The 56,229-nt window shown below is 65.5% G+C and carries 53 protein-coding genes and 1 riboswitch (1 of these 54 cut by a window edge); of the genes, 39 read left to right on the top strand and 14 right to left on the bottom strand.

Features of this window, described 5'->3' with window-relative positions:
• Positions 1 to 29: 29 nt before the first annotated feature.
• Positions 30 to 1,010 carry a 4-hydroxy-3-methylbut-2-enyl diphosphate reductase gene (ispH, locus tag RDV64_RS00795; protein WP_309197390.1) on the bottom strand — a complete coding sequence of 327 codons (981 nt, stop codon included), beginning with the start codon at positions 1,008 to 1,010 and terminating at the stop codon, positions 30 to 32.
• A gap of 81 nt (positions 1,011 to 1,091) precedes the next feature.
• Here ispH and RDV64_RS00790 point away from each other — a divergent pair, with 81 nt between their 5' ends.
• The 18 genes from RDV64_RS00790 to RDV64_RS00705 all read left to right on the top strand — a co-directional run bounded on the left by RDV64_RS00790 (position 1,092) and on the right by RDV64_RS00705 (position 18,418).
• Positions 1,092 to 1,661: a hypothetical protein gene (locus RDV64_RS00790; RefSeq protein ID WP_309197389.1), complete on the top strand. Its 570-nt coding sequence runs from the start codon at positions 1,092 to 1,094 to the stop codon at positions 1,659 to 1,661.
• Positions 1,662 to 1,704: 43 nt separating this feature from the next.
• Positions 1,705 to 1,791: riboswitch (glycine riboswitch) on the top strand.
• A 153-nt stretch (positions 1,792 to 1,944) separates the two neighbouring features.
• The gene (gene gcvT / locus RDV64_RS00785) at positions 1,945 to 3,075 is read left to right on the top strand and encodes a glycine cleavage system aminomethyltransferase GcvT (protein WP_309197388.1); all 1,131 of its coding nucleotides are present in this window, start codon (positions 1,945 to 1,947) and stop codon (positions 3,073 to 3,075) included.
• Positions 3,072 to 3,440, top strand: coding sequence for a glycine cleavage system protein GcvH (gcvH, locus tag RDV64_RS00780; protein WP_309197387.1), 369 nt, complete (start codon positions 3,072 to 3,074; stop codon positions 3,438 to 3,440). The genes gcvT and gcvH overlap by 4 nt, the downstream gene beginning before the upstream one ends.
• Positions 3,441 to 3,443: 3 nt before the next feature.
• Positions 3,444 to 3,890, top strand: coding sequence for an NUDIX domain-containing protein (locus tag RDV64_RS00775; RefSeq protein ID WP_309197386.1), 447 nt, complete (start codon positions 3,444 to 3,446; stop codon positions 3,888 to 3,890).
• 30 nt (positions 3,891 to 3,920) lie between these two features.
• Entirely contained in the window at positions 3,921 to 5,249 is a 1,329-nt protein-coding gene (gene gcvPA, locus RDV64_RS00770; RefSeq protein WP_309197385.1) for an aminomethyl-transferring glycine dehydrogenase subunit GcvPA, read from the top strand.
• Positions 5,249 to 6,751 (top strand): aminomethyl-transferring glycine dehydrogenase subunit GcvPB, encoded by a 1,503-nt coding sequence (gene gcvPB / locus RDV64_RS00765; protein ID WP_309197384.1) that lies wholly within the window; start codon positions 5,249 to 5,251, stop codon positions 6,749 to 6,751. Before gcvPA ends, gcvPB begins: the two co-directional genes overlap by 1 nt.
• 84 nt (positions 6,752 to 6,835) lie before the next feature.
• Entirely contained in the window at positions 6,836 to 7,630 is a 795-nt protein-coding gene (locus tag RDV64_RS00760) for an SDR family NAD(P)-dependent oxidoreductase (RefSeq protein WP_309197383.1), read from the top strand.
• Between the two features lie 35 nt (positions 7,631 to 7,665).
• Positions 7,666 to 8,295: a pyridoxamine 5'-phosphate oxidase family protein gene (locus RDV64_RS00755; RefSeq protein ID WP_309197382.1), complete on the top strand. Its 630-nt coding sequence runs from the start codon at positions 7,666 to 7,668 to the stop codon at positions 8,293 to 8,295.
• A gap of 111 nt (positions 8,296 to 8,406) precedes the next feature.
• On the top strand, positions 8,407 to 8,931 hold the full coding sequence (locus tag RDV64_RS00750) for an RNA pyrophosphohydrolase (protein WP_309199590.1): 525 nt from the start codon (positions 8,407 to 8,409) through the stop codon (positions 8,929 to 8,931).
• Between the two features lie 95 nt (positions 8,932 to 9,026).
• Positions 9,027 to 9,566: a ribosome maturation factor RimP gene (rimP, locus tag RDV64_RS00745; RefSeq protein ID WP_309197381.1), complete on the top strand. Its 540-nt coding sequence runs from the start codon at positions 9,027 to 9,029 to the stop codon at positions 9,564 to 9,566.
• A 111-nt stretch (positions 9,567 to 9,677) separates the two neighbouring features.
• The gene (gene nusA, locus RDV64_RS00740; RefSeq protein ID WP_309197380.1) at positions 9,678 to 11,300 is read left to right on the top strand and encodes a transcription termination factor NusA; all 1,623 of its coding nucleotides are present in this window, start codon (positions 9,678 to 9,680) and stop codon (positions 11,298 to 11,300) included.
• A complete protein-coding gene (locus RDV64_RS00735; RefSeq protein ID WP_309199589.1) occupies positions 11,210 to 11,962 on the top strand; it encodes an RNA-binding protein in 753 nt (250 codons plus the stop codon). The genes nusA and RDV64_RS00735 overlap by 91 nt, the downstream gene beginning before the upstream one ends.
• Positions 11,959 to 15,090 (top strand): translation initiation factor IF-2, encoded by a 3,132-nt coding sequence (gene infB, locus RDV64_RS00730; RefSeq protein ID WP_309197379.1) that lies wholly within the window; start codon positions 11,959 to 11,961, stop codon positions 15,088 to 15,090. The genes RDV64_RS00735 and infB overlap by 4 nt, the downstream gene beginning before the upstream one ends.
• A 91-nt stretch (positions 15,091 to 15,181) precedes the next feature.
• Complete coding sequence (rbfA, locus tag RDV64_RS00725) at positions 15,182 to 15,580, top strand: 30S ribosome-binding factor RbfA (protein WP_309197378.1); 399 nt, start codon at positions 15,182 to 15,184, stop codon at positions 15,578 to 15,580.
• On the top strand, positions 15,573 to 16,703 hold the full coding sequence (gene truB, locus RDV64_RS00720; RefSeq protein WP_309197377.1) for a tRNA pseudouridine(55) synthase TruB: 1,131 nt from the start codon (positions 15,573 to 15,575) through the stop codon (positions 16,701 to 16,703). Before rbfA ends, truB begins: the two co-directional genes overlap by 8 nt.
• Positions 16,704 to 16,882: 179 nt before the next feature.
• Positions 16,883 to 17,203 (top strand): hypothetical protein, encoded by a 321-nt coding sequence (locus RDV64_RS00715; protein ID WP_309197376.1) that lies wholly within the window; start codon positions 16,883 to 16,885, stop codon positions 17,201 to 17,203.
• Between the two features lie 173 nt (positions 17,204 to 17,376).
• Complete coding sequence (locus tag RDV64_RS00710; RefSeq protein WP_309197375.1) at positions 17,377 to 18,093, top strand: glycosyltransferase family 2 protein; 717 nt, start codon at positions 17,377 to 17,379, stop codon at positions 18,091 to 18,093.
• On the top strand, positions 18,086 to 18,418 hold the full coding sequence (locus RDV64_RS00705) for a lipid-A-disaccharide synthase N-terminal domain-containing protein (protein ID WP_309197374.1): 333 nt from the start codon (positions 18,086 to 18,088) through the stop codon (positions 18,416 to 18,418). Before RDV64_RS00710 ends, RDV64_RS00705 begins: the two co-directional genes overlap by 8 nt.
• A 51-nt stretch (positions 18,419 to 18,469) precedes the next feature.
• On the opposite strand, the gene metC is transcribed toward RDV64_RS00705, so the two are convergent.
• On the bottom strand, positions 18,470 to 19,657 hold the full coding sequence (gene metC / locus RDV64_RS00700; RefSeq protein WP_309197373.1) for a cystathionine beta-lyase: 1,188 nt from the start codon (positions 19,655 to 19,657) through the stop codon (positions 18,470 to 18,472).
• A gap of 166 nt (positions 19,658 to 19,823) precedes the next feature.
• Between metC and RDV64_RS00695 the strand changes: the two genes are divergently transcribed.
• From RDV64_RS00695 to RDV64_RS00680, 4 genes are all read left to right on the top strand, one after another.
• Entirely contained in the window at positions 19,824 to 20,849 is a 1,026-nt protein-coding gene (locus RDV64_RS00695; RefSeq protein ID WP_309199588.1) for an amino acid ABC transporter substrate-binding protein, read from the top strand.
• Positions 20,850 to 20,990: 141 nt separating this feature from the next.
• Positions 20,991 to 22,199: an ABC transporter permease subunit gene (locus RDV64_RS00690; RefSeq protein ID WP_309197372.1), complete on the top strand. Its 1,209-nt coding sequence runs from the start codon at positions 20,991 to 20,993 to the stop codon at positions 22,197 to 22,199.
• A 1-nt stretch (position 22,200) separates the two neighbouring features.
• Positions 22,201 to 23,496: an ABC transporter permease subunit gene (locus RDV64_RS00685; RefSeq protein ID WP_309197371.1), complete on the top strand. Its 1,296-nt coding sequence runs from the start codon at positions 22,201 to 22,203 to the stop codon at positions 23,494 to 23,496.
• Between the two features lie 12 nt (positions 23,497 to 23,508).
• A complete protein-coding gene (locus RDV64_RS00680; protein WP_309197370.1) occupies positions 23,509 to 24,303 on the top strand; it encodes an amino acid ABC transporter ATP-binding protein in 795 nt (264 codons plus the stop codon).
• Between the two features lie 54 nt (positions 24,304 to 24,357).
• Here RDV64_RS00680 and RDV64_RS00675 read toward each other — a convergent pair whose 3' ends face one another.
• Positions 24,358 to 26,043: a glycosyltransferase family 39 protein gene (locus RDV64_RS00675; RefSeq protein ID WP_309197369.1), complete on the bottom strand. Its 1,686-nt coding sequence runs from the start codon at positions 26,041 to 26,043 to the stop codon at positions 24,358 to 24,360.
• A gap of 166 nt (positions 26,044 to 26,209) precedes the next feature.
• On the opposite strand from RDV64_RS00675, the gene RDV64_RS00670 reads away from it, so the two are divergent.
• Positions 26,210 to 27,043, top strand: a complete 834-nt coding sequence (locus RDV64_RS00670) for a phosphodiesterase (protein ID WP_309197368.1) — start codon at positions 26,210 to 26,212, stop codon at positions 27,041 to 27,043.
• Entirely contained in the window at positions 27,040 to 28,023 is a 984-nt protein-coding gene (locus RDV64_RS00665) for a threonine/serine dehydratase (protein ID WP_309197367.1), read from the top strand. The genes RDV64_RS00670 and RDV64_RS00665 overlap by 4 nt, the downstream gene beginning before the upstream one ends.
• A gap of 16 nt (positions 28,024 to 28,039) precedes the next feature.
• On the opposite strand, the gene dnaE is transcribed toward RDV64_RS00665, so the two are convergent.
• The 7 genes from dnaE to RDV64_RS00630 form a co-directional block, all read right to left on the bottom strand.
• The gene (gene dnaE / locus RDV64_RS00660; RefSeq protein WP_309197366.1) at positions 28,040 to 31,468 is read right to left on the bottom strand and encodes a DNA polymerase III subunit alpha; all 3,429 of its coding nucleotides are present in this window, start codon (positions 31,466 to 31,468) and stop codon (positions 28,040 to 28,042) included.
• Positions 31,469 to 31,737: 269 nt separating this feature from the next.
• Complete coding sequence (locus tag RDV64_RS00655) at positions 31,738 to 32,424, bottom strand: ABC transporter ATP-binding protein (protein WP_309197365.1); 687 nt, start codon at positions 32,422 to 32,424, stop codon at positions 31,738 to 31,740.
• Complete coding sequence (locus RDV64_RS00650) at positions 32,424 to 33,674, bottom strand: lipoprotein-releasing ABC transporter permease subunit (protein ID WP_309197364.1); 1,251 nt, start codon at positions 33,672 to 33,674, stop codon at positions 32,424 to 32,426. Before RDV64_RS00650 ends, RDV64_RS00655 begins: the two co-directional genes overlap by 1 nt.
• On the bottom strand, positions 33,671 to 34,993 hold the full coding sequence (proS, locus tag RDV64_RS00645; protein ID WP_309197363.1) for a proline--tRNA ligase: 1,323 nt from the start codon (positions 34,991 to 34,993) through the stop codon (positions 33,671 to 33,673). Before proS ends, RDV64_RS00650 begins: the two co-directional genes overlap by 4 nt.
• 106 nt (positions 34,994 to 35,099) lie before the next feature.
• The gene (locus RDV64_RS00640; protein ID WP_309197362.1) at positions 35,100 to 35,879 is read right to left on the bottom strand and encodes an ATP-binding cassette domain-containing protein; all 780 of its coding nucleotides are present in this window, start codon (positions 35,877 to 35,879) and stop codon (positions 35,100 to 35,102) included.
• A complete protein-coding gene (locus RDV64_RS00635; RefSeq protein ID WP_309197361.1) occupies positions 35,876 to 36,937 on the bottom strand; it encodes an ABC transporter permease in 1,062 nt (353 codons plus the stop codon). The genes RDV64_RS00640 and RDV64_RS00635 overlap by 4 nt, the downstream gene beginning before the upstream one ends.
• A gap of 104 nt (positions 36,938 to 37,041) precedes the next feature.
• Positions 37,042 to 38,058 carry a sugar ABC transporter substrate-binding protein gene (locus RDV64_RS00630; RefSeq protein ID WP_309197360.1) on the bottom strand — a complete coding sequence of 339 codons (1,017 nt, stop codon included), beginning with the start codon at positions 38,056 to 38,058 and terminating at the stop codon, positions 37,042 to 37,044.
• Between the two features lie 280 nt (positions 38,059 to 38,338).
• On the opposite strand from RDV64_RS00630, the gene RDV64_RS00625 reads away from it, so the two are divergent.
• From RDV64_RS00625 to RDV64_RS00585, 9 genes are read left to right on the top strand one after another with little or no spacing between them, the layout of a single operon-like run.
• Entirely contained in the window at positions 38,339 to 39,535 is a 1,197-nt protein-coding gene (locus RDV64_RS00625; protein ID WP_309197359.1) for a CoA transferase, read from the top strand.
• Complete coding sequence (locus RDV64_RS00620; protein WP_309197358.1) at positions 39,532 to 40,734, top strand: CaiB/BaiF CoA-transferase family protein; 1,203 nt, start codon at positions 39,532 to 39,534, stop codon at positions 40,732 to 40,734. Before RDV64_RS00625 ends, RDV64_RS00620 begins: the two co-directional genes overlap by 4 nt.
• Positions 40,735 to 40,749: 15 nt before the next feature.
• Positions 40,750 to 41,910 carry an acyl-CoA dehydrogenase family protein gene (locus tag RDV64_RS00615; RefSeq protein WP_309197357.1) on the top strand — a complete coding sequence of 387 codons (1,161 nt, stop codon included), beginning with the start codon at positions 40,750 to 40,752 and terminating at the stop codon, positions 41,908 to 41,910.
• A gap of 5 nt (positions 41,911 to 41,915) precedes the next feature.
• Positions 41,916 to 42,341, top strand: a complete 426-nt coding sequence (locus RDV64_RS00610; protein ID WP_309197356.1) for a MaoC family dehydratase — start codon at positions 41,916 to 41,918, stop codon at positions 42,339 to 42,341.
• The gene (locus tag RDV64_RS00605) at positions 42,341 to 42,778 is read left to right on the top strand and encodes a MaoC/PaaZ C-terminal domain-containing protein (RefSeq protein ID WP_309197355.1); all 438 of its coding nucleotides are present in this window, start codon (positions 42,341 to 42,343) and stop codon (positions 42,776 to 42,778) included. The genes RDV64_RS00610 and RDV64_RS00605 overlap by 1 nt, the downstream gene beginning before the upstream one ends.
• Positions 42,775 to 43,701 carry a dihydrodipicolinate synthase family protein gene (locus RDV64_RS00600; protein WP_309197354.1) on the top strand — a complete coding sequence of 309 codons (927 nt, stop codon included), beginning with the start codon at positions 42,775 to 42,777 and terminating at the stop codon, positions 43,699 to 43,701. Before RDV64_RS00605 ends, RDV64_RS00600 begins: the two co-directional genes overlap by 4 nt.
• The gene (locus RDV64_RS00595; RefSeq protein WP_309197353.1) at positions 43,698 to 44,618 is read left to right on the top strand and encodes a dihydrodipicolinate synthase family protein; all 921 of its coding nucleotides are present in this window, start codon (positions 43,698 to 43,700) and stop codon (positions 44,616 to 44,618) included. The genes RDV64_RS00600 and RDV64_RS00595 overlap by 4 nt, the downstream gene beginning before the upstream one ends.
• 8 nt (positions 44,619 to 44,626) lie before the next feature.
• A complete protein-coding gene (locus RDV64_RS00590) occupies positions 44,627 to 44,923 on the top strand; it encodes a DUF4286 family protein (RefSeq protein WP_309197352.1) in 297 nt (98 codons plus the stop codon).
• Between the two features lie 28 nt (positions 44,924 to 44,951).
• Positions 44,952 to 45,863, top strand: coding sequence for a LysR family transcriptional regulator (locus RDV64_RS00585; protein ID WP_309197351.1), 912 nt, complete (start codon positions 44,952 to 44,954; stop codon positions 45,861 to 45,863).
• Positions 45,864 to 45,879: 16 nt separating this feature from the next.
• On the opposite strand, the gene RDV64_RS00580 is transcribed toward RDV64_RS00585, so the two are convergent.
• The 3 genes from RDV64_RS00580 to RDV64_RS00570 form a co-directional block, all read right to left on the bottom strand.
• Positions 45,880 to 47,070, bottom strand: coding sequence for a diguanylate cyclase (locus RDV64_RS00580; RefSeq protein ID WP_309197350.1), 1,191 nt, complete (start codon positions 47,068 to 47,070; stop codon positions 45,880 to 45,882).
• Between the two features lie 155 nt (positions 47,071 to 47,225).
• A complete protein-coding gene (locus RDV64_RS00575) occupies positions 47,226 to 48,485 on the bottom strand; it encodes an EAL domain-containing protein (RefSeq protein WP_309197349.1) in 1,260 nt (419 codons plus the stop codon).
• Between the two features lie 210 nt (positions 48,486 to 48,695).
• Complete coding sequence (locus tag RDV64_RS00570) at positions 48,696 to 49,754, bottom strand: LacI family DNA-binding transcriptional regulator (RefSeq protein ID WP_309197348.1); 1,059 nt, start codon at positions 49,752 to 49,754, stop codon at positions 48,696 to 48,698.
• Positions 49,755 to 49,862: 108 nt separating this feature from the next.
• Here RDV64_RS00570 and RDV64_RS00565 point away from each other — a divergent pair, with 108 nt between their 5' ends.
• Genes RDV64_RS00565 through RDV64_RS00540 form a run of 6 tightly spaced genes read left to right on the top strand, consistent with a single transcriptional unit; the run spans position 49,863 to position 56,002 of the window.
• Complete coding sequence (locus tag RDV64_RS00565; protein ID WP_309197347.1) at positions 49,863 to 51,089, top strand: ABC transporter substrate-binding protein; 1,227 nt, start codon at positions 49,863 to 49,865, stop codon at positions 51,087 to 51,089.
• Positions 51,090 to 51,147: 58 nt separating this feature from the next.
• Positions 51,148 to 52,065: a sugar ABC transporter permease gene (locus RDV64_RS00560; RefSeq protein ID WP_309197346.1), complete on the top strand. Its 918-nt coding sequence runs from the start codon at positions 51,148 to 51,150 to the stop codon at positions 52,063 to 52,065.
• Positions 52,065 to 52,979, top strand: a complete 915-nt coding sequence (locus RDV64_RS00555; protein WP_309197345.1) for a carbohydrate ABC transporter permease — start codon at positions 52,065 to 52,067, stop codon at positions 52,977 to 52,979. Before RDV64_RS00560 ends, RDV64_RS00555 begins: the two co-directional genes overlap by 1 nt.
• Before the next feature lie 3 nt (positions 52,980 to 52,982).
• Positions 52,983 to 54,059, top strand: a complete 1,077-nt coding sequence (locus tag RDV64_RS00550) for an ABC transporter ATP-binding protein (protein WP_309197344.1) — start codon at positions 52,983 to 52,985, stop codon at positions 54,057 to 54,059.
• A 30-nt stretch (positions 54,060 to 54,089) separates the two neighbouring features.
• Positions 54,090 to 54,860 (top strand): sugar phosphate isomerase/epimerase, encoded by a 771-nt coding sequence (locus RDV64_RS00545; RefSeq protein WP_309197343.1) that lies wholly within the window; start codon positions 54,090 to 54,092, stop codon positions 54,858 to 54,860.
• 5 nt (positions 54,861 to 54,865) lie between these two features.
• On the top strand, positions 54,866 to 56,002 hold the full coding sequence (locus RDV64_RS00540) for a Gfo/Idh/MocA family oxidoreductase (protein WP_309199587.1): 1,137 nt from the start codon (positions 54,866 to 54,868) through the stop codon (positions 56,000 to 56,002).
• A gap of 8 nt (positions 56,003 to 56,010) precedes the next feature.
• On the opposite strand, the gene RDV64_RS00535 is transcribed toward RDV64_RS00540, so the two are convergent.
• Positions 56,011 to 56,229 carry the 3' portion of an FAD-dependent oxidoreductase gene (locus tag RDV64_RS00535; protein ID WP_309197342.1) on the bottom strand. The gene runs 2,625 nt beyond the window's last position, so the window shows 219 of its 2,844 coding nt (coding positions 2,626-2,844); the start codon falls outside the window, past its right edge; the stop codon is at positions 56,011 to 56,013.

The following is a 56,229-nucleotide window of genomic DNA, read 5'->3' as shown; positions in this document are numbered from 1 at the left end:
ATGAAATTTCGCAGGGCGGCGCGGCCTGATCAGCCGGCGACCGCTTTTTCGGGTTTCGCAGTGTCCCGCAGAAGGCGGGGGAGCGGGAAGACGATCGTTTCGTCCGCGGTACGGGCCGATTCCAGCGTCAGCGAAAAACGCGCGGCAAACCGGTCGAGCACTTCCTCGACAAGCTCTTCGGGCGCGGAGGCCCCGGCGGTGATGCCGAGGGTCGCCACGCCGTCGTAGCTTTCGACGTCGATCTCGCTGGCGCGCTGGATGAGCTGGGCGCGCGGGCAGCCGGCCGACAGCGCCACTTCGCGCAGGCGCTGGGAGTTGGACGAGTTGGGCGCACCGACGATGATCATCGCATCGCAATCGGCGGCCACGGCCTTCACCGCCTCCTGCCGGTTTGTGGTGGCGTAGCAGATGTCGTCCTTGTGGGGGCCGACGATGGCGGGAAAGCGCTCGTTGAGAGCACTGACGATGGCCTTCGTGTCATCCACCGAAAGGGTGGTCTGACTGATCCATGCAAGATTGGCAGGGTCCGGCACGTCGAGCCGCGCCACGTCGCGGACGGTTTCGATCAGCTCGACCGTGCCCTCGGGCAGCTGGCCCATGGTGCCGACGACTTCGGGGTGGCCGGCATGGCCGATGAGCAGGATGTGGCGGCCGCGTTTGTGGTGGATTTCCGCTTCGCGGTGGACCTTTGAGACCAGCGGGCAGGTGGCATCGAGGAAGAAGAGGTTGCGCGCCGCAGCGTCCGCTTCAACTTCCTTCGGAACGCCATGGGCCGAAAAGATCACGGGACGGTCGTCCGCCTCGATCTCTTCCAGCTCTTCGACGAAAACCGCACCCTTGTCTTCCAGCGACTGGACGACGTAGCGGTTGTGGACGATCTCGTGCCGCACATAGACAGGCGCGCCGAAGCGCTCAAGCGCAATCTCGACAATCTGGATGGCGCGGTCCACACCAGCGCAGAAGCCGCGCGGGGCGCAAAGCAGCACCTTCATGGCTCTTCCGTTGTCCATCGCCCCTCGCCTGACGTTGATTTTTGACGTCTCCCAGTCATAGAGGAGCGCGAGTGTGCAGAGTCAAGGAGCGCTAGGCCGATGGCAAGACAGCAACACGGGTCCCGAACAGCCGGACGGGTGCGGCGCGCCGGTGTGGTGTGCGCGATGGTGGTTCTCCCCGCCGTGCTTGCCGCGTGCAGCGGTTCGTCCGGTGACAAGGGCACATTCGGCAAGATCATCAACGCGGGACGGCCGGAGCCGGAAGTGATCGACCCGGCACTTTTCACGCCGAAATCCACCTGCCCGCCGGTCAACATATTGTCGGGGACAGAAGTGATCCGCCGCGACGGCGGCAGCGACGACCCGTCGCGCCTGCGCTGGCAAGCCACCATCACCAAAATGGCGCGCGAGTGTTCGCCGGCGGCCGACGGGGTGACGGTGCGCGTCGGGGTTTCGGGCCGTGTGATCGAGGGCGGCGGCGGTGCGCCTTCGGCCATCGAGCTGCCCCTGCGCATTGCCGTTCGCGAAAACGGCGAAGTCACCTACAGCCGCCTTCACAGCGTCGGCGTGACGCGGTCCGGCGCGTCCGACGACTGGGCCTACGTTGACGAGGCGATCGCCGTGAAGGACCCCGCAAACGCCGAGATCGTGGTGGGCTTTGACGGCTGATCCGTGCCGCTTCGCTTGACTTTGCGCAGGTGAGCAGCACACTAAGGCTTGCGCGGGAGAGACCGCATTCGTGCGGCGCCGAAGGAGCAACGGCCCGGAAACTCTCAGGCAAAAGGACCGCGCAAAAAACGAGATTCTGGAAAGCGGCTGCTCGCGGGAGCAGCCCACCGAAGGAGTAGCTGGCGCGTTTTTGGGCGTGCCGGGAAATCTCTCAGGTGCCATGACAGAAGGGCAGCAGACGCATTTTCGCGGCTGGCTGTTTCGTCGTGGACTGGAGGGATCCTTGGGATCAGAACATACCGATTCGGGTGATGGCGCACTGCGCCGCACACCGCTTTACGATCTGCACAAGGCGTCCGGGGCGCGGATGGTGCCCTTCGCCGGGTACGAAATGCCGATCCAGTACACCGGCATCATCGCCGAGCACACGGCAACGCGCACCAGCGCCGGCCTGTTCGACGTGTCGCACATGGGTCAGGCCGACGTGTCCGGTCCGGGCGCTGCCGAGTGGCTGGAGCGGATCACCCCCGGCAACATCACCGGCCTCAAGGACGAGATTGCCCGCTACACCGTCGTCACCAACGAAAATGGCGGCGTGGTGGATGACCTCATCATCACGCGCCTTGGCGACGGGTTTCGCCTGGTGGTCAACGGCGCCCGCCGCGATGCCGTGGCTGCCCACATCGAGAAACACACCGCATCCGGCGTTTCGGTCGATTTCCTGGACCGCGCGCTGATTGCGCTGCAGGGGCCGCAGGCGGAGGCGGTGCTGGCGCCGCACGTGGCAGCCGACCTTGCCGCACTCACCTTCATGACCGCGGTCCAGACCGAGGCGTTCGGCGTGCCGGCGCTGGTCTCGCGCTGCGGCTACACCGGGGAGGACGGCTTCGAGCTGTCGCTGCCGCCGGAGGTGGCGCCGGCCGCGTGGGCGGCGCTGGCGGCCGATCCGCGCGTGACCGAGGTGGGCCTTGGCGCGCGCGACACGCTGCGGCTGGAAGCCGGGCTCTGCCTTTACGGCCAGGACCTTGCCGAAGACATTTCACCCGTCGAAGCCGGCATCGTGTTTGCCATCGGCAAGCGGCGCCGGGCCGAGGGCGGCTTCATCGGCGCCGAACCGATCCTTGCCGAACTCGAAGACGGGCCAGCACGCCAGCGCGTCGGGCTCACCGTTGAGGGGCGGGTGCCCGTGCGGGCGGGCGCTGCGCTTTATCAGAGCGAGCACACGGCGGGCATCGTCACCTCCGGCGGCGTCGGGCCGACGGTGGGGGCGCCAATCGCGGTGGGGCTCGTCCTCTCCGCCTGCGCCGAAATCGGCACGAAGCTTGAAGCGGACGTGCGGGGCAAGCGGATTGGCGTCACCGTCGCCGCGCTGCCCTTCGTCCAGCCCAACGTCAAACGCAAGGGACTCCTATGAAGCGCTATACCGAAGACCACGAGTGGATCGACCTCGCCGGCGACATTGCCACCGTGGGCATCACCGCCCACGCGCAGGAACAGCTCGGCGACATCACGTTCGTGGAGCTGCCCGAGGTGGGCCGCACGCTCGCCAAGGGCGATGCGTTCGCAGTGGTGGAAAGCGTGAAGGCCGCGTCAGACGTCTACGCCCCGCTGGACGGTGAGGTGACCGAGGTCAACGCCGCGCTGGACGAGAACCCGCAGCTCGTCAACGAGGCGGCTGAGGAGGGCGGCTGGTTCGCCAAGATCAAGCTTTCCGACGCCGCGGCGGTGGACGCGCTGATGGACAAGGCCGCCTACGACGCCTTCCTCGCCAAGAGCTGAGGCGTGGCCGGGCCTCGCCTTGCGGTGCGTGCGCTGATTGTGGAGGACGGCAAGCTCCTCCTCGTCAACGCCTACAAGGCCGGCCTCAGCGACCTGTGGTGTGCCCCCGGCGGCGGTGTCGAGCCCCACGCCAGCCTCACCGAGAACCTTGTGCGCGAGGTGTTCGAGGAGACAGGGCTCACCATCAAGGTCGGCGCGTTGGCGCTGGTGAACGAGTTCCACAGCCCCGAGAAGGGCTTCCACCAGGTGGAGCTGTTCTTCCGCGCCACCATCGCGGGCGGTGCGCTGGACCCCGCCTGGCGCGATACCGATGAAATCGTGAGCGAGCGCGCCTTTTTTGACCGGGATGCGCTCGCCGGCATCCGCTTCAAGCCGGACAGCCTGGCGGACGCCGCCTTCGGCCCGCCCGGCGAAGCGAAATATGACAGCCTCGAACTCCTCGTGCGCTGATGACCGATACGACGAACGGGAAGTGAATCCATGCGCTACCACCCGCTGACTGCGGACGACCGTGCCTTGATGCTGGAGCGGATCGGCATCGAGAGCGTCGACGACCTGTTTGCCGACGTGCCGGCAAAGCACTGGGTCGACGGCCTGCTGCCGCTCCCCACCGGCCAGTCCGAGATGGCCGTGGAACGCGCGCTGTCGAAAATGGCGCGAAAGAACCACGCGGCCGGCGACGGCCCGTTCTTCGTCGGCGCCGGCGCCTACCGCCACCATGTGCCGGCCAGCGTCGACCACCTCATCCAGCGCTCCGAATTCCTCACCTCGTACACGCCCTACCAGGCCGAGATCAGCCAGGGCACGCTCCAGGTGCTGTTCGAGTTCCAGACCCAGGTGGCGCGCCTCACCGGCATGGAGGTCGCCAACGCCTCCATGTACGACGGCTCCACCGCCGCCGCCGAGGCGGTGATGATGGCCGCCCGCACCACGCGCCGCCGCAAGGCCGTGCTCGCCGGCGGCCTTCACCCCCAGTATCGCGACGTGATCGAGACCATCGCGACGGGCGTCGACGTGACCGCGCTTCCCGCCGACCCGCGCGCCACGGAAGACATTGTCGCGTCCATCGACGACACGGTCGCCTGCGTGGTGGTGCAGACGCCATCCTTCTACGGCCACCTCATCGACTTGAAGCCCATCGCGGAGGCCGCCCATGCGGCCGGCGCGCTGCTGGTTGCGGTGTTCACCGAGCCCGTCGCGTTCGGCGCCATCGAGGCGCCGGGTGCCATGGGCGCCGACATTGTGGTGGGCGAGGGGCAGGGGATCGGCAATGCGCTGAACTTCGGCGGCCCCTATGTGGGCCTTTTCGCGACGCAGAAGAAGTTCGTACGCCAGATGCCGGGCCGCCTTGCGGGCGAGACGCAGGACACCGAGGGCAAGCGCGGCTTTGCGCTGACGCTCAACACCCGCGAGCAGCACATCCGCCGCGACAAGGCGACCTCCAACATCTGCACCAACTCCGGCCTCTGCGCGCTGGCCTTCTCCATCCACATGACGCTGCTCGGCGAAGCGGGTCTCTCGCGCCTTTCCGCCCTCAACCATGCCGCCGCGGTAAAGACCGCCGAGGCGCTGGCGGCCGTGCCGGGCGTGGAGGTGCTCAACGACACCTTCTTCAACGAATTCACGGTTCAGGTGCCGGGCGATGCGGCCGAGGTGATCGAGCGGTTGGCGGCAAAGGGCATCCTTGGTGGTGTCCCGGTTTCCCGCCTCGACCCCGACGCGGACCGCGACCTCATGGTGGTGGCCGCGACCGAGCTGACCACCGACGACGACATTGCAAGCCTCGCCGCAGCGCTGGGAGAGATCTGATGACCTTCACCAAAAACGAAGCGCTGGAAATCCACGAACCGCTGCTGTTCGAGGTCGGGCGGCTGGAAAACACCGGCGTCGACCTGCCGGAACCGCCGAAAGTCAAGAGCCGCCTCGGCAGCCTCGCCCGCAAGAGCGCCATTGATCTGCCGGGCCTCACCGAGCCGGAAACCATGCGCCACTATGTGCGTCTTTCGCGGCAGAACTACGCCATCGACCTTGGCATGTACCCGCTCGGCTCCTGCACCATGAAGCACAACCCGCGCCTCAACGAGAAGATGGCGCGGCTGCCGGGCTTTGCCGACATTCACCCGCTGCAGCCGGTCTCCACCGTGCCCGGCGCGCTGGAGCTGATGGGCGAACTCTCCCGCTGGCTGTGCGTCATGACCGGGATGGAAGCCGTCGCGCTGTCCCCCAAGGCCGGCGCGCAGGGCGAGCTTGCGGGGATGATGGCAATCCGCGCCGCCATCGCCGCCAAGGGCGAAACCCGCACCACGGTTCTGGTGCCCGAAAGCGCCCACGGCACCAACCCCGCCACCGCCGCCGCGCTCGGCTACAAGGTGCGCTCGATCAAGGCGCGCAGCGACGGCACGGTGTCGGTCGAGGCCGTGAAGGAAGCCATCGACAGTGATGTCGCGGCGATCATGCTGACCAACCCCAACACCTGCGGCCTGTTCGAGCCGGAGATTGCCGAAATTGCCGCAGCGCTGCACGAGGCGGGCGCGTATTTCTATGGCGACGGGGCGAACTTCAACGCCATCGTCGGCAAGACGCGGCCCGGCGACCTTGGCGTCGACGCGATGCACATCAACCTCCACAAGACCTTCTCCACCCCCCATGGTGGCGGCGGGCCGGGCTCCGGCCCCGTGGTGCTGTCGGAGCGGCTGGCCCCGTTCGCGCCGGTGCCGTTCCTGCGCGCCGACGGCACGCTGGTCGAGCGCGCCGACCAGACCACCGGCGAGGAACTCCCCTTCGGCCGCCTCACGGCGTTCCACGGCCAGATGGGAATGTACGTCCGCGCGCTCTCTTACATGATGAGCCACGGCGCCGATGGCCTGCGCGAAGCCTCCGAGGATGCGGTGCTCGCCGCCAACTACATCAAGGCCTCGCTGTCAGATGTGATGACCGTCTCGTTCCCAGAAAAGCCCGCGATGCACGAGGTGCTGTTCGACGACCGCTTCCTCAAGGGCACCGGCATCACCACGCTCGATTTCGCCAAGGCGCTGATCGACGAGGGTTTCCACCCGATGACCATGTACTTCCCGCTGGTCGTCTCCGGCGCGATGCTGGTGGAGCCAACCGAATCGGAGAGCCTCGCCTCGCTGGATCTCTTCATCGCCACCATGCGGGACCTTGCCAAGGCCGCCCGCAATGGCGACACCGAGCGCTTCACCGAGGCGCCGCGTTTTGCCCCGCGCCGGCGGCTGGACGAGACGCGGGCTGCCCGCAAACCCGTCCTCACCTACGAGGCTCCCGCGCCGTTGGCTGAGGCGGCCGAGTAGGGCAAAGAGAAGCAGCATCTCGACAATTGCGGGTGGACTTGTATGTCATGCAGCATGACCCATTCGAAAATCCGTGATGCCCTGATGACCCCGCGCGAGCCTTCCGCCCGCGCGCTGATCACCGGGGCGACAGGCGGCATCGGCGCCGCCTTCGCCCGTGCGCTCCCCGAAGAGACGGCGATGATCCTCACCGGCCGCGACGAGGAGGCGCTCACGCTTCTCGCGGCCGAGTTCGGCCCGAGGGCGGAAACGGTGGTGGCCGACCTTGCCACCCACGAGGGACTGGATGCCGTCGCCCGTGCCGCAGAGGCCGGCGAGGTCGATCTCCTCATCAACAACGCGGGCCTCGGCCAGTACGGCAATTTCCTCGACGTGCCGTTCGAGGAGCACCAGACGACGCTTCGCGTCAACGTCGAGGCGGTGATGGCGCTGATCCACCGGCTGGTGCCGGGGATGATCGACCGTGCCGAGCTTTCGGGCCGCAACGCCGGCCTCATCAACGTCGCCTCGTCGGCCGCGTTCTTCCCGATCCCGACGCTTGCCACCTACGCCGCCTCCAAGGCGCTGGTGCTGTCGTTCACCGAATCGTTTGCCGCCGAGATGAGCGGCAAGCCCATCGACGTGCTGGTCTCCTGCCCCGGCGCGGTGAAAACCGCATTCGGCGCACGGGCCGGTTACAGCGGTGGCCGCATTCCGGGCGCGATGGCGCCGGAAAAGGTGGCGGCCCAGTCGCTGGCGGCGCTGGGGCGGCAGTCGACCGTGGTGATCGGCCCGGCATCTGCGGCGGCGTTCGCGCCGGTGGCGCTGGCCCGCAGCCTGTTCGGCCACGCCTTCGTGCGCGCCAGCCGCGTGATGGACCGCATCGGCGAGCGCACCTAGGCAGCCGGCCGTCCGGCCGCCAGATCGGGATGACCATGACGAACCTTGCAACAGACAACGCTTCATCCGCCCGCGGCGCCGATTTTCCCGCCCATTATCACGACCTTGGCGCTGTGGAGCGCGCGGCGTGGGACGCGATGGTGGATGGCGTTAAAATGCGCAAAAGCGCATTTCATCAGGTGGTTGTGGCAACGGTGGATGAGGCTGGCCGGCCGCAGGCCCGCACCGTGGTGCTGCGCGGCGCCGACGAAGGCGACCGCACCTTGCGCTTCCACACCGATGTGCGCTCAGCCAAGATCCCAGAACTGGCGGCAGCGCCGTCGTGCGCGATAATCCTTTACGACCATGACGCAAAAATTCAGGTGCGCGTCTCCGGCGACGCGGCAATTCACAACCGGGACGCGCTGACCGAATCGCTCTGGGGCGCGATGCCTCATTATTCAAAAGCTTGTTATCGCCAGCCTTTCGGACCCGGTGCGCCCGTGGAGACGCCCGAGATGGTCGCCGCGGCCGCCGCACTTGGCGATGATGCCGGTTATGCCAACTTCGTGGCCATTACCGTTGCGGTTAATGAATTTGAATGGCTTTATCTGGCAGCAAATGGACATCGCCGCGCGCGGATCGACTACCGCGACGCTGGCGGGCGCGAATGGCTTGCGCCCTGAAACCAAGTTTGAGGGATACGAGATGACGCAGAGGGCACGCATTCTGTTTGCCTGCGGGCTGTCCGGACCGGCGCCGCGTTCGATCCGGTCGAGGCCTGTCTTTTGAGCGAAGTGGCCCGGTCGCGGCCCGGCAAGGGGTATCGCCCTTGCGTGGGAATCGCCTTGTTTGACGCCGAGGGGCGCGTGTTCATGGGCAAACGGTCCTCGCGCGGGGTCGTCCCCAAATATTCCTGGCAGATGCCGCAAGGCGGGATCGACAAGGGCGAGACCCCCATCGACGCTGCCTTCCGCGAGCTGCACGAGGAAACCAGCGTCCGCAGCGTGTCGCTTCTGGGCGAGGTGCCGGGCTGGCTCCACTACGACCTGCCGTCCGAAATGGGGGCCTGGCGCGGGCGTTTCCGCGGGCAGGCGCAGCGCTGGTTCGCCTTCCGCTTCGAGGGGGAGGAGGCCGAAATCAACGTGACCGAGCCGCCGGACGGGCACCAGATGGAATTCTCGCGCTGGCGCTGGGAGGCGCTCGCCGGAACGCCGGACGTGGTGGTGCCGTTCAAGCGCCCGGTTTACGAGCGCGTGGTTGAAGCGTTCGCTCCCTTTGCACAGGCGCCCTTGCGCGGGGCGCAACCGCAGGCTATCTAGAGCGCATTCCAGATTGGTGTGAGAGCTGATCGGTTGGCTTCCGGAGTGGGGCCGGCCCGCTTCAGCGTTTGCGCCCACCGAAGCCTGAGGACCATGTGTCGCAAGACGACCGGCTGATTACCGAAAGCGGGCAGGAAGCCCGTGTGGCGCACGTCGTGGCGCCGAGCATCGAGGCACTGGGCTTCCGCCTGGTGCGCGTGCGGATTTTGGCGCAGCACGGCTGCACCGTCCAGGTCATGGCCGAGCGCGATGACGGCACCCTGACCGTGGATGATTGCGAGGCGATCAGCCACGCGATTTCGCCGGTGCTCGACGTCGACGACCCCATTGGCCGCGAATACAGCCTTGAGGTGTCCTCTCCGGGGATCGACAGGCCGCTGGTGCGCGAAGCAGATTTCGTGCGCTGGAGCGGGCAGGAGGCCCGGATCGAGACGCAGCTTCCCATCAACGGTCGCCGCAGGTTCCGCGGCAAGCTGATGGGTGTCGAAGACGGCAAGGTGGGCATTCGCCTGCCGGATGTTGGTGCCGAGACCGCCTGGCTGTCGCTCACCGACATTGCCGACGCGCGACTCCTGCTGACCGACGCTCTAGTCGAGGAATCGCTGCGGGCCGGCAAGAAGGCCGCGCAGAACTGACGGCCAGGGCCTTTCTTTAACGCAGGCGCGGGCCTGCGACCTGAATGACGACGGGGCGGTGCCCCGACTTTGAACTCGGCGGGGCGGATCGCCCCCACTTGGGGATGAACAATGGCAGTCAGCGCGAACAAGCTGGAGTTGTTGCAAATCGCTGACGCGGTTGCGCGCGAGAAGCAGATCGACCGCGCCATCGTGATCGAGGCGATGGAAGACGCGATCCAGAAGGCTGCGCGGGCCCGTTACGGTCAGGAAACTGAAATCCGTGCCGAGATTAACCCCAAGTCTGGCGAAACGCGGCTGCAGCGGCTGATGGAAGTGGTTGAAGAGGTCGAGAACCCCAACAACCAGATTGCGCTTTCCGATGCGCTGGCGAAGAATCCGGAAGTGCATGTCGGCGACTATATCGCCGACCCGCTGCCGCCGATCGAGTTCGGCCGCGTCGCCACCCAATCCGCCAAGCAGGTGATCGTGCAGAAGGTCCGCGAGGCCGAGCGCGACCGCCAGTATGAAGAGTTCGAGAATCGCGTCGGCGAGATCATCAACGGCATCGTCAAGCGCGTGGAATACGGCAACGTCATCGTGGACCTTGGCCGCGGCGAGGCCATCGTGCGGCGCGACCAGCTGATCCCGCGCGAAGTCTTCCGCCCCGGCGACCGCATCCGCTCCTACATTGCCGATGTCCGCCGCGAGCCGCGCGGCCCGCAGATCTTCCTGTCGCGCACGCATCCGATGTTCACGAAGATGCTGTTCCGCCAGGAAGTGCCGGAAATCTACGACGGCGTGATCGAGATCAAGTCGGTCGCCCGTGACCCCGGCAGCCGCGCCAAGATCGCCGTCATCAGCCATGACAGTTCCATCGACCCGGTCGGCGCCTGCGTCGGTATGCGCGGCTCTCGCGTTCAGGCCGTGGTGCAGGAGCAGCAGGGCGAGAAGATCGACATCATCCCCTGGTCGCCCGATGCCGCGACGTTCATCGTCAACGCGCTGCAGCCGGCCGAGGTCTCCAAGGTGGTGCTCGACGAGGATTCGGAGCGCATCGAGGTGGTGGTGCCGGACGAGCAGCTTTCGCTCGCCATCGGCCGCCGCGGCCAGAACGTGCGCCTCGCGTCGCAGCTCACCGGCTGGGACATCGACATCATGACCGAGGCCGAAGAGTCCGAGCGCCGGCAGAAGGAATTTGCCGAGCGCACGCAGCTCTTCGTCGATGGCCTCAACGTCGACGAAGTGGTGGGCCAGCTGCTGGCATCCGAAGGCTTCACCTCCATGGAGGAGGTCGCCTACGTCGAGATTGACGAGATCGCCTCCATCGAGGGCTTTGACGACGAGACCGCCGAGGAATTGCAGGCTCGTGCCCGTGAAAACCTCGAAGAGATCGAGGTTCGCAACGACGAAAAGCGTCGCGAGCTGGGCGTGGACGACGACCTGAAGCAGGTGCCCGGCATCACCACCGCAATGATGGTGGCGCTTGGCGAGGACGACGTGAAGAGCCTTGAGGATTTTGCCGGCTCCGTGCCGGACGATCTGGTCGGCTGGGTCGAGAAGCGGGGGCCGGAGACGGTTCGCCACACCGGTCCGCTTGCCGCGTTCGACGTGAGCCGTGCCGATGCCGAAGCGATGATCATGACCGCCCGCGTGTCGGCTGGCTGGATCACCGAGGAAGACCTTTCCGGACCCGCCGAGGATGCGCACGAAGGCGATGGCGAGGCAGACGTTGCGGCGGAGGCTGTCTCCTGAAGAAAGCGGATAGGTCGCCAGAACGAACATGTGCGCTGACCCGGCGAACGGGCACGCCGGACACCATGGTCCGGTTCGTGCTATCGCCGGACGGCGTCGTCACGCCTGATATCAAGCGCCGCCTTCCGGGGCGTGGCGTCTGGGTGGACGGCACGCGGACCAGCGTGGCGGAAGCTGCGAAGAAGCGGGTCTTTTCCCGCGGATTCCGTGCCGATTTGAAAGTTTCGCCAACGTTGGCGGATGATGTGGCGGCGCTTCTGCGCCGTGCCGCACTGGAGCGCCTGTCGATGGCGCAGAAGGCCGGCCTTGTTGTGGCCGGCTTCGAGAAAGTGCGGGCCGCCGTGCGTGACAGGGCGGTGACAGGGCTGATTTTTGCAAGCGATGCATCTGAAGATAGCCGCCAAAAGGTGGAGGCGCTTGCCAAAAAGGCTTTGGAACTCCATAACAAGTGGAGTGTGGCTGACGTGTTTTCTTCGGCTGAGCTGGAGAGCACCTTGGGGCGTCAACGTGTGGTTCATGTCGCACTCGCGCCCGGCCGAACGAGCGATCTCTTCTTCACGGACGCTCTGCGCTTGCGCGGCTACGAGTTTGGGCCATTGCATCCCGCGGACGTTTCCAACCACACCGACGAACTCATGTTCGCAGGACCTTTGACTGTATGAGCGATACGAACGACACCGGCGAACAACTTGGCGGGCGCAAGAAAACCTTGAGCCTGCGTCGCGGCGGTGTGGAGCAGTCTACCACACGGCAGAGCTTCTCCCACGGGCGCACCAAGTCGGTTGTGGTCGAAAAGAAGAAGCGCCGGATTGTGGTTCCGGGACAGGGCGATGCCGCACCTGCCGCCGAGGCTGCGCCGCGCAAGCCGGAAGCTGCTGCACCGCAGCCGGCACCGGCCGAGCCCGCACCGGCCCCCGAACCCGTCGTGGCAGAAGCCGCGCCGGCGACGGCTGCGACCGCCAAGGCGACCACTGCCAAAGCGACACCCGCCAAGGCGACACCTGCAAAGGCAGCGCCCGAGAAGCCTGCGCCCGCACCTGCCAGCAAGCCAGCCGCCAAGGCTGACAAGCCGGTTGCCGCGAAGCCCGACGAAGCGCCGGCCCCCAAGGCACCCGCCAAGGCGAAGGAAGAGCCGGTCGTGGCCGAGGCCGCGCCTGACGCTGTGGCTGAAACTGCCAAGCCGGCAGCCAAGGCCGCGAGCGCGAGCGCGAGCGCCGACGAGCTGGCGGCCCAGGCTCTCAATCTTTCGGCGCGTCCGCGCATCATCGGCCGTGCCGAGGTGAAGGATAAGCCGGCGCCGGTGGAAGCGCCCGCACAGCGCCGCCGTTCGAGCCAGGCGTCTTCGCCCGGCCCGCGCAGCGGCCAGCAGCGCACGCCCGAGCGCGATACCCCGGCCCCCCGCGGGCGGACCCCGGCGTCCCCCCCGCGCGGCGAGCGTGTGGAGCGGGCCAAGGAGCCCCGTCGTGGCGGCCCGCAGGTGCACCGCACCCTGTCGAAGACCGAGCAGGATGCACGGGCGCGCGCGCTGGCAACGGCGCGCACCCAGCAGGGCGAGCAGAAGAAGCGCGCCGAGGAAGAGGCGATTCGCGAACGCGATGCCATCGACCAGGCAAAGCGCGATCTGGCCGAAGCCGAACTGAAGCGCGAGCGCGAAGAGGCTCGCCGCAAGGCCGAGGAAGAACTGGCCGCCCGCAAGGCTGCCCAGGAAGAGACTGCGGCCGCCAACAAGGCTGCCGATGCGTCCGCGACCGAGGTCGACGGTGAAGTGCGCCCGGCGCGCGGCACCGGCCCGGTCCGCCGCAAGACCAGCAAGGAGCTGGAAGAAGACGAGGCGGCGAGCGCCAAGGCCAAGAAGGCCCGCGCCACCCCCACCAAGACTGCGGTCAAGGGCGACGACCGCCGGCGTACCAAGCTGACGATCACCACCGCCCTGGAAGACGATTCGGAGCGCGGGCGTTCGCTCGCAGCGCTGCGTCGCCGCCGTGAAAAAGAAAAGCGCGGCGGATCACGGTCCGGCCCGCGGGAGAAAGTTGTGCGCGAAGTCGTTATCCCCGACGCCATCTCGATCCAGGACCTTGCCTCGCGCATGTCCGAGCGTGGTGTGGACGTCATCAAGCTCCTCATGAAAGAGGGGCAGATGCACAAGATCACCGACATCATCGACGCCGAGACCGCCGAGCTGGTCGTGACCGAGTTCGGCCACACCGTGAAGCGCGTGTCCGAAGCCGATGTCGAAGAGGGTCTGTTCGACGCTCGCGACATGGATCTGGAAAACTCGATCACGCGGCCGCCGGTCGTGACGATCATGGGCCACGTCGACCACGGCAAGACCAGCCTGCTCGACGCGATCCGCAAGGCCAACGTGGTGTCCGGCGAAGCCGGCGGCATCACCCAGCACATCGGCGCCTATCAGGTCGAGCTGGACGGTCAGAAGATCACCTTCCTCGACACGCCGGGCCACGCCGCCTTTACCCAGATGCGTGCCCGCGGTGCCAAGGCGACCGATATCGTCATCCTGGTGGTGGCGGCGGACGATGGCGTGATGCCGCAGACGGCGGAGGCGATTTCTCACGCCAAGGCTGCCGGTGTTCCGATGATCGTGGCGATCAACAAGATCGACAAGCCGGGCGCCGATCCGACGCGTGTTCGCACGGACCTGCTCCAGCAGGACATCGTGGTCGAATCCATGTCGGGTGACGTTCAGGACGTGGAAGTCTCCGCGCTCAAGGGCCTTAACCTCGACAAGCTGCTCGAAGCGGTCATCCTCCAGTCCGAATTCCTGGAGCTGAAGGCCAACCCGGATCGCGAGGCGCATGGCGTCGTCGTGGAAGCCAAGCTCGACAAGGGGCGCGGCTCCGTGGCCACCGTTCTCGTCCAGCAGGGCACGCTGCGGGTCGGCGACATCATTGTCGCAGGCACGGAGTGGGGCAAGGTTCGCGCACTCCTCAACGACCAGGGCGACCGGGTCAGCGAAGCGCTGCCGTCCATGCCGGTCGAGGTTCTGGGCCTCAACGCCACGCCGGAAGCCGGCGACCAGTTCGTGGTCGTCGACAGCGAAGGCCGTGCGCGCGAGATCACCGAGTACCGCGAGCGCCTGAAGCGTGACACGAGCACCGCCCCGTCGACCGCCGTGTCGCTGGAGCAGATGATGTCGAACCTGCAGGCCGCGGGGCTCTCCGAGTTCCCGATCGTGCTGAAGGCCGATGTGCAGGGTTCGTCCGAGGCCATTGTCGGCGCACTCGAAAAGCTCAACACCGACGAAGTGGCGGCCCGCGTGCTGCACCAGGGCGTCGGCGCGATCACCGAATCGGACGTCACCCTTGCGGCGGCGACCGGCGGCGTGATCATCGGCTTCAACGTGCGTGCCAACAAGCAGGCCCGCGAATCGGCCGATCGGGCCGGCGTGGAAATCCGCTACTACTCGATCATCTACAACCTGATCGACGACGTGAAGGACGCCATGTCCGGCATGCTGAAGCCGGAGCGCCGCGAAACCTTCATCGGTTATGCGGAGATCCTCCAGGTCTTCAACATCACGAAGACCGGCAAGGTCGCGGGTTGCCGCGTCACCGAAGGCATGGTCGAGCGCGGTGCTGGTGTCCGCCTCCTGCGCGACAACGTGGTCATCCACGAGGGCATGCTGAAGACGCTGAAGCGCTTCAAGGACGAAGTGAAGGAAGTGCAGGTCGGCCAGGAGTGCGGCATGGCCTTCGAGAAGTACGAGGACATCCGCGAGGGCGACACCATCGAGTGTTTCCGCGTCGAGGAAGTCGAGCGCACGCTCGCCTAAACGAAAAAGCGGGACCGGCGGGAGCCGTCCCGCCGGTTTTTAGCGCCGCGGACCGGGTCCGATCCCCGCCGTGGCCAGCCCCGAGGATAAAATGCAATCACAGCGTCAGCTGCGCGTCGGCGAACTCGTTCGCCACGCGCTTTCCGCCATTCTCGCGCGTGGCGGAACCTACGATCCCGACATTGACCGCCAGCCGATCACGGTGCCCGAGGTTCGGATGAGCCCGGACCTCAAGATCGCGACCGTGCTCGTCATGCCGCTGGGCGGCGAGAACCGGGACCGGATCATCAAGGCTCTGGCGCGCAACGCCAAACCGCTGCGGGCCGCGCTCGCCCGCGAGATCCGCCAGCTGAAATACATGCCGGACCTCAGGTTCCGGCTCGACACACGCTTCGATGACGATGACTGGATGCGCTCGGTTCTCAAGGACCCGATCATCGCAAAGGACATTGCGAAGGGAGACGATGGCACAGAGGGAACCGATGGTTAAGACCTTCGATCTGCAGGACGATCAGCCACAGCCCGCGGCGGCGCGAAAGCCCCGCAACGGCAACGGTCAGCGCCGCCGTGGCAAGCCGAAGAACCAGCTCGACGGGTGGATCGTGCTCGACAAGCCCATCGGCATCACGTCGACCCAGGCACTGGGCGCCGTGAAGCGGCTGTTCCTGCCCGAGAAGGCCGGCCATGCCGGCACGCTCGACCCGCTGGCCTCCGGCCTCCTGCCGCTCGCCTTCGGCGATGCGACCAAAACCGTGCCTTATGTGGTGGACGGTGCCAAGCGCTACCGCTTCACGGTCACCTGGGGCGCAACGACGGACACCGACGATGCCGACGGCAGCGTGATCGCGTCCAGCGACGTGCGCCCCGGCCGTGAGGCCATCGAGGCGGCCTTGCCGGCATTCGTCGGCGAAATCATGCAGATCCCGCCGCAATATTCCGCGGTGAAGATCAACGGCCAGCGCGCCTATGACCTCGCCCGCGAAGGCGAGGTGGTCGACATCAAGGCACGCACCGTGACCATCACCCGCCTTGCCATCGTCGGCGAGCCGGCGGCGGACACCTGTGTCCTGGAAGCTGATTGCGGCAAGGGCACCTATGTCCGCGCCATTGCGCGCGACCTTGCGCAGGCGCTGGGCACCGAGGGGCACGTCAGCCAGCTGCGGCGCACCCGCGTCGGCCCGTTCGACGAAGCGGACATGGTGACGCTGGACGACCTGCGCGAAATGGCAGCCGCCGACCCGCAGGCGGCCATCGACGCACGCCTCCTCAGCCCCGCCCTTGCGCTGGACGGCCTTCCTGCCGCCGAGGTGGACCGCGTGGCCGCAAGCCGCCTCAAGCGCGGGCAGGGGGCGATCCTGCGCCCGCTGCGCGACGATCTGGAGGGCAGCGAAGTGCGTGCGATGATGGCCGGCGAGCTGATTGCGCTGTGCCGTGCCGAGCAGAGCGAATTGCACCCCGTGCGCGTGTTCCGCGGCGGCCGCCGCCGGATTACCATCACGCCGCCCGCACAGGCCGAGGCGAAAGCCGCGGCAGCCAGTGCGGCCGCAGAAAACGATGCGGACGCCTCGGCAGCGGCGGAGCACGAGGCGCTCGCCGTCAGCGCGGCACACTGAACCGCAACAGCGTTCCGCGGCACGTCCGCGGAACGCGCCCGCCTGCGCAGGGGCGCAAGGTTCCGGGCAGCGATGCACCGCCGGGCACAGCATAACGGGTTAAAGGCAAGTGGTGCTTCGCTTTCGCGGCGAAGCCCATCCGCCCTCGCGCACACATTTGCGCAATCGGAGCCCGCTTCATGCGCCTTGCCGCACTCTTGCCGATGTTCCTCATCGCCTTCGGGTCTGCCGCACCGGCTGCGGACCTGCCGCGCCTTTTCAAGGCGCCCGCGCCGCCCGTGGCCACCTCCTATTATTGCATCATCGTCACGACCTCCGGTCAGCTTGAAGTGTTTCAGGAGCCGCAGGGCGAGGTCTGGGGCTTTCTGCCGGCGGGGATGGAGGTGGAAATCATGGAAGCGCCCACATCGCCGTCCTATGATCTGTGGGTGCGCATCAAGCCGCCGCGGCACAACCTTTATTATGGCTGGGTGCCCACGGCGGCCTTCCGCTGCGCCTGAGGCGTTGGCCGGGGTACGTCTGGCGCACCCCAGGGTCCCGCGGGGCTGGCGGGCCGCCGCTCTTGTGGTGAAGGCGGTTTGGGTAGTAGGGGAGCGGTTTACAGTGTCGTAAACCCGCTCGCGCGGCCAAACTGTCCGGACCCATGCAAGCCCGCAACCCTTCGCGCCCCTTCGTGAGCATCGTGATCCCCGCCAAGGATGAGCGGGACGCGATCGTGCCGCTCCTGCACGAAGTTCTGGCCGGTCCGCTGCCGCCGCCATTCGAAGTGATTGTCGTGGACGACGGCTCGACCGACGGCACGGCCGACGCGGTCCGCGCCGCTGCGCTGCCTGCGGTGCGCCTGTTGCGGCACGAAAAATCGGGCGGGAAATCGCGCGCCGTTCGTGCCGGCATTCTGGCTGCCCGTGGCGACATTGCCGTGACGGTGGACGGCGACGGTCAGAACGACCCCAAGTTCCTGGCCGATCTCGTTGCCCCGCTGATCAGGGACCCTGCCATTGGTCTCGTTGCCGGCCAGCGCACGCAGCGGCACGATGGCGCCCGCAAGAAGATCGCTTCGCGCCTTGCCAACCGCCTGCGCCGCGCGATGCTGGCCGATGACACGCGCGACACCGCGTGCGGCCTGAAGGCCATGCGCCGCGACGCCTACCTGCTGATCCCGTTCTTCGACAACAACCACCGCTTCTATCCGGCGCTGTTCATGCGGGAAGGCTGGAAGATTGCCCATGTGGCGGTGGCGGATCGGCCGCGGACCAGCGGACAGTCCAAATACGGCACGCTGGACCGGGCGCTGGTCGGCATTCCCGACCTTCTGGGCGTGTGGTGGCTGCGCCGCCGCAGCGCATCCCGCCCTGTCGCGGCGGACGTTCTGGAGCGGACGGATGTCTGAGGCTTTCGCGTCGCTGGGCGCCTGGTTCCACAACGTGTTCGTGGCGCAGTTCACCGTCTGGATCGCCATCGGCTTTTTTGCACAGGCGATGTTTTCGGCGCGCTTCCTGATCCAGTGGATCGCGTCGGAGAAGGCGGGCCGGTCTGTGGTGCCTGTGGCGTTCTGGTTCTTCTCCATCGCGGGCGGGGCGCTGTTGTTCGTGTATGCGCTTTACCGCGAAGACCCCGTGTTCATTGCGGGGCAGGGGATGGGGCTGTTCATCTACGGCCGCAATCTTTGGCTCATCTTCCGCGAACGGCGCAGCGCGCTCGCCAACACGGTCTGACCCCGACACGGCCTGAACCGCCCGCAAGCCGGAGCCTGCGGGCGTCAGGCATCAGGCGGCGAAGGCGGCTTTCAGCGAGTTGTCGAGGTCGGCAATCAGGTCGCCGGGGTCTTCGAGGCCGATGTGAAGGCGGACCACCGCCTCATCTTCGGGCCACGTGGTGGCGCTGCGCAGGGACGGCATGGGCGCCAGGGTCGCAAGGCTCTCGAACCCGCCCCAGGAATACCCGATCCCGAAAAGCGCCAGACCGTCGATGAAGCGGATCACCTCTTCGCGCGTGCGGTCCTTGAACGTGATGCCGAGAAGGCCAGAGGCGCCCTTGAAGTCGCGCTTCCACATTTCGTGCCCCGGTGCGCCCGGCAGCGCGGGGTAGAGGACGCGGTGCACCAGCGGATTGCCGGACAGCCATTCGGACACGATCCGCGCATTGCGCGCATGCCGCTCCATTCGCACATCCAGCGTCCGGATCCCGCGCATGGTGAGGAACACGTCCTCCGGACCCACATGCAGGCCGAGGTCCTGCCAGGCTGCACGGACCTTCGCCATCGGTTCGCCATTGCCGCTGACGGTGCCCATCAGAAGGTCGGAATGACCGCCGAAATATTTGGTGGCGGACTGGATCGAGATGTCGATCCCGTGGGCTATGGGCTGAAAATAAAGTGGCGTTGCCCAGGTGTTATCCATGATTGTGGTGGCGCCGGCCTCGCGTGCCATTGTCGCCAGATGCGGAATGTCCGGCACCTCGAAGGTTTGTGACCCCGGTGCCTCCAGAAATACCACCGCCGTGGGCATTTCGAGCGCTGCGGCAACGGCGCCATGGTCGAGTGGATCGACATAGGTGGTCGTCACGCCGAAGCGGGTGAGAAAGCCGTCGCAGAATTTGCGGGTGGGAAAATAGACGTTGTCCAGCACGATGACGTGATCGCCGGGTTTCACCAAAGCAGCCAGTGCGCAGGCGTTCGCGGCGCGGCCTGTGGGCGTGAGAACACAGTCCTCTGCCTCTTCGAGTTCCAGGACCAGAGCCCGCAAAGCGTCCGTCGTCGGCGTGCCGGAACTACCGTAGGTGTAGGGCTGGGTGCGGTCGATCGTGCCCTGAATGTCCGGGTAAAGCACCGTGGATGCATGCACCACAGGTGGATTGACAAAGCCATGAAACGCCGAAGGGTCGAGGCCGCCGTGAGCGATCCGGGTGGCGGGTGCAAGCTTCGCCTGATGAGCGTCGGCTGGCTTTTTGTACATAGAATTTCCCTTTAGGGCGTTGGCGAAAGAGCGTTCTTCTGATTAGTGTGAGCAAGCTATGCGGCACGGCGCGTGCAGGGTTGCGCGTGAGTGGCACGTTAAGTGCTTGCGAGCCGATGAAGCGGCAGAATTGTTTTCCGTGAACCACCTTAGGAGTTGCATCACGATGAGGATTATAAACTTCGCGGCAGCGGCGGCCGTCGCAGGCCTGATTGCCGTACCTGCCAACGCGCAGACCTTGCAAGAGGTCAAGGACCGAGGGAATCTGAACTGCGGGATCAATACCGGCCTCGTCGGGTTTGCATTCACGGACGAGAACGGCAGCTGGCAGGGCTTCGACGTTGCGTTGTGCCAGGCAGTCGCCGCGGCCATCTTCGACGACCCCGAAGCCGTTGAATACACCTCGCTCACCGGCAAGACGCGTTTCACCGCGCTGGCCTCCGGCGAAGTGGATCTCCTTTCCCGAAACACGACGTGGACCCTTTCGCGCGACGTGGACCTGAAGCTCGATTTCCAGGGCGTCAACTACTATGACGGTCAGGGTTTCATGGTGCCCAAGGCGCTCGGCGTGACCTCCGCGCTTGAGCTCGACGGCGCGACCATCTGCATTCAGACCGGCACCACCACCGAGCTGAACCTTGCTGACTACTTCCGCGCCAACGACATGAACTACGAGCCGGTCCCCATCGAGACCGACAACGAAGCCCAGCAAAAATATCTTGCTGAAGCCTGCGATGCATACACGACCGACGCATCCGGTCTGGCCGCTGTCCGCTCTTCGTTCGAAAACCCGAGCGAGCACGTGATCCTGCCGCAGATCGTCTCCAAGGAGCCCCTTGGTCCGGTCACGCGCCATGGCGATTCCGAATGGTCCGACGTCGTCCGCTGGACGCTGAACGCGCTGATCATTGCGGAAGAAAAAGGCATCACCAAGGAAAACGTCGAGGAAATGGCATCCAAACCGGTTGAAGAACTCGACCCGGAAGTTGCACGTCTTCTCGGTGTTGACGGGGGCTACGGCGAGATGATGGGCCTGCCGTCCGACTGGGCCGTGAAGGCCATTGCGGCGACCGGCAACTACGCCGAGCTGTTCGACGAATTTCTGGGCCCGGACACCGCGGTCGGCCTGGAGCGCGGTCTTAACGCACTTTACAGCGACGGTGGCATTCTCTACGCGCCGCCGTTCCGTTAAGCCTTGATCAAGGGGCGCGGGTCATCCCGCGCCCCTTTTTCCGGCTTGTGCAGCAGCGCCGTATGCCGCGTTTTTTCGAACAGATGATTTTTTGCGCCAGACCGTGCCAAGCCCGTCAGCGCCACCCGCGGAGAGTATGACATGAGCGTCGTCACGTCAGGCCCGCCACAACCGTCTTTCCGCTTCAACATGCTCTGGACCGATGCGCGCTATCGATCCGGCTTCATCCAGGCCATCACCATGATGATCCTGATGCTGGCGGTGGCATGGCTGGTGAACAACACGGTCGTGAACCTTCGGGCGCTGGGCAAGGAATTCGATTTCGGCTTCCTCTGGCAAAGCGCCGGTTACGACATCAACCAGCAGCTGATCGAATATGACAGCCGGTCCACCAACGCCCGCGCGGCCGTGGTCGGCATTCTCAACACCCTTCTGGTGGCGGCCATGGGCTGCGTTCTGGCCACCATCCTGGGGGTCATTGCCGGTGTGGCGCGCCTTTCGCCCAACTGGCTGATTTCCAAGCTGATGACCGTTTATGTCGAAGGCTTCCGCAACGTCCCGGTGCTGCTCTGGATCCTCCTTGTAGCGGCCGTCGTGAACGAATCGCTGCCCCCGCCCAACGCATTTCGCGGCGAGGACGGGCTCGACGCGGGCGCCGTCGTCTTCACCAACCGCGGCTTTTATTTTCCAGCGCCGATCATCGGTGACGGCGGCAACATCGTCCTCATCATCTTCGCGCTGTCGGTTGCGGGCTTGTTTGCGCTGAGGGCCTGGGCGCGAAAGCGGCAGACCGCCACGGGCGAGCAGACGCCTGTCCTGTGGCTCGGCCTTGGCATTCTGATCGTGCCGACGCTGCTTGCCTTCTTCGCGCTCGGCCAGCCGATCACGCTGGAATATCCCGAGCTCAGGGGCTTCAACTTCCGCGGCGGCATCTTCATGCGCGACAGCCTGATTGCGCTGTGGCTCGCCCTTTCGCTCTACACCGGCGCTTTCATTGCCGAGATCGTGCGCGCCGGCATCCTGTCGGTCAGCCACGGGCAGTCCGAGGCGGCGTTTGCGCTGGGCCTCCGGCCCCGACGAACGATGAACCTCGTCGTCCTGCCACAGGCGCTGCGGGTCATCGTGCCGCCGCTGATCAGCCAGTATCTGAACCTTGCCAAGAACTCCTCGCTTGCAATTGCCGTCGGCTACATGGACGCCACCGGCACCCTTGGCGGCATCACGCTGAACCAGACGGGGCGCGAGATGGAATGCATCCTGCTTCTGATGGCATTCTACCTTCTCCTTTCGCTGATGATTTCCTCGGTGATGAACTTCTACAATTCCCGCGTGAAACTGGTGGAGCGGTGAGATGAGCGGAACCCACGCCGAAACCGTCCCCTACGTTGCGCAAACGCAGTATCCGACGCAGCCGCCACCCGGCTCTTCCACCGGCGTCATGGGCTGGCTGCGGGCGAACCTCTTTTCCTCGTGGTTCAACTCGCTCCTGACGATTCTCTCCATCGCCTTTCTGGCGTGGCTGCTGCCCGGCATCATCGACTGGGCGATCCTGAAGGCCGTCTGGCATGCAAGCAGCCTTTCGGAATGCCGTGACATCATCCGCGAAACCCATGGCGAGGGCGTTTCGGGCGCCTGCTGGGCCGTGATCCGCGAGCGCTACAACCAGATCATCTACGGCTTTTATCCTGACGAGTTGCGCTGGCGTCCCAACGTGGCCTTCCTCCTCATGGTGGTTGCGGTGATGCCGGTGCTGTTCCGTTCCATGCGCCCGCTCATCTGGATCATGGCCGGCGTCGTGGCCATCGCGCTGTTTACCTGGGTGGACCGGGGCAACATTGCCGGCTTCATCAACCCCACGGTGGGTGTGGCCGTGGCGGTGGCCATCCTTGCCTTCCTGTTCGGCGGACCGGCCTACCGCCGGAAATGGCTCGCGTTCTCGCTGGTGTTTCCGTTCCTCGCCTTCTTCCTGCTCTGGGGCGGACTGTTTTTGGAGTCGGTGCCGTCGTCCCGCTTCGGCGGGCTTCTCCTCACCATGGTCATCGGCGTGACCGGCATTGCAGGGTCCCTGCCGCTCGGCATCCTTCTGGCGCTGGGGCGCCAGTCCCGTCTGCCGGTGCTGCAGGTCATCTGCGTGACGTTCATCGAGTTCATCCGCGGCGTGCCGCTGATCACGCTGTTGTTTGTCGCGTCGACCCTCCTCAACTACTTCATGCCGCCCGGCACCGACTTCGACATCATCCCGCGCGTCCTCATCATGGCGACGCTGTTTGCCTCGGCCTACATGGCCGAAGTGATCCGCGGCGGTCTGGCCGCGTTGCCGAACGGCCAGTACGAAGCGGCCGACACGCTGGGCCTGTCCTACTGGCAGGGCATGCGGCTAATCATTCTGCCGCAGGCGCTGAAGATTTCCATTCCGGGGATCGTCAACACCTTCATCGGCCTCTTCAAGGACACGACGCTGGTCGCGGTGATCGGGTTGCTCGATCCGCTCGGTCTGACGAAGCCGATCCGCTCCGATAGTGACTGGAACGGCATTGTGTGGGAGCTTTACGGCTTCATCGCTCTGCTTTTCTTCGTCTGCTGCTTCGGAATGAGCCGATATTCCATGTTCCTCGAAAAACGCCTTCGGGCATCCGACCGCCGTTAGGGAGACACATCAATGGCCGAAGCCGCGTTTGCCGAGCCCGACACCACGCCACCCCCGCTGGAGATCTCCGATGAGGTCGCCATCGAAATCGAGGCGATGAACAAGTGGTATGGCGAGTTCCATGTCCTGAAGGACATCAACATGAAGATCCAGAAGGGGGAGCGGATCGTTGTCTGCGGCCCCTCTGGTTCGGGCAAGTCCACGCTGATCCGTTGCATCAACGCGCTGGAGAAGTTCCAGAAGGGCGCGATCACGGTTGATGGCGTCCCGCTGACGTCGGACCTCAAGAAGATCGACGAGATCCGCCGCGAAGTCGGCATGGTGTTCCAGCACTTCAACCTGTTCCCGCACCTCACGATTCTGGAGAACTGCACGCTGGCGCCGATCTGGGTGCGCAAGATGCCCAAGAGGGAAGCCAACGAGATTGCGATGAAGTACCTGGAGCGGGTGAAGATCCCCGAGCAGGCCAACAAATATCCGGGCCAGCTGTCCGGCGGTCAGCAGCAGCGCGTCGCCATCGCCCGCGCCCTGTGCATGAACCCCAACGTGATGCTGTTCGACGAGCCGACCTCCGCGCTTGACCCGGAGATGATCAAGGAAGTGCTCGACGTGATGGTCGACCTCGCGCAGACCGGCATGACCATGATCTGCGTGACCCACGAGATGGGCTTTGCCCGCCAGGTGGCCAACCGCGTGGTCTTCATGGATCAGGGGCAGATTGTGGAATCGAACGCCCCGGAGCCGTTCTTCACCAACCCGCAGCACGAGCGGACCAAGCTGTTCCTGTCGCAGATTCTCGCTCACTGAGAGAGCGTTCGCCACGGCGAAGACAGGGCGGGCTCAGGCCCGCCCTTTTTCATCCTAACGGGCGCGCTGGAACAATGTGAGGTCGATCGGGTCGCCCTTGGAAATGTTGAAGCCGGTGACGTGACCGGCCTCGAAAAGGGTGACACGCTTTGCCAAAGCCGCGGCACGGACGGTTGCAACGGCCTCACCGCGGGCAGCAATCACCGCACAGCCTTCGCCGGACAGGGTGACCGCTTCGGCGGCTTCTTCTGCGGTCAGAAGGGCGGTGTTCGTGCCTGAGAGGAAGACGAGGCTCGGCTCGTTGAAGCCGCCGACCGAAATGATCCGCGGGCTGGCGCAAGGCGCTGCTTCAGCGGCCGCGGCCACAAGGCGTGGCGAGATCCAGATCGGCTTTGTCGCCGGCAGGGCGATGCCCCAGATCGTGGCCTGTGCAATCACCGAGGCGGCCACCACCGGCGCCAGCACCGCGGGTGAGACCAGCCTCGCGCCGCGCCAGATGGCGACTGCTGCGGCGAGCCCGGCTGCCGCTGCAAGGGCAGCAAGCACGATGACAGTCACTTGCGGAAAGTCTGCCACCAGCGACGGATCACCGGCGCCAATCTGCGCGAAGATGAAGGGTGCCATCACCGCAGCGCCGAGGACGCCGAGCGGTGCGGCCAGCACCAGCGCGCCGGCAAGCACCTTGAGCGCCCGCGGCGGCGTTGCTGCGGCGAGCGACGCGACGGTGGCGAGCGCAATGCCGGGCAGCAGCGGCAGCGTGTAGTGCGGCAGCTTGGTGGGCGTCAGCTCGAAGACGATCCACGCCGGCACCACCCACGCGGCGGCAAAGAGGATGGCATCGCTGCGCATCCGCACCGCGCGCCACAGTGCGGCGATGGCAAGGGGCGCCAGCGGCCAGCCCACGGCGAGGAACAGGCCGATGTGCGTGAGCGGCGGCGCACCGTGCCCCTCCTGGCCGCCTGCCGCCTTGCCCAGAAAATCCTTGCCCACGGCCGCCACGAAGAACGCCCCGTCGGTGGCGGCATAGATGGCGAGGTACCAGGGCAGGCACACCGCCGCGGCAATGGGAATGCCGATCACAAACCGCAGGTTGGAGAGGATGCGCCTGCGGTCGGCAAGGGCAAGTGCCGCAATGGTGAGGCCGCACACCATCGGTGCAATCGGCCCCTTCACGAGAATGCCCGCGCCGAGCGCCAGCCAGAACAGCACTGCCGTCCCGAGAGGGCGCCGCTCGGACAGCCACAATCGCGCCAGTGCGCCCTGTGCCAGTAGGATGGTGGCGAGAAGCACGGCATCTGTCTTGGCAAGGCGCGCCTCCACCCCGAGGATGATGGTTGCCCCGAAAATGGCGCCAACCGCCAGCGCCAGCGGCATGGGCAGGAAGGCGCGGGCGACCCACACCGAAAGGAGCAGCGCAGAGAGCGCACCGAGGAGAGAGGGGATGCGGTAGACCCAGAGCGGCGCATCGGCGCCCAAGCCGCTCGCCTTGGCCGCCGCGGCCTGAAGCCAGTGGATGCCAACGGGCTTCTTGTGGCGCGGCGCGTCCTGAAAGCGGATGCGCACATAGTCGCCCGTTTCAAGCATCTGCTTGGTGGCCTGGGTGTAGCGCGGCTCGTCCCGGTCGAGCGGCGGAACACCGGCCTGGCCGGGCAGAAAGCCAAGCGCGATGGCAGCCAGAAGCATCAACCCGGCCAGAAGGCCGAGCCCTGTGTCCATGGGGCCTGAGCGGGGGGGAATCATGGGTATGGTCCGTGTGTCAGGGCGGGTGGCGCCATGGGGCTTAGCCCAAAGTGCGCCGCCACACACCCCACCCATTTCGGCAGGGTCGATGCGCACGGCGCCGATTGATGCTGGACGCGGCCCGGACCTGCTGGCGCGACCGGTCCGCCGCTGCTATCGAGCGGGCATGGCAGTTTTCGCGCAGCTCACCGATCTTCACCTCCGCCCGCCGGGCGTCCTGACACTCGGCCGCATCGATGCCGACCGCCACGCCGCGGCCGCCATCGACCGGCTGCTGCTCCGGCACGGCGACATCGACGCCGTGATCGTGACGGGGGATATCGCCGACATTGGCGAGGAAGACGCCTACACCCGCGCCGAAATGCTGCTCTCGCGTTTTTCCGTGCCTGTGCTGGTGATGCCCGGCAACCACGACCGCACCGCTGCGCTGCGCGCGGCGTTCATCGCGTGGCCCGGCGTTGTGGACGAGCCGGTGGCCGGCAAGCTCTGCCATGCGCGCGAGATCGGCGGCGTCATGGCTATCTCGCTCGACACCTCGGTCGACGGGCTGGACACCAGGAGCCACCACGGCACGCTGGGGCCGGCGCAACTGGCGTGGCTGGACGAGACACTGGCCGGCTGCGGTCCTGCGCTCATTGCCATGCATCACCCGCCCTTCCGCACCGGCACCGGCATGGACGGCATCGGCCTCAGCGATGCGGACGCCTTTGCCGCGGTCCTGGCCAGGCACCGCAACGTGGCGCGGATCATCTGCGGCCATGTACACCGTGTCATCATTGGTGACGTTGCGGGCGTCACCTCGATGGCGGTGCCGGGTGTGGCGCATCAGGTTGCGCTTTCGCTGGGCGAAGACCGGGCGCAGCTGGTGATGGAGCCGCCCGCCTACGCCATCCACATTGTGGAAGAGGGCAACGGCGTTTCCCACGTGGGCTATGTGGACGATTATGGCGCGCCCGTGTCGTTTGCCGAGATGGCGGCCAACGCCGCGCCGCCGCAATGACGGCGCCGGGTCTCGCGATCGGCCTTGCGGATATCGAGGCGGCCGCGGCACGGCTTGCAGGGCATGCGGTGCGCACACCGCTCCTGACGTCCGCCGTTCTGGATGAAGCCGTTGGCGCACGGGTCTTCATCAAGCCGGAGTGTCTGCAGCGCACCGGATCGTTCAAGTTTCGCGGGGCGTACAACCGGCTTGCGGCCATGAGCGATGGTGAGCGCGCACGCGGGGTTGTTGCAGCCTCGTCCGGCAATCACGCGCAAGGGGTGGCGGAAGCGGCCCGGTTGTTCGGCGTGCCGGCGACCATCGTCATGCCGCAGGATGCGCCGGCCACCAAGCGCCTCCGCACCGAACGCTCCGGCGCCCGGATTGTGGCCTACGACAGGGAGCGCGAAGACCGGGTTGCGATCTGCGAGGCCATTGCCGCCGAGACCGGCGCGATCTTCGTGCCGCCCTACGACGATCCGTTCGTGATGGCAGGGCAGGGCACCGCAGGCCTCGAAATGGCCCAGGACCTCACGGCACTCGGGCTTCGGGCCGATGCGGTGCTGGTGCCGGTCAGCGGCGGCGGGCTGTTGTCCGGCGTTGCGACGGCCTTCGCGGCTCTGGCGCCGGCAGCCTGTCACCCGGTGGAGCCGGAAGGGTTCGACGATACCACCCGTTCGATCACCAGCGGCCGGCACGAGGCGAACGCGAAGCTGGCCGGCTCCCTTGCCGATGCGCTTCTGGCGCGAACCCCTGGCCAGTTGACGCTCCCCATCCTGAAGGCCCACGCACGCCCCGGCTTTACTGCGGGCGACGCCGACATGAAGGCCGCAGTCGCCTTTGCCGCGAGAGAACTCAAGCTCATTTGCGAGCCGGGCGGGGCCATTGCGCTGGCGGCGCTTCTCTCGGGGGCGGCGCGCTTTTCCGGCGGCACCGTTGCGATCGTCCTGTCGGGCGGCAACATCGACGATGCGATGCTGGCCGATTGCCTCGCCGCCTGACCTGAAGCTTGCAGCCTCAGTGCGAGGTTTCGGTGTAGCGCACGTCCACCACGCCCGCCATGGAGCGGATGGCGTTGGCCACGGAGCGTGACACCGCACGGCCCGATTGCAGCACGATGTCCGTTTCCGTGCCGCACGGGGCGAGCGCGACAAACGTCACGCCGCAAGCGCCGGTGTCGCCCAGAAGCTTGTCGATGGAGACGATGGCCGTCGGCCGGTCGATGAACACCTTGAGGGAGCGCTGGCCGGCGCCGGCCAGCTTGGTCAATGGCTCCACGTTCTGGATGCGCACGGCCAGCCCTTCGTCCCGCTCCTGCGCGGTGACCGTGAGGAGGACGCAGGCGCCGGGGTCCAGCCGGTCGCGGCAGGCCTCCAGCGTATCCTGAAACACGACCGCCTCGAACTGACCTGACGGATCGGACAGCTGGACGATGGCAATGCGATTGCCGCTCTTGGTGCGCCGCTCCTGCCGCGAGATCACCACGCCCGCAAGCCGCGTCCCCGCGCCGACGCGCACCTGCTGCGCAAAATCCCGCCAGCGGGGGACGCTGGCGCCGCGCAGCGCTTCGGCATAGTCGTCCAGCGGATGGGCCGAGAGGTAGAAGCCGATGGCGTCGTGCTCGCGCTTCAGCCGTTCGGCGGGTGTCCACGCGGCATCGGTGGGCAGGCGCAGGTCTTCTGCCTTGGCTTCGCCAAAGAAGTCATTCTGGCCCATGGCCGCAGTGCTGGCGACGCGGTTGGCAACGCCCATGATCTGGTCGAGGCCGCCCGACAGCGTGGCACGGTCGGTGCCGAAACAATCGAATGCGCCGGCGCACACCAGCGCATCCAGCGCACGCTTGGAGGCGACTTTCGGGTCGAGCCGGTTCGCAAAGTCGGTGAGGCTCTTGTAGGGCTCGGTCTGCGAGGCCTCGATGAAGTCGACCAGCGGACGGCCGACGCCTTTCACCGCCGCAAGGCCGTAGACGATGGCATCGTCCACCACGGTGAATTCCGCGCGGGACGTGCGCACGCACGGCGGTTTGACGTCAAAGCCCATGCGCTGCGCCTCGGCGCGAAAATCGTTCAGCTTGTCGGTGTTGCCCATGTCGAGCGTCATCGAGGCGGCCAGGAACTCCTTGGGGTGGTTCGCCTTGAGATAGGCCGTGTGATAGGCGACCAGCGCATAGGCTGCGGCGTGCGACTTGTTGAAGCCGTAGTTGGCGAACTTGGCCACAAGATCGAAGATGTGGTTGGCGTCTGCGGCGGAGGTGCCGCGCGCCTCGGCGCCTTCCACGAAGCGGTCGCGCTGGACGGCCATTTCGGCAGCGATCTTCTTGCCCATGGCGCGCCTGAGAAGGTCAGCTTCGCCGAGCGAGTAGCCGGAGAGGACCTGCGCGATCTGCATCACCTGCTCCTGGTAGATGATGATGCCGTGGGTCTCTTTCAGGATCGGCTCCAGCATGGGGTGGAGGTAGTCCGGTTCCTCCAGCCCCTGCTTGCGCAGGTTGTAGCTCGGGATGTTGTCCATCGGGCCCGGGCGATAGAGCGCCACGATGGCGATGATGTCCTCGAACCGGTCCGGCTTCATGCCAACCAGCGCCTTGCGCATCCCCTGGCTTTCCAGCTGGAACACGCCGGCCGTCTCGCCGCGGGCCAGAAGCTCGTAGGAGGCCTTGTCGTCGAGCGGGAGGGTGTCGAGGTCGATGGGTTCGTCGATCAGTGCCAGCGCGCGCTGGATGGTGGTGAGCGTTTTCAGGCCCAGAAAGTCGAACTTGACGAGGCCGGCGCTCTCCACCCACTTCATGTTGTACTGGCTGACCGGCAGCGGCGAGCGCGGATCGCGGTACAGCGGGACGATCTCTTCCAGCGCCCGGTCGCCAATGACGATGCCGGCGGCGTGGGTGGAGGCGTGGCGGTAGAGGCCTTCCAGCTTCAGCGCCATCTGCAGGAGGCGGTCGACCTCGCCGTCCTCCTTGCGGGCCTGCTGGAGCGCGGGCTCGGTCTTCATCGCCTCGCCCAGCGTGACCGGGTTGGCGGGGTTCGACGGCACCATCTTGGCGAGCTGGTCGACCTTGAAATAGGGCATGTCGAGGACGCGGCCGACGTCGCGCACCACGGCGCGCGCCTGCAGCGTTCCGAAGGTGATGATCTGCGCCACCTTGTCGGCGCCGTAGCGCTTCTGAACGTAGGTGATCACCTCGTCGCGCCGGTCCTGGCAGAAGTCGATGTCGAAGTCCGGCATCGAGACGCGCTCTGGGTTGAGGAAGCGCTCGAACAGGAGGTCGAACCGGAGGGGATCGAGGTCGGTGACCGTCAGCGCGTAGGCGACCAGCGAGCCGGCACCCGAGCCGCGGCCCGGCCCGACCGGAATGTCCTGCTGCTTCGCCCACTGGATGAAGTCCGCCACGATGAGGAAGTAGCCGGGGAACTTCATCGACGTGATGATGGAAAGTTCGTGCTCCAGCCGCTTGGCGTAGACCTCGCGCTCGACGCCGGGCGCCATGCCGCGGGTGGCAAAGCGTTTTTCCAGCCCCTCCAGCGCCATGGTGCGCAGGCGCTCGGCCTCCGCCTCGATGTCGTCCGCCGCGTCGCGCGCTTCGCCGCCGCCTTCGCCGGCAAGGAAGCTCGGCAGCATCGGGCCGCGCTTGCGCGGGCGGTAGGAGCACCGCAGCGCCACCTCGGCGGTGTTCTCGATGGCCTCCGGCAGGTCCGCGAACAGGGCTTCCATCGCGCTTTGCGGCTTCAGCCAGTGTTCGGCGGTGAGGCGGCGGCGGTCGTCATCGCCAAGGCGGCGGCCTTCGGCAATGGCGATCAGCGCGTCGTGCGCCTCGTAGTCATCGTGGGCGGCGAAGTAGGCCTCGTTGGTGGCAACCAGCGGAAGGCCCATGTCGTAGGCCATGTTGACGGTGGCCTCTTCCAGCGTGGTCTCGCCCTTGTCGCCGTGGCGCTGGAGTTCGCAGTAGAAGCGATCGCCGAAGGTTTCGGCAAGCGCGGCGGTCATCGCGCGGGCGGCATCCAAGTCGCCATCGCGTAACGAGAAGCCGACGGGGCCGCCGAGCCAGCCGGACAGCGCGATGATGCTTTCGCTATAGGTCGCGCAGTCCGCCATCGAGACGCTGGGGGAGCGGCCTTCGGACGACAGGTACGCGTGGCTGATGAGGCGCTGCAGGTTCATGAACCCGGTTTCGTTCGCGGCGTAGAGGGGGAGCCGCGTCACCGGGGTGATCTGCTTGCCGTTCTGGATCCGCTCGGGCAGGCGCAAGGGAACGGTGCAGCCGATGATCGGCTGGATGCCCGCCTCGAATGCCTTTTCGGAAAACTCCAGCGCGCCGAAGAGGTTGGCGGTGTCCGTCACCGCCACGGCGGGCTGCTTGTCATCCCCTGCGAGGCTGATGATCTTCTTCAGCTGCATCGCGCCCTCGAGGAGCGAGAACGCCGAGTGAACACGCAGGTGAATGAACATGTGCCGCTCCGTTCGCGCCTGAGGCCGGCGGCCGATTGCCGCCGGATGATGAAGGCCCGCCAGAGTAGGCGGCGAGCCGGCTGGCGTAGAGGCTAGATGATGGACTGAACGTGCCCCATCCACAGATAGACCGCGCCGAGGAAGGACGCGCAGGACACCAGGCCACCGAGATCGAGAATGAACCGCTTCATGACTGCCTCTCCATTTGTTCTATGGAGGGACTGTATGAGAATATTACGAGAACATCAATTGAGGTGTTCTGGTTCGTTCTATGAGTCGGTTACCAAACCGTTACTGAGGTGCACAATCCTATCCATGTCACCAGCCAGCGCGGGGTTGTGCGTGGCGACCAGTGCGGCTAGGCCGTTCTCGCGGCTGAGCGATAGGAACGCATCCCGAACGTTTTCCGCAGTGCCCTGGTCAAGGTTCCCGGTCGGTTCGTCTGCCAGGAGCAGGTCGGGCTTGTTGGCGACCGCTCTTGCGATGGCGACGCGCTGGCGCTCGCCGCCCGACAGTGCGCCGGGGCGGTGGGTGCGGCGGGAGGCAAGGCCGAGCGTTTCCAGAAGATCGTCGGCCCGTTTGAGCGCGGCGCCGGGGGAAACGCCCGCAAGCCGCTGGGGCAGCGCGACATTCTCCCGTGCCGTGAAGTCGCCGAGAAGGTGGTGGAACTGGTAGACGAAGCCGATCCTGTCACGCCGGATGGCGGTGCGTTCCTTGTCGGACAGGTGTCCGGCATCGATGCCGCCAATGGCCACCGTGCCGCCGCTCGGCCGTTCCAGAAGCCCCGCGATCTGCAGGAGCGTGGATTTGCCGGCGCCGGACGGGGCAACCAGTGCCACCAGCTCGCCGCGCAGGATGGTGAGGTCGACGCCGGTGAGGACGTTGACCACGGTATCGCCGTCGCCAAAGTGACGGGTGACGCCCGTAAGCGCCAGAGGCGGTGGGGTCTCGCTCATCAATCGGCCTTCAGCGCATCGACGGGGTCCGTCTTGGCCGCTTTCCATGCCGGATAGATGGTGGCCAGCAGCGAGAGGATCAGCGCCATGGCAACGACGACTGTGGTCTGGGTGGAGTCCATGTCGGCCGGCATCTTGGACAGGAAATAGAGTTCCGGCGAGAACAGCTCGGTCCGCAGGAGGGACGAGATGAACTGCCGGATCGCCTCGATGTTGAGCGCGATCAGCGTCCCCAGCACGAAGCCGATCAGCGTGCCCGCCACGCCGATGGAGAGGCCGACGATCAGGAACACCCGCATGATCATGGCGCGGCCGGCGCCGACGGTGCGCAGGATCGCGATGTCGCGCGTTTTCTCCTTCACCAGCATGATCATGCCGGAGATGACGTTGAGGGTTGCGACGAGGATGATCAGCGTCAGGATGACGAACATCACGTTGCGCTCCACCACCAGCGCGGAGAAGAAGGTGCGGTTGCGCTGCCGCCAGTCGATCAGGAACAGCGGGCGGGCGGCGGCGGTATCGATCAGCGGTCGCAACCGGTCGACACTGTCCGGATCGTCGACGAAGACCTCGATCGCCGTGACCTCGTTTTCCTCGTTGAAGTAGTACTGCGCTTCTTCCAGCGGCATGTAGATGAACGAGGAATCGTATTCGCTCATGCCGATCTCGAAGATGCCCTGGATGGGGTAGCTCTCGATCCGCGGCGTGACGCCGAAGGGCGTGACCGCGCCGTTGGGGTTGATGAGCTGGATCGAGTCCCCCAGCGAGACGCCGAGGCTGGCTGCGAGCCGCGAGCCGATCATCACGCCCTTGGAGGTCCCGAAGGTGTCGCCATTGCCGAGCAGCAAGCGGTCGGACACGAAGGTCAGCTTGTCGAAATCCTGCTGTTCCAGCCCGCGCACCAGCGCGCCGGACGAGCCCACCTTGCCCGACACCAGCGCCTGTCCCTCCACAAAGGGGATCGCCATCGTCACGCCGCGGACCTTCTCGATCCGGTCCGAGACCGCCCTGAAGTCGGTCAGCGGGCCGTCGATGGGCTGGAGGAGGACATGGCCGGAAACGCCGAGGATCTTGTTGAAGAGTTCGGCGCGGAACCCGTTCATCACCGCCATCACGATGATGAGGGTCGCAACGCCAAGCGCGATGCCGATCAGCGACAGCGTGGAGATGACCGACACGAACGTTTCGCGCCGGCGCGAGCGGAGATACCGCCACGCGATGTTCCATTCGAGCGCGCCGAAGGCACTCATGGGCGGGTCGTGAGCCGGGTGAGGGCGTCGGCTTCGGACACGGTGTGCTTCTCCCCCGTCGCCCGGCGCTTGATCTCTACCGTGCCCTCGCCGGCGCCGCGCGGGCCGACCACCACCTGCCAGGGCAGGCCGATGAGGTCCATGGAGGCGAACTTGCCGCCTGCGCGCTGGTCGGTGTCGTCCACCAGCACGGACTTGCCGGCGGCCTCGAAGGCGGCTTCCAGACGGTCCACCATCGCGTCGGTCTCCGCATTGCCGGGCTTGAGGTTGATGAGGCCGATGTCGAACGGGGCGATCTCATCGGGCCAGATGATGCCGTTCTCGTCGTGGCAGGCCTCGATCACGGCGCCGACGAGGCGGGAGACGCCAACGCCGTAGGAGCCCATGTGGACGGGCTTTTCCTCGCCGTCCGGCCCCATCACCACGGCGCCCATGGGCTTGGAATATTTCTCGCCGAAATAGAAGATATGGCCGATCTCGATGCCGCGCGCGGTGACGCGGTCAGCCTCGGGGATCGCGTCGAAGGCGGCCTCGTCGTGCATCTCGTCGGTGGCGGCGTAAAGGCTCGTCCAGTCGTCGATGATGGGGGAGAGGTCGGCCGAAAAGTCGGTGTCCTCGCCGGGGATCGGCTTGTCCAGCATCGCGCGGTGGCAGAACACCTCGCTCTCGCCGGTGTCGGCAAGGATGATGAACTCGTGGGAGAGGTCGCCGCCGATGGGGCCGGTGTCGGCACGCATCGGGATGGCGGTGAGGCCCATGCGCGAAAATGTGCGCAGGTAGGCAACGAACATGCGCTGATACGCGGCCTTGGCGGCGTCGGCATCGATGTCGAAGGAGTAGGCGTCCTTCATCAAGAATTCGCGGCCGCGCATGACGCCGAAGCGGGGGCGCACCTCGTCGCGGAATTTCCACTGGATGTGGTAAAGGTTCAGCGGCAGCGCCTTGTAGCTCTTCACATGGGTGCGGAAGATGTCGGTGATCATCTCCTCGTTGGTGGGGCCGAACAGCATCGCGCGCTCGTGGCGGTCCGTGATGCGCAGGAGCTCCGGCCCGTAGGCGTTGATGCGGCCCGATTCCATCCACAGGTCAGCCGGCTGGATCGTCGGCATCAGGACTTCCTGCGCGCCGGCGCGGTTCTGTTCCTCGCGCACGATCTGCTCGATCTTCTTCAGCACCGCAAAGCCCATGGGGAGCCACGAGTAGATGCCGGCGGCCTGCTGGCGGATCATGCCGGCACGCAGCATCAGCCGGTGCGAGACGATCTCGGCTTCTTTCGGCGTCTCGCGCAGGATGGGCAGGAAATAGCGGGACAGGCGCATCGGTTCACTCTTCAGCGGCGGGGATGGGTATTGGACCCGGTGGCGGGGCCGGGTCAATCGCAGGCCATCCCCAGTACAGGCTTTGGAATGCCTGCGCGAGCCCCGCTCAGGCCGCCAGCGCCTCCGCCGGCGGGTCCTCTGCCCCCGTCATGAAGGCAACGGCGTCGGACATGGTGTAGTCGCCGGGCTTGATGACGGTGAGCCGCCGGCCGAGGCGGTGGATGTGGATGCGGTCCGCCACCTCGAACACATGCGGCATGTTGTGGGAGATGAGGACGATGGGGGTCCCCCGCTCGCGCACATCGCGGATCAGCTCCAGCACGCGGCGCGATTCCTTGACGCCCAGCGCCGCGGTCGGCTCGTCCATGATGATGACGCGGGAGCCGAAGGCGGCGGCGCGTGCCACCGCGACACCCTGCCGCTGACCGCCCGACAGGGTTTCCACCGCCTGGCCGATGTTCTGGATCGTCATCAGCCCCAGCTCCGACAACAGGTCGCGCGAGCGCTGTTCCATGGCGGAGCGGTCGAGCTTGCGAAAGACGGAGCCCAGGATTCCGGGTTTGCGGATCTCGCGGCCGAGAAACATGTTGTCGGCAATGGAGAGGGCCGGGGAGAGGGCGAGGTTCTGGTAGACGGTCTCGATGCCGGCGGTGCGTGCTTCCAGCGGGGAGGCGAAGCGGACGCGCTCGCCGTTCAGCGTGATCTCGCCGCTTTCGGGCCTGAGCGCGCCGGAGAGCGCCTTGATGAGGGTGGACTTGCCGGCCCCATTGTCTCCGATGACGGCGAGGATCTCGCCGGGCATCAGGTCGAAGTCGCAGCGGTCGAGCGCGGTGACGCGGCCGAACCGCTTGACGAGGCCGCGCGCTTTCAGAACGGGTTCGGTCATACCGCCACCTTTCGGATCCACTGGTCGATGGCGACCGCCACGATGATGAGAACGCCGATGAGGAGGTAGGTCCACTGCGGGTCCGTCCCCACCATGCGAAGGCCGAGCGAGAACACGCCCACGATCAGCGCCCCGAACAGCGAGCCGACGATGGAGCCGCGCCCGCCGAACAGCGAGATGCCGCCGATCACCACGGCGGTGATCGCCTCGATGTTGGCAAGCTGGCCCGATGTCGGCGAGACCGAGCCGATGCGCCCGATCAGCACCCAGCCGGCAAAGGCGCAGATGAGGCCGGCCAGCGCGTAGACCGAGATCAGCACGCGGCGCACCTGCACGCCGGAAAGCTGCGCCGCCTCCGGGTCGTCGCCGATGGCATAGACGTGGCGGCCCCACGCGGTGTGTTTCAGCACATAGGCGAGGATGACCACGAGGAGTAGGAGGCCGACCACGCCGTAGGTGAAGACCGCGCCGCCAACGCTGAACTTCTCGCCGAAGAATTGCAGCGCCGGCGCGTCGGCCTGGATGTCCTGCGAGCGGATGGTCTCGTTGCGCGAATAAAGGAAGTTGGCGGCCAGGAAGATCTGCCAGGTGCCGAGCGTCACGATGAACGGCGGCAGCTTCATCACCGAAACGAGGATGCCGTTGATGGTGCCCATCAAGGTGCCGGCCATGAGGCCGACGCCAATGGAGATCTCCGCCGGGATGCCGTAGCGGAAGGTGAGCTGCCCCATCAGCACGGACGAGAACACCATGATCGCGCCGACCGAAAGGTCGATGCCCGCGGTGAGGATCACCAGCGACTGCGCGGCGGCGGTAATCCCGACGATCGCCACCTGCTGCAAGATGAGGGTCATCGCGAAGGGGGAGAAGAATTTCGATCCCAGCACCAGCCCGAACACGATGATGGAGATGATGAGGACGATCAGCGGCACGGCCGCCGGCGTCTGATGCAGGAAGTGCTGGATGTGGGTGAGGACGCCGCGGCGCTCGTCCTCGAATTCGGCCACGCGTTCGGCCTCGCGGGCCTTGCTCTCGCCGGACACTTGCGCGTCGGTCATCATGCCTCCGGATTGCCGGGCGGAACGGTCGACGCCGCAGCAAGGTCGCTTCTCATGGGACGCGCGCGGGCAGGGAGCCCGCGCGCCGGATCAGAAGGGGGCAATCAGCCCCAGCACTTGTCCGTGCCTTCGGCGGTGTCGATCGATTCGACGCCGTCCACGGGCTTGTCGGTCACCAGTGCGACGCCGGTGTCGAAGAAGTCCTTGCCCTCGGTGGGTTCGGGCTTGTTGCCGGACTTGGCAAACTCGGCAATGGCCTCCACGCCGAGCGATGCCATCAACAGCGGATATTGCTGGCTGGTGGCGCCGATCACGCCGTCCTTGACGTTCTGCACACCGGGGCAACCACCATCGACGGAGACGATCAGCACGTCGTTCTCGCGGCCGATGGCGCGCAGCGCCTCGTAGGCGCCGGCGGCGGCAGGTTCGTTGATGGTGTAGACGACGTTGATCATCGGGTCCTTGGCGAGGAGGTTTTCCATCGCGCGGCGGCCGCCTTCCTCGTTGCCCGCGGTCACATCGTTGCCGACGATGCGGGGGTCGGTCTCGTCGCCCCAGCGGTTCACGTCGCCGGTGTCGATGCCGAAGCCGGTGAGGAAACCCTGGTCGCGCAGGACGCCGACGGAGGGCTGGCTGACGGCCAGATCCAGCATGCCGATCTTCGCGTCGGCGGCGTCATCACCGAGGGTTGCGGCAGCCCACTCGCCGATCAGCTCGCCGGCCTTGAAATTGTCGGTGGCGAAGGTGGCATCTGCGGCGTCCAGCGGCTCCAGCGGCGTGTCCAGCGCGATGACCAGAATGCCGGCGTCGCGCGCCTGCTTCAGCACCGGCACGATGGCCTTGGTGTCGGACGCGGTCATGAGGATGCCGCTGGCACCATCGAGAATGCACGTCTCCACGGCGGCGACCTGGCTTTCGTGGTCGCCGTCCACCTTGCCGGCATAGGATTTCAGCGTGATGCCGAGTTCCTCGGCCTTTGCCGTGGCGCCTTCCTTCATCTTCACGAAGAAGGGATTGGTATCGGTCTTGGTGATGAGACACGCGCTCTGCGCACTGGCAGCCGTCACACCGAGCACGGTCGCGGCGGCGGCGAGCAGCGTCGTCTTCGCAATGTGGTTCATTGGAAACTCCCTGGATCGGTGGCCTTTTTGACCACGCTTGATTGCCGAATGACTCCGGTTGCCTGAGACAAGCAGCACCGAACGCTTTCGTCAATTTAAAGGAGATAGCCACAATGCTGGCGGGTATTGGCACGCCCTTGGATCGTCGAGATTCGCGCAAGGGCTGCAGAACGCATCAACGCCCACATATCACTCCAACTGATATTATAAGGCGCTTTTATTATTGGTATTTCTAGGGGTGTTTCCTCAAGGTTCCGCCAGCGATCAATGGAGCGACCTTGTGGGACTTCTGGACGGCGTTCGGGTTGTCAGCCTCAACCATTTTCTCGCCGGACCGGCGGCCGCCCAGCTTCTGGGCGATATGGGAGCCGACGTGATTGCGGTGGAGCCGACCGGCGGCGCTTTCCAGCGCGGCTGGGCCGTGGCCGGCCGGTTCGTTGACGGGCAGAGCGTCAATTTTCTGTGCACCGGCCGCAACAAGCGCAGCCTTGCCGTCGATCTGAAGTCTCCCGAAGGCCGCGCGATCGTGGAACGGCTGATTGCCGGAGCCGATATCGTGATGGAGAATTTCCGCCCCGGCGCAATGGTGCGTCTGGGATTTGATCCAGCGCGCCTTCTGGCGGACTATCCGCGCCTCATCTACGCCGCCGCCAGCGGCTTCGGAGCCGATGGCCCCTACAAGGACCGGCCGGGTCAGGACCTCCTGTTGCAGGCCATGTCCGGTCTTGCCGCCCACACGGGACCGGCCGAGGGGCCGCCCACAGCGGTCGGCTCGGTGGTGATCGACCACCATGCGGCAGCGCTTTACGCCATGGCGATCTCTGCTGCACTTTATGCCCGCGAACGCACGGGCAAGGGTGGCCGCATCGACGTCAGCCTGTTGCAGGCTGCGGTGGATCTGCAAGGCGAGTCCATTGCGGCGTGGATGAACGGCGCGGCCCACGAGGGCCCGCGCGGGCCGGGCGGCGTGGCCGCCTGGTTCAGCGCCGGCGGCTACGGCATTCACGAGACTGCCGATGGTGCCATCGCCATTTCAATGGCAGCGCCGAAAACGCTGGGCGACGCGCTCGGCATTGCGGCACTGGAAGAGTTTGCCGATGCAGACTCGCTTCCCCGCCGCGCGGAAATCACGGCGCTGGTGCGTGAGACTGTGCGCACCCGGCCGACCGCACACTGGGTCGAGAGGCTGGATGCCGCCGGCGTCTGGAATGCGCGGGTCGAGGATTATGACGACCTGAAAAACAACCCGCAGCTGAAGCATCTGGGGGCATTCACCGAAATGCCGGGCGCGACCGGTGCACACATCACCATGGTCTCGCACCCGGTACGCTATGACGGTGCGGCGCCCGAGGTCCGCCTCGTACCGCAGCCACTTGGCGCGCAGACCCGCGAAATTCTGGCCGAAGCCGGCTACGGCGCGGACGATATCGAGCGCCTCATTTCCGCCGGGACGGTGAAGGCCGAGGACGCGGCATGAAGCTCGACTTCAAGGTCCTCAGCTTCTGCCACTATCTTCAGGGGCCGGCCGCCACCCAGTATCTGGCGGACATGGGCGCCGATGTCGTCAAGGTGGAGCCGCTGCAGGGGGCGTTCGAGCGGCACTGGTCCGGCGGGCGGTCCCACGTCAACGGCGTCAGCGCGTTCCTCCTGTCGGCCAACCGCAACAAGCGCAGCCTTGCCGTGGACCTCAAGCATCCGGACGGCCTTGCGCTGGTCAGGACGCTGGCGGCGGCGAGCGACGTGGTGGTGGAGAATTTTCGCCCGGGCGTGATGGACCGCCTTGGCCTTGGCTACAGCGCGCTGAAGGCATTGAAGCCGGACATCATCTACGCCTCCGCCACAGGCCTTGGCGCCGATGGGCCCGCCGCGATGCGGCCCGGCCAGGACCTTCTGATGCAGGCGCGCTCCGGCCTCGTGGCGGCCACCGGGGGCGGCCCGCAGGGGCCGACCGTCGTGGGCGCTGCGGTGGTGGACCAGCACGGGGCATCGCTCCTCGCCATGGGCATTCTGGCTGCGTTCGTGCGCAAATTGCAGACAGGCGAGGGCGGCCGGGTCGAGGCGTCCCTCTTCCAGGCGGCGCTCGACCTCCAGACCGAGGCAATGACCAAATATTTCGCCCGCCAGGTGGAGGGGGACGTGATGGCCCGCGGCCCCAATGTGGGGAGCTGGTATCATGATGCGCCTTACGGGGCGTATGCGCTGGCGGACGCGAACATCGTCCTGTCGATGAACGATGCCGGGCGCCTTGCCGATGCGCTGGACAGCGACCGGCTGCGCGCGCTGTCCGGGATCGACCGCTATGCCGAGCGCGAACGCTACGCCTCTGCCATGGCAGAGGCGCTGGCGCCGCGCACCTTTGCCGACGTGTCGGAACGCTTCGATGCCGCCGGCATCTGGCACGAGCGGATCCAGAGCTATGACGATGTGCGCGCCGACCCGCAGGCGCAGCATCTTGGTGCCTTCACCGAGGCGGATGTGCACGGCACGCCGGTCTCCCTGCTCACCCACCCGATCAAATATGACGGCGTGACGCCGCCGCTGCGAACCATGCCCCTGTCGGCCGGCGCCGACAGCCGCGCAATTCTCACCGAACTTGGTGTGTCCGATGCCGACGTGGACGCGCTTGCCGCGCGCGGCGTCATTGGCGTTCCCGCGCCGCACACCGACCAGCCGTAACCGGATAAGGCCCTGATGGACTTCGAAATTCCCGAAGAGACCCAAATGGTGGTGGACACTGTCCGCCGCTTCGTCACCGAAAAGGTGCAGCCGCTGGAGATGGCGACCGAAGAGGCCGCCATCATCCCGGCCGATGCGCTCGCCCGCGTGAAGGCCGAGGCGCAGGCTCTGGGTCTGTACGCCCTCAACATGCCCGAGGCGGTGGGCGGCGGCGGGCTCTCGACGGTGGACATGTGCCTTGTCGAAGAGCAGCTCGGGCAGACGTCCGATGCGTTGATCCGGCGCGTCTTCGGGCAGGTCTACCCCATGCTGATGGCCTGCGACGCGGCCCAGACCGAGCGCTACCTGAAGCCGACGGTGCGGGGCGATCTCATCACCGCCATGGCCATCACCGAGCCCGGTGCGGGCTCGGATGCCGCCGCCATCAGCACCACCGCGACGGCTGACGGTGACGATTTCCTCATCAGCGGCACCAAGCACTTCATCTCGGACGGCGATATTGCGGACTACGTGATCGTGATGGCGCTGACCGATGCCGAAAAGCGCGCGCGTGGCGGGATCACGCTCTTCCTCGTCGATCGCGGGACGCCGGGCTTCAAGGTCGCGCGGACGCAGAAGATGATGGGCCACCGCGGCTACGGCCATGCCGAACTTGTCTTCGACAACTGCCGCGTGCCGCGTTCGGCCATTCTGGGAGAGCTCGGCGAAGGGTTCAAGCTCATCATGGCGAGCGTTGCTGCGGTGCGTCTGGCGCACATCGGCGCCCGTTCGGTGGGGATGGCGCAGCGCGTTCTGGAACTGATGCGCGAACAGGCCAACGGCCGAAAGCAGTTCGGCCAGCCCATCGGGGACTTCCAGATGGTGCAGCAAATGATCGCCGATACCGCAATGGATATATTCGCTACCCGGATGATGGTGCTGAATACCGCTTGGGAGATCGACCAAAACAGGGACGTTCGCGCTAAAGTTTCAATGGTGAAAGTTTTCGCTTCCGAAATGTTGGGCCGGGTCGCTGACCGCGGAATACAGATATTCGGGGGTTACGGATTCACGAAAGAACTACCGCTGGAGCGTATCTATCGAGATTCCCGTGTCACCCGAATCTATGATGGTACCTCTGAAGTACATCGAATGCTCATCGCCCGTTCGGTGATGAAGCGCGGCCTGTCCCTGTGAATGTCATGGCCGAAATGAAGAGTTGCGAAATGAAAAAGCATACGGCACCCCAGATCGGTGAGACGATATCCTTCCGCAAGACGATGACTGTCGCCGAGCAGGCCATGTACACTGGCATCAGTGGCAACCTTGGCGGTCTCTACGTGGACCGTACCTGCGCAAAGCTGGAAGGCCTCGAGGATGCTGCGGTATTCGAGCTGGCGGCCACCGCTCTCGTCACCACATGCCTTGCCCGCGCCGGTGGCGCGCGGCGCCGCATCAGCGCACTGTCCACCGAGTTCCTGCACCCGATCACGGTCGGGCAGACCGTTCAGGCCTGCGCGAAAGTGGTTGAAACCGGAGACACGCTGAAGTTTGAATTATCGCTCTGCGTCAAAGACGTGAAGGTCATGCGCGGGACGGCCGTAATGGTGCCGGCCATGGAAAGCTGATGTACGATGTCGTTCCCTTCGATGCCCTGAACGTGGGTGACCGCGTCTCGATGTCGAAGACCGTAACCGAGGCGGACGGTGCGCTCTACATCGCCGCCACCGGTGATTTCGGCCCCGTCCACATCGACGACGACTATGCTGGCGGCACCCGCTTCGGCCAGAGGCTGGCGCCCGGCATCATGGTCGCCGGCCTTTGCACCAGCGTTCTGACGGCGGAGCTTGCCGGGGTTCTCGGCATCTCCATCGACGATCAATTCTGGTTCACCGGCCCCGTCTTCTACGGCGATACGCTGAAGATCGAAGTCTGGATTGCGGAGCGTCATGAAGAGACGCGCACCCTGATCTGGGAGGGCTCGGCCACCAACGAGGATCAGCGCGAGGTCCTGAGGGCCCGCGCCACTTTGAAATACCCCAGAAAGATGCCCAAGACCCAATGAAGTCCTCCGATCTCTCCGGCGTCACCGTCGCCACCATCCTGCCGTTCGACGAGAGCGGCGCCATCGACTGGCCCTCCTACGCACGCGTTCTGGAGCATTGTGCGGTGCCGGACACCATCGCCGCCGTGTTCGTCAACGGCCACGCGGGCGAAGCGACCTCGCTGGATGCCGAGGAGCGGGTGGCGGTCATCCGCCGCACGCGCGAAATCATCGGCAGCAAGCCGCTTCTGGCCGGTGTCGTTCCGCTCGGCGTTTACGATGCCATCGCGCAGGCGCGTGAAGCGGAGGCCGCGGGCGCCGATGCCATCGTCATCTTTCCGCCCGCAGCGCTCGGGGGCGGGGCCGCCTCAACCGCAGCACCGGTCGAATTTTGCGCGGCGGTGACGGCGGCTGTGTCGATCCCGGCGTCGGTGTTCCAGTTCCCGCTGGCATCCGGCCTTGGCTATTCGACCCAGACGCTGGTGGACATTGCGAAGCTGCCGAAGGTGATTGCGGTCAAGGAAGGCTCCAACACCATGCTGGCCTACGAGGAGAATTTTCGCGCCCTGCGCCGTGAGGCACCCGATGTCGCGATGCTACCCTCCAACTTCGACTGGTTCCTGCCCCAGCTTGCCGTGGGTGCCGACGGGCTTTTGTCCGGCCTTGCAAGTCTTGCCCCCACCGAGCTTCATGCCCTCTGGGATGCCGCAGCGCGGGTGGACCTTGCCGCCATGCGCACCGCCAGCGATGCGCTGCACCCTCTGGTGCGCACCGTCTACGGCGCTGCCCCCATTGTCGACATGCACACCCGCATCAAGGTCGCCCTGGAGGCCCTCGGCATCATCACGTGCGCCAGGCCGCGCCTGCCGTTGATGGCGGTAACGCCTGCTGTCGCCGATACGGTGCGCCGCACCGTGCGCGCACACATGGGAGACCTCGCATGACACGCCATCCCTTCGGCGGCATCTACGCAGCAACCATCTTGCCGATGACTGCGGATGGCGCCATCGATGAGGCAGCGCTCACCGCCCACCTCGGCGCTGTGCTTGCCACCGATGGTATCGTCGGGCTTCTGGTCAACGGTCACGCCGGCGAGAACGCCATGTTGACCGTTGCGGAAACGGCTGAGGTGGTGGCGGTTGCGCGCAAGGCCGCGTGGCGCAAGCTGGTGGTCTGCGGGATCAATGCGGAAGGCACCAGCGCGGCGGCCGAACGGGCCGCCTGCGCTGCCCGGGAAGGCGCCGACGCCGTGATGGTGTTTCCGCCCTTTTCGTGGGCGCTGGGGGCGGACCGGCGGTCGATCGTTGCCCATCACAAGGCCATTGCCGAGGCTGCCGGCACGCCGATGTTCCTGTTTCAGGGCGCGGTGGGCGCTGGCAAGACTGCGTACACCGAACCAACGCTGGGCGCCCTGCTTGAGATCGAGACCGTTGTCGGCATCAAGGAGGGGAGCTGGGAGACGCTGGCCTATGACAGGACCCGCCGTCTTGCCCGAACGTTGCGGCCGGATGTGGCAGTCATGGCCTCTGGCGATGAGCATCTGTTCCCGAGCTTTGCCATTGGCAGCGACGGCAGCCTCGTCAGCCTTGCCGCGGTGGTGCCGGAACTGATCGTGGCACTGGAGCGGGCGGTGGACGCTGGCGACATGGCCGAGGGCCGCCGCCTGCACGACGCGCTGTTCGAGCTTGGCCGCATCGTCTACGGCGCGCCGGGGCACCTTGCCACGGCGCGGCTCAAGGCCTGTCTGGTGATGCTGGGGCGCATTCCGTCTGCGGTGTGCCGTGCGCCGGCACCGGCGCTGGACGCTGCCGAAACGGAAGCCCTTGCCGGTGCGCTGCGGGCTGCGGGGCTTACGGTGTGACGGTGCCGATGCTCCATATCGTCATGGTGGACGTTGCGGCCGAAGACGAAGCCGCATTCAACGACTGGTACGACAACGTCCATTTGCCGGATATTCTGGCGTGCCCTGGCTGGTTGTCCGCAACGCGCCGCATTTGTGTCGAGGGTGGCCCCAAATACGTCGCGATCTACGAAATCAGCGGGCCGGAAGCCTACGAAAGCCTGGAGTTTGCCGCAATCAAGGGGTTCGGCCCCTTCGAAGGGAGGGTCTCCAACTTCACGCGGCTTCGATTTGCTGGCATGGATGGCTGTCACGGCACCGAATAGTCGGGCGCCGATGGTGTCGGATAGCCCGATGAACCTGCGGCAACTGGAAATCTTCCGCGCCATCATGCACTGCCGCACCACCGTTGCGGCAGCGGAAGACCTTGGCGTGTCGCAATCTGCCGTGTCCAACGCGCTCAAACACATGGAAACGCGCCTTGGCTTTCGCCTGTTCGAGCGAGGCGGCAACGGGCTGGTGCCGACGGAGGAAGCGCGGATCCTCATCGAAACCGCAGAACCGCTGTTCCTCCAGCTGAACGCGGTAAAGCAGCGCGCGCAGGATCTGCGCGCCGGTATTGCCGGCCGGCTTCGGATCGTTTCCACGGCCGAACTCTCCACAGCGGTGGTGCCGGCGGCGGTGAGCGCTTTCCTGTCGCAGCGGGGAGAGGTTCGAATCGGTATCGAAACCGAGTCGCTCGGCAATGTTCTGGAGATGGTCGAGAACGGGGTGGCCGATGTCGGCTTTGCCATGGAGGCGCCGCAGCGCAACGGTCTCAGCCTTCGCAAGCTTGCAAAAGTGCGGGCGGTCTGCCTGTGCCAGGCGGATCACCCCATCGCGCAGCTTGATGAGGTTACCCCGCAGGACCTTGCGGACGTGCCGCTTGTGGGGCCGCAGCCTACCAGCCGGATCGGCTTTCTGGTCGAGAACAAGTTTCGCGACGCGGGGGTGCCCTATGCGCCGGTGGTGGAAGTGCGTTTCCTCAACACGGCGGCCCTTGTGGCGGAGCAGGGGTTTGGCGTCGGCCTGATCGACGAGTTTTCAGCCGGCTTCTGGCCGTCGCGCCAGGTGAAGGTGTTGCCGTTCGTGCCGCCGGTTTCCCTGACCCTGTCTGCGGTCGTGCCGGACAACAGGGCAGTGGCGCCCCTCGCCGATGCTCTGATCGACGTGTTCGAGGCGGAAATTGCAACGCGCCTCAGCGGTTCGGTGCCAACGCCGGATTGAGGCGCCGGCCGGTCATCTATTCGGTCACGCCGGCGGGGTCGGGCTGGCGGCTGACGGCGAGCGTGTTGCGCAGGGCATTTTGCGCGGCTGCGATCTGCCCATCCCCGTCGCGGCCCGCCGCCTCGGCAAAACCTTTTGCGATCCGGTTTCGCCCGCCACGCTTGGCCTCGTACAAGGCCTGATCGGAGCTGGAGAGGGGATCGCGCCGGATCGACTTGCCATCGAGGTCGGCACTAATCCCGGCGCTGATCGTGCAGTTGATGATTTTTCCGTCAACTTCGATCAGCTCGTTTTCCATGCGGCGCCGGATCCGCTCTGCCATGATGAGCGCGCCATCGCTGGATGTGTTGCTGAGGAGGAGGGCGAATTCTTCGCCGCCGAGCCGCGCCGCAATATCCGACTCGCGGGCTTCCTCGGACAACACGAAGCCGAGCCGCTTGATGACCTCGTCACCCGCCGGATGGCCGTAATTGTCATTGATCAGCTTGAACCGGTCGATGTCGACCATGACGATGGCGAACGGGTTGGCATATCGCTTCCACCTTGCCCAGGCGCGGTCAAGGTGGAGATAGAACGACCGTCGGTTCGGCAAGCCGCTGAGCTCGTCCACGAAAGCCAGCCGCCGGACCTCCCGTTCGGCATCAACGCGGTGGCGTTCATGCAGGATCATCATCCCGAGGAGGACCGTGCCGACGATGCGCACGGCGGCCAGCGGCACAAATGTTTCCTGCAGGATCGGCCATGCGATCTGAGCTGGCAACGCAAAGACGCCGAGCGACAATAGCGGTGCGCAGAGCGCGAAGAGCTGAATATCGAAAATGCTGGTCTTCTTGTCAGCCGAGACGAACAGATAATGCCCGATGATGCCGAACAGGAAAGACATCGTGATGATGGTGATGCCTGCGAGAGCGCCGATGCCGCCAAGATGGATGCGGTAGGAAATGGCAATCGCGCCGGCAATCAATGCGCCGACCGGGCCGCCGAACAGGCCGCTCAGCATGATCATTGTCGTGCGTGAATCGACCAGAACGCCGGGGCGCACCTCGGTCGGGTCGAGCATGGCGAGCACTGCGCCGAGCCCGCAGATCACCCCGAGCAGGACATTCCAGTAGCGTTTCGGGCACTGCGAGATTGCCACCCCATAAACAAGCCCAACCACGGCCAGAAGCCCTGTGTTGCGCAAGAGAGGAAGGAGTAGATCAAGCATGAAGTGCCAATTTTCTCTTTCAATTATGCAATTTACAACAGGGCCGCGACGCAGCTGCCAAATTCATATCGGCATGGCTTGATTGCGATGTGAAGGCATAAATACTGAATGATCGCCGAATTACGGAGATCGTTTTACTTCAAGCGCCTGTTAATTCACGCAAAACTCAGAAGTTTTCGCTCTTCCGGCTGCGCGGCATGATGGGCGGCCGGGGCGGGGCGACCTAGCAAATAACCTTGCCCGGATGTGACCCCGAGCTTGCTGAGCGCGTCCAGCTCGGCCTCGGTTTCCACGCCTTCGCCGACAATTGTGGTGTCCGTGTCGCGGCAAAACGAGACCAGCGCACCGATGAGGACCTGCCGCACCGGATCCTTGTCCAGGTCCCGCGTCAGAGACATGTCGAACTTGATGATGTCGGGGTTGAGCTGGAAGATGTGCTTGAGGCTTGCGTGACCGGCACCGGCATCGTCCACCGCAAGGCGCATTCCCTGTTTGCGCAGTGGCGACAGCGCCGCGTTGATGGCGTCATAGTCGATGATCGGCATCTGTTCGGTGATTTCGAGCACGATCCGATCGAGCGATGAAAGGCTGAGAATGTCGGCCAGTTCGCTGCAAAGCAGGGTTTCGGGCGACACGTTGACGGAAAGGTATGTGTCCTCCGGCACCATCGGGAGCGTCGGGAGTGCCTTCACGATGGCGGCGATCTCCAGCGCAACCCGCTGGTTGACCTCGTCAGCCTCGGCAAACCATTTGTCTGGCGAGCGGGTAGGCGAGCTGGAAAAGCGGCTCAACGCCTCAAAGCCGATCGGTTCTCTGGTGGAGAGGTCGCAGATTGGCTGATGGTAGATCTCGATCAGCCCTGAATTGAGGATCTCGGAAATCCTGTCGGTTTTTATCGCGATCTGGCGTTCGCGCTGAACGTTGCGGTCGATCTCGAACGAGGCAAGCTCGGAAAACGCCTTCATCATCGAAAGGTCGCGCCCGTTGAGCGACTGGTCGGCATCGAAGCTGAGGCAGCAGAACATCCCGTAGCATTCGCCGTCCGCCAGGCGGATCGGCACGCTGATGTGGGAGCCGATTGGCAGGGCGGCCGTGATCGGCAGTTTGACAGCCTCGGGCACCTTGCTGGTGTCGGGCATCAGCTCGGGAATGGTTCCGGCGAGGATGTGCCGGCAGTAGACGTCATCCAGCGAATGAGAATCCCCCGGCTTGATCATCGCCTCCAGACCGGGTGCATCCACCTCGCGGAACACGATACGGTCGTCCACAAACTCGGAGACATAAGCGACGTCCATTCCGAGGTGCTTGCGGATAACCTGAATGGCGCGCTTTACGGGATCTTCGCTGGCCGCTGGTGTGTTGGCATTGTGGGCGAAGAGATCGGCGATGCGGGGGTCATTGATTGCGTTGGACACCTTGGCGCGCCTCTCTTCAGGTTTCGGTTGGATAAAGCGGGTAAGCGGTTTCGCGATCATCTGGTGCGGCCCACCCGCCATATTTTCTTCTATTGTGACCACAATATGGCTGACAAATTGCCGGAACCAAGCGCAAATTTGGTGAGTCTTGTTAGCAAAACGTAGGATAAGCCCTATCCATCCGTATAGTTGACTGTCACTTCCAATTATTCATGCTGAGCGGGGTGCAGGCCCTGTGCTGGCCGATATCCGGAGGGTGACGGTCAGCTCCTGGCGCAACGGCGGCGCCGGCGTTGGACTGCCTGCAGGGTCTTGCGTGCCGAGGAGATGGAGCAGGCGGGCCGCGGCTGCCTTGCCCATGGCTTCGCACGGCTGTGCCACCGTGGTGAGGGCCGGCACCCAGTAGTCGGCGATGTCGATACCGTCGAACCCGGCCACCGAAACGTCGCCCGGTACGCTGATGCCGGCTGACTGAATCTGGTTCATGAAGCCAAGCGCCATCATGTCACTGGCGCAGAAAATGGCGGTTGGCCGGTTCTCCTGGGCCACAAAATTGCGTCCAACGGCCGCACCGGATGCGATGTGAAAATCGCCCTCGTACCGCACGATCTCGTCCAGCTTGATACCCGCCGCTAGCAGCGGTGCGACAAATCCCTGATAGCGCTCGATGTCGTTGTGGTTGTGGGGCGGGCCGCCCACATAGCCGAACCGCCGGTGTCCGAGTTCCAGAAGGTGGCGTGCGATCCCGGCGCTGCCCTCACGGTCGTTCACCAGCACGGCCGGGATGCTCTCTGCTGCCGGAATGCAAAGCGCGACAAGGGGCACACCCATCTCGTCAATCCGCAAGCTGCCCGATTGCAGGATGCCGCCATTGAGGAGGATCATCCCATCCACCTGACCGGCTGCGGCAAGGCGAACCAGCCTCGGCTCCTGCTCTTCGCGGTCGTTCAGGTCGCCCACCAGCATGCCGTATCCGCCCGCGGCAAGAGCACGATCGATCGACTGGAGCAGAACGCTGAAAAATGGCGTGATGCGGTACGGCACCACCACAAGCACCATCATGGAGCGGGCAACACGCAGGCTTCGCGCCGCGACGTTGGGGGTGTACCCGGTCTGCGCGACGGCGGCCATCACCCGTTCGCGGGTGGCGACGCTGACCCGCGACGGCTCGGTCAGGGCACGGCTGACAGTGGCGGTGGAAACCTTGGCAAGGTCTGCCACATCCGAAATCGTGACAGCACGGGAGCCTGAGCGTGTTTTTTGTTGCATCGCGTTCCTTGAAATCCGGGGAGGAATTTCTTGCCTTTCGCTAAATAATAAGTTGTGCTAGTGTCTATGTAATCGATTACAAAAAACTACAAAGGGAGGAAAAATAAAATGAAAATCATCCGTGCCGCTCTCCTTGCATCCAGCGTCGTCCTGCTGCCCCACGGCGCGCAGGCTCAGCAGATGGACGCCGAGGTGCTCCACTGGTGGACCTCCGGTGGCGAGTCCGCCGCCGTGAAGGTCTTTGCCGACGAATTCAACAACGAAGGCGGCAACTGGATCGACACTGCCATCGCGGGCGGTCAGGCTGCGCGCAATGCCGGCGTCAACCGCATCGTCGGCGGCAATCCGCCGACCGTGATGCAGTTCAACACGGGCGGCCAGTTCGTCGAGCTGGTGAGCAACGGGCTCCTGCGCGACCTTGAAAGCGTCGCCGGCGAAAACGACTGGCGCAGCGTCCTGCCCGCCGCCCTTGCCGATGCCGCCAGCCGCGACGGGAAGTTCTATGCGGTTCCGGTCAACATTCACGGCCAGAACTGGCTGTTCACCAACCTCAAGGTGCTGGCAGATGCCGGCGTCGAGCAGCCTCAGTCGTTTGCGGAGCTGATTGCCGCCGGGCCGAAGCTGAGGGAAGCCGGCGTCATCCCGCTCGGCCACGGCGGGCAGAACTGGCAGGACAACATCCTGTTCGATGCGGTGCTGCTGGAAGAGGGCGGCCCGGGCCTGATGAAGGCCATCTACGGCGACGTGGACACCGAAGCTGCGCGCGGCGCCGAATTCCGCAAGGCCGCCGAAGTGTTTGCGCAGTTGCGCGCGCTGGTCGACGAGGGCAGCCCCGGCCGCAACTGGAACGAGGCGACCAACATGGTCCTGACCGGCAAGGCCGCCGCGCAGGTCATGGGCGACTGGGCCAAGGGCGAATTCATCGCAGCCGGCCTCACCGCCGGAACGGACTATGGCTGCACCATCATGCCCGGGGGTTACATGATGGGCGGCGACGTGTTCGTCTTCCCCAAGGTGGACGATGCGGCTGCTGCGGCGGCGCAGGACAAGATGGCAGCGCTGATGCTGTCCCCGGGCGTGCAGGTTGCCTTCAACGAGAAGAAGGGCTCCGTCCCCGCCCGCCTCGATGTTGACGTGTCGTCCATGGACGCCTGCGCGCAGGCCGGCATGGAGGCGCTGCAGAATGCAGAGGCCCAGGTGCCCAGCAACAACTTCTACTCGCCCGACCTCGTCGGCTCGGTGCGCGACGTGATTACCGAATACTGGAACTCCCCCGCCATGACGCCCGACGACTTTGTCGAGAACTTCGTCTCCGCCATGGAATCGGCATACTGACCGAGTGTCGTGCGGCGGGGCAGAGGCCCCGCCGCACGAGCATGCCCGAGGGAACCAGATGTCATCGGTGACTGACGCGGCCCCCGTGCCGCCCGCGCGCAAGCGCCGCCGCCTGCCGTACGCCGCGGCCATCGCGCTCGCACCCACAACGCTGATCGTCCTTGTGGTGTACGTGGGCTGCATGCTGTGGACGGTGCGCCTCTCCTTCACCTCCTCACGCCTGCTCCCCAAGCTCGACTGGGTGGGCTTCAGCCAGTACGAGCGGCTGGTCAGCAGCTCGCGCTTTCTCGTCTCGGTCGAGAATATCGCAATATTCGGCGTGCTTTATATTGCCGGCTGCCTTGTTCTCGGCTTCCTGATGGCGGTGTTCATCGACCAGAAGGTTCGCAACGAGGCGGTGTTTCGCACCATTTTCCTCTACCCTTACTCCATGTCCTTCGTGGTCACCGGCCTTGTCTGGCAATGGATCTTCAACCCCACGCTGGGCCTGCAGAACGCGGTCCACAAGCTCGGCTTCGGCTGGTTCAAGTTCGACTGGGTGGTCGATCGCAACATGGTTGTCTACGCCATCGTCCTGGCCGCAATCTGGCAGGGGGCGGGCCTTGTGATGGCGATCCTTCTGGCGGGCCTTCGCGGCATCGACGAGGATCTCTGGAAGGCGGCGCGCGTGGACGGCATTCCGCCCTGGCGCATGTACCTCTCCGTCATCCTGCCGCTTCTGGGGCCGATGATTGTCACGGCCGTGGTGCTTCTGGCCACCGGCGTTGCCCGCCTTTACGACCTCGTGGTCGCCATGAGCGGGGGCGGGCCGGGCATTGCCTCCGAAGTGCCGGCAAAGTTCGTGATGGACCACCTGTTCGAGCGCGCGAACATCGGCCTTGCCACCTCCGCGGCAACGCTGATGCTGATCACCGTCGCCATCATTCTCGCCCCATGGATGTACGCCCGCTACATTCGCGACGGAGGGCGCCGCTGATGACCGCCGCCACTGAAAATACCGCAGGACGCGCAGCGCAGGAGCCGGCAGGCCGGCGCCCCCGCCGTCTCACCGCAGCCCGCGTCGGCATCTATGCGTTTCTCGTCATTGCGGCGGCGTTCTTCCTCATCCCGCTGTGGATCATGATTGTCACCAGCCTCAAGTCCATGGACGAGATCCGCCTCGGCAACATCTTCGCACTGCCGATGGAGTTGACGTTTGCGGCTTGGACCAAGGCGTGGTCAGGCGCCTGCACCGGGCTTGAATGCGAGGGCATTTCGGTTGGGTTCCTGAACTCGGTGCAGATCCTCATCCCGTCGGTGATTGCATCCCTCGCTCTTGGCGCAATCACCGGCTACGCGCTGTCGTTCTGGCGGGTGAAGGGGGCCAACGTCATCTTCGCGCTGCTGCTGCTCGGCGCGTTCATCCCCTACCAGGTGTTCCTCTACCCGCTGGTGCGCATGTTCGCGGCAACCGGCATCTACAACTCGCTGCTGTGCGTCGTCATCGTTCACGTCATCTTCGGTCTTCCGCTGATGACGCTGCTGTTCCGCAACTATTACGCCGGGCTGCCGATAGAACTCTTCAAGGCCGCACGGGTCGACGGCGGCGGCTTCTGGCAGATCTTTCTGCGCGTCGTCCTGCCGATGTCGACACCGATGATCATCGTCGGCGCGATCCTCCAGGTCACCGGCATCTGGAACGACTTTCTGTTCGGCCTCACCTTCGCCGGCCGCGAAAACCTTCCGATGACCGTTCAGCTCAACAACATCGTCAACTCCAACTTTGGCGAGAAGGAGTACAACCTCAATATGGCCGCCACCCTCATGACGGCGCTTGTGCCACTTGCGGTCTACTTCATCTCCGGGCGCTGGTTCGTGCGCGGCATCGCCGCCGGCGCGGTGAAGGGCTGACCGATGGCTGCTGTTTCCGTACAGGACGTTTCGGTCGCCTTCGGGGCGCTCACAGTCATCGACAAGCTTTCGCTGGACATTGCGGCGGGGGAATTCATCGTCCTCCTCGGCCCGTCCGGCTGCGGCAAGTCCACCCTTCTCAACTGCATCGCCGGCCTTCTCGATGTCGAGGACGGCAAGATCCTTATCGACGACCGCAACGTCACCTGGGAGGAGCCCAAGGATCGGTCCATCGCCATGGTGTTCCAGTCCTATGCGCTCTACCCGCGGATGACGGTGCGGCAGAACATGTCGTTCGGGCTGAAGATGGCGAAGACCGCCAAGCCCGAGATCGAGAAGCGCGTCGCCGAAGCGGCCGAGATGCTACAGATCACGCATCTTCTCGACAGGCGGCCCGACCAGCTCTCCGGTGGCCAGCGCCAGCGCGTTGCCATCGGCCGTGCGCTGGTGCGCGACGCCAAGGTCTTCCTCTTCGATGAGCCGCTTTCCAACCTCGACGCGCAGCTCCGCAACGAACTTCGCCTTGAAATCAAGCGCCTCCACATGGAGCTTGGCTCCACCACCATGATCTATGTCACCCACGACCAGATCGAGGCGCTGACGCTGGCGGACCGCATTGCCGTGATGAAGGATCGCGAGATCCAGCAGCTCGGCGCCCCGGCCGAACTCTACCACCGCCCCGCCAACCTCTTCGTCGCGGGCTTTGTCGGCAGCCCGAAGATGAACTTCATCGAGGGCACCATTGCGCACGGCGACAGCGGACCGGTGTTTGAGAGCGACACCGTCACCGCGGCATTGCCGGCCTCCATTTGCGACACTGCCCCGGCACCTGGTCAGAAGGTGACGCTCGGCGTCCGCCCGGAACACCTGGCGCTTGGCGATACCGGGTGGGACGGCTTCAAGGTCGACATTGTGGAGCCGCTGGGCGCTGACGCGCTGGTCTGGGTTCGCAAGGGGGCCGTTGCCCTGCAAATGCGGGTGCCCGGCGACACTGCGCCTGCCGTCGGCCAGCCGGTCACCCTCGCGGCTGACCTCGACCGTCTCAACCTTTTCGATACCGCGTCAGGCCGCCGGCTCTGAACCGCCGCGCCTCAAACAAGGTCTACCCCTGTGACAATCGCTGACGAACTTTCCATCCAACTCTATTCCCTGCGCGAGTATGGCGAGCTGGCCGCCCAGCTGGACGCGCTGGCGGACCTCGGCTTCAAGCGCGTCGAAACGGTCGGCCGCCACCTTGCCGATGCGGCTTCAGTTCGTGCCGCCCTCGATGCGCACGGCATGGCGGCACCCACGGGGCACGTAAACCTTGCTGACCTGCGCGAAAAATTCGACTGGGTGGTGGAGCAGGCCCGGACCATCGGCATCGAAGAGCTCTACATGCCTGCCGTGCCGCCGGAGGACCGCGAAGGCCGCCCCGCCGAATTCTGGCGCGCGCTGGGCGCAGAGCTTGGCACCGCGGCGGAGCGGATGGCGGACCACGGCATCGCGCTCGGCTACCACAATCACAACTGGGAGCTGGTGCCCTACCAGACCGGCTCCACGCCGCTGGCCGAACTCTTTGCCGGCGCCGCAGGTTCGCCGCTGACGTTCGAGGCTGATCTTGCCTGGCTGGTGCGCGGCGGAGCCGACCCTGCCGCCATCATGGCGGCAGAGCGGGCGCGGGTCACCGCGGTCCACGTGAAGGACATTGCCCGCGTTGGCGAGAATGTGGACGAGGATGGCTGGGCCGACATTGGTGATGGCACCATGGACTGGCCGATGCTCTGGGCCGAGGCCCAGTCACACGGGGTGAAGTGGATGGTGCTGGAGCACGACAAGCCGTCCGACGCGGTGCGCTTTGCGCGCACGGGCCGCGAATTCATCCTCCGGAATTTCGGCTGATGGCCATGGAAACCGTCAAACTCGGCGTCATCGGCTGCGGCAACATCTCCGATGCCTACCTGAAGGGCGCCGCGCGCTCCGCGCTGGTGCGGGTCGCCGCCGTGGCCGATGCCAACATGGACGCCGCCAGAGCCAAGGCCGAAACCTACGACGTTCGCGCCAGCACCGTGGCCGACCTTCTGGCCGACCCGGAGATTGCGATTGTCATCAACCTCACGATCCCGGCGGCTCACGCCGAGGTCAACGGCGCGATCATCGCGGCGGGCAAGCACGTCTATACCGAAAAGCCGTTTGCGGTGAGTTTTGCGCAAGCGAAGGAGACGACCGCGAAGGCCGATGCCGCAGGCGTGCGCATTGGAGGTGCGCCGGATACGTTTCTGGGCCGCGGCCACCAGAGCGTGCGCAAGCTGATCGACGCCGGGCGCGTCGGCACCATCACCGGCGGTGCGGCCACCTTCGCCACGCCGGGTGCGGAGCTTTGGCATCCCAATCCGTTCTTCTTCTACCAGCGTGGCGGCGGGCCGGTGCTCGATATCGGCTGCTATCCCATCACTCAGCTGGTCAACTGCCTTGGCCCTGTCGCCAGTGTCATCGCCCATGCAAGCCGGCCGCGGTCGGTGCGGATCGTCGGCTCCGGTCCGCGCAAGGGCGAGGATATTCCGGTGGAGGTGTTCACCACCGTCAACGGCATCCTTTCGTTTGCCGGCGGGGCGAACGTGGCGCTCACCGCATCGTGGGACGTGTGGAAGCACGGCCGTCCGCCCATTGAGCTTTATGGCACCGAGGGCACGATCCAGAACCCGGACCCCAACTTCTTCGGCGGCCCGGTTCTCGTGTCCGACCGCGCGGGGGACTTTGTGGACATGACCGACAACGCGCTTCCCTTCGGCGATCCCAACCGCGAGATGCGCGACGGACGGCAGGCGGCCGACTACCGGATGGTGGGCGTGTTCGACATGGCCGCCGCCATTCAGTCAGGCCGGCCGCACAGGGCGAACGGAAGCCTTGCGCTTCATGTGCTTGAGGTGATGGAGGGGCTGGAACGGGCCGCGAGCGAGGACAGCCGCATCCAGATGACCACCTCTTGCCAGCGGCCCGAACAGATGCCGGACGGCAAGGGCGAAGACGTGTTCGTCTCGTAAGCCGCAGCTCAGCCGAAGCGGTCCAGCGTCAGGCCGCCAAGATCCTGGCGGAGGCGGCCGGAGAGAACGGCGGCCGCCGCCTCGCGCCCCATGAACGGCCCGAGCGTGTAGCCGTTGGCGGTTGCCGCCACCACCACGCGCGGATGGCCGGGCAGAGCGCTCAAGAGTGGCGCGGTATCGATGTCGATGTTCATGGCTGCCCAGCTGCGGACCACCGAGAGGCCGGC

Origin of the sequence: Acuticoccus sp. MNP-M23, from assembly GCF_031195445.1 — a bacterium.
Taxonomy (GTDB): domain Bacteria; phylum Pseudomonadota; class Alphaproteobacteria; order Rhizobiales; family Amorphaceae; genus Acuticoccus.
This window is presented reverse-complemented; position numbering and strand designations above follow the sequence as displayed.

What these genes read in the sequence shown, in the direction of transcription:
- RDV64_RS00560 (WP_309197346.1), top strand. Translation starts at nt 51,148, where the DNA reads ATGTCATCGGTGACTGACGCGGCCCCCGTGCCGCCCGCGCGCAAGCGC.
- RDV64_RS00655 (WP_309197365.1), bottom strand. Translation starts at nt 32,424, where the DNA reads ATGAGCGAGACCCCACCGCCTCTGGCGCTTACGGGCGTCACCCGTCAC.
- gcvPA (WP_309197385.1), top strand. Translation starts at nt 3,921, where the DNA reads ATGCGCTACCACCCGCTGACTGCGGACGACCGTGCCTTGATGCTGGAG.
- metC (WP_309197373.1), bottom strand. Translation starts at nt 19,657, where the DNA reads ATGTACAAAAAGCCAGCCGACGCTCATCAGGCGAAGCTTGCACCCGCC.
- RDV64_RS00715 (WP_309197376.1), top strand. Translation starts at nt 16,883, where the DNA reads ATGCGCCTTGCCGCACTCTTGCCGATGTTCCTCATCGCCTTCGGGTCT.
- RDV64_RS00675 (WP_309197369.1), bottom strand. Translation starts at nt 26,043, where the DNA reads ATGATTCCCCCCCGCTCAGGCCCCATGGACACAGGGCTCGGCCTTCTG.
- RDV64_RS00600 (WP_309197354.1), top strand. Translation starts at nt 42,775, where the DNA reads ATGAAGTCCTCCGATCTCTCCGGCGTCACCGTCGCCACCATCCTGCCG.
- ispH (WP_309197390.1), bottom strand. Translation starts at nt 1,010, where the DNA reads ATGGACAACGGAAGAGCCATGAAGGTGCTGCTTTGCGCCCCGCGCGGC.
- RDV64_RS00630 (WP_309197360.1), bottom strand. Translation starts at nt 38,058, where the DNA reads ATGAACCACATTGCGAAGACGACGCTGCTCGCCGCCGCCGCGACCGTG.
- RDV64_RS00685 (WP_309197371.1), top strand. Translation starts at nt 22,201, where the DNA reads ATGAGCGGAACCCACGCCGAAACCGTCCCCTACGTTGCGCAAACGCAG.
- rbfA (WP_309197378.1), top strand. Translation starts at nt 15,182, where the DNA reads ATGCAATCACAGCGTCAGCTGCGCGTCGGCGAACTCGTTCGCCACGCG.
- RDV64_RS00620 (WP_309197358.1), top strand. Translation starts at nt 39,532, where the DNA reads ATGAAGCTCGACTTCAAGGTCCTCAGCTTCTGCCACTATCTTCAGGGG.
- RDV64_RS00665 (WP_309197367.1), top strand. Translation starts at nt 27,040, where the DNA reads ATGACGGCGCCGGGTCTCGCGATCGGCCTTGCGGATATCGAGGCGGCC.
- RDV64_RS00595 (WP_309197353.1), top strand. Translation starts at nt 43,698, where the DNA reads ATGACACGCCATCCCTTCGGCGGCATCTACGCAGCAACCATCTTGCCG.
- RDV64_RS00555 (WP_309197345.1), top strand. Translation starts at nt 52,065, where the DNA reads ATGACCGCCGCCACTGAAAATACCGCAGGACGCGCAGCGCAGGAGCCG.
- RDV64_RS00550 (WP_309197344.1), top strand. Translation starts at nt 52,983, where the DNA reads ATGGCTGCTGTTTCCGTACAGGACGTTTCGGTCGCCTTCGGGGCGCTC.
- RDV64_RS00670 (WP_309197368.1), top strand. Translation starts at nt 26,210, where the DNA reads ATGGCAGTTTTCGCGCAGCTCACCGATCTTCACCTCCGCCCGCCGGGC.
- RDV64_RS00680 (WP_309197370.1), top strand. Translation starts at nt 23,509, where the DNA reads ATGGCCGAAGCCGCGTTTGCCGAGCCCGACACCACGCCACCCCCGCTG.
- RDV64_RS00705 (WP_309197374.1), top strand. Translation starts at nt 18,086, where the DNA reads ATGTCTGAGGCTTTCGCGTCGCTGGGCGCCTGGTTCCACAACGTGTTC.
- RDV64_RS00695 (WP_309199588.1), top strand. Translation starts at nt 19,824, where the DNA reads ATGAGGATTATAAACTTCGCGGCAGCGGCGGCCGTCGCAGGCCTGATT.
- gcvH (WP_309197387.1), top strand. Translation starts at nt 3,072, where the DNA reads ATGAAGCGCTATACCGAAGACCACGAGTGGATCGACCTCGCCGGCGAC.
- RDV64_RS00615 (WP_309197357.1), top strand. Translation starts at nt 40,750, where the DNA reads ATGGACTTCGAAATTCCCGAAGAGACCCAAATGGTGGTGGACACTGTC.
- infB (WP_309197379.1), top strand. Translation starts at nt 11,959, where the DNA reads ATGAGCGATACGAACGACACCGGCGAACAACTTGGCGGGCGCAAGAAA.
- RDV64_RS00605 (WP_309197355.1), top strand. Translation starts at nt 42,341, where the DNA reads ATGTACGATGTCGTTCCCTTCGATGCCCTGAACGTGGGTGACCGCGTC.
- RDV64_RS00790 (WP_309197389.1), top strand. Translation starts at nt 1,092, where the DNA reads ATGGCAAGACAGCAACACGGGTCCCGAACAGCCGGACGGGTGCGGCGC.
- RDV64_RS00755 (WP_309197382.1), top strand. Translation starts at nt 7,666, where the DNA reads ATGACGAACCTTGCAACAGACAACGCTTCATCCGCCCGCGGCGCCGAT.
- truB (WP_309197377.1), top strand. Translation starts at nt 15,573, where the DNA reads ATGGTTAAGACCTTCGATCTGCAGGACGATCAGCCACAGCCCGCGGCG.
- RDV64_RS00650 (WP_309197364.1), bottom strand. Translation starts at nt 33,674, where the DNA reads ATGAGTGCCTTCGGCGCGCTCGAATGGAACATCGCGTGGCGGTATCTC.
- RDV64_RS00585 (WP_309197351.1), top strand. Translation starts at nt 44,952, where the DNA reads ATGAACCTGCGGCAACTGGAAATCTTCCGCGCCATCATGCACTGCCGC.
- RDV64_RS00590 (WP_309197352.1), top strand. Translation starts at nt 44,627, where the DNA reads ATGCTCCATATCGTCATGGTGGACGTTGCGGCCGAAGACGAAGCCGCA.
- RDV64_RS00610 (WP_309197356.1), top strand. Translation starts at nt 41,916, where the DNA reads ATGGCCGAAATGAAGAGTTGCGAAATGAAAAAGCATACGGCACCCCAG.
- RDV64_RS00640 (WP_309197362.1), bottom strand. Translation starts at nt 35,879, where the DNA reads ATGACCGAACCCGTTCTGAAAGCGCGCGGCCTCGTCAAGCGGTTCGGC.
- RDV64_RS00690 (WP_309197372.1), top strand. Translation starts at nt 20,991, where the DNA reads ATGAGCGTCGTCACGTCAGGCCCGCCACAACCGTCTTTCCGCTTCAAC.
- RDV64_RS00760 (WP_309197383.1), top strand. Translation starts at nt 6,836, where the DNA reads ATGACCCCGCGCGAGCCTTCCGCCCGCGCGCTGATCACCGGGGCGACA.
- dnaE (WP_309197366.1), bottom strand. Translation starts at nt 31,468, where the DNA reads ATGTTCATTCACCTGCGTGTTCACTCGGCGTTCTCGCTCCTCGAGGGC.
- RDV64_RS00635 (WP_309197361.1), bottom strand. Translation starts at nt 36,937, where the DNA reads ATGACCGACGCGCAAGTGTCCGGCGAGAGCAAGGCCCGCGAGGCCGAA.
- RDV64_RS00580 (WP_309197350.1), bottom strand. Translation starts at nt 47,070, where the DNA reads ATGCTTGATCTACTCCTTCCTCTCTTGCGCAACACAGGGCTTCTGGCC.
- RDV64_RS00565 (WP_309197347.1), top strand. Translation starts at nt 49,863, where the DNA reads ATGAAAATCATCCGTGCCGCTCTCCTTGCATCCAGCGTCGTCCTGCTG.
- RDV64_RS00540 (WP_309199587.1), top strand. Translation starts at nt 54,866, where the DNA reads ATGGAAACCGTCAAACTCGGCGTCATCGGCTGCGGCAACATCTCCGAT.
- RDV64_RS00570 (WP_309197348.1), bottom strand. Translation starts at nt 49,754, where the DNA reads ATGCAACAAAAAACACGCTCAGGCTCCCGTGCTGTCACGATTTCGGAT.
- gcvPB (WP_309197384.1), top strand. Translation starts at nt 5,249, where the DNA reads ATGACCTTCACCAAAAACGAAGCGCTGGAAATCCACGAACCGCTGCTG.
- proS (WP_309197363.1), bottom strand. Translation starts at nt 34,993, where the DNA reads ATGCGCCTGTCCCGCTATTTCCTGCCCATCCTGCGCGAGACGCCGAAA.
- nusA (WP_309197380.1), top strand. Translation starts at nt 9,678, where the DNA reads ATGGCAGTCAGCGCGAACAAGCTGGAGTTGTTGCAAATCGCTGACGCG.